We start from the raw sequence: 57671 nt of genomic DNA on the forward strand, positions 1-57671 counted from the left end.
GAAATGGGGACTTAAGGATATGAACATCCTCTACCAGATAAGATACTCAAAAGGTTGAACCGCCGTATACGGATCCGTACGTACGGTGGTGTGAGAGGTCGGGGCTGTGAAGCCCCTCCTACTCGATTTCGGCTCGCGCTGTTCCCGTAGGAGTGAAAAGCCTTTGATTCCTATGCTAGTTAGAAGAGCTAATCCTGATTTATATCTGACAATCAATAAGCTTTTCAGCTGCTAAAATGGTCTGTAATGCGATATCAAATTTTTAGACTATTTAGCGTATCAAATGAAATTGTCGACACTCCTGCAGGAACAGCGCGAGCTGAAGATCCACTCGGAGGTGGTTTTTGCCTCCGAGTTAGCTGAAGCCGTGCCTGCGGAAAGGGAGGCAATTTCATTTGAGGAGCGGGTAAGTATCTATTGCGGATTTTATATCAAGTCCGAATATTTACAAGCAACAATGTTTACTAAAAGAGCCTTTAGTAAATAAATAATACATTGTATATTAGTCAGGTTAGTGATATTACATTTCCCGGGAAATTATGACACTTAATTTTTCATATCTTAATGTAGCTGGAGTTTATCAAGTAACAAATCATTTTATGTATGTTATTCTTCATATTATTAAAAACCAAGTATACGTTAAGATTTTATATAATTGGTTTTTGTTTTTGATTGTGAAAACAACCGTCTTGTGAAAATTCATTAATTGTCGACAGTCTGTGGGTCATTATGGTAATAATGTATTATAGATTATAATCAGTTTTATGAGAGAGAGGATTTAATTTATGGAGTTACGACAATTAAATTATTTTTTTGAAGTAGCAAAACAAAAGAGTATTTCGAAAGCAGCAACAACTTTACATCTATCTCAACCAGCCTTGAGTAAAATGCTGAAGAATTTAGAACAAGAATTAGGAATGACTCTATTAATACGAACCAATAAGACTAGCGAATTAACAGATGCAGGTATGGTAGTGTTTGAATATGCTAAAAAGATTAATAACGAACTAGCTAATATGTCGACGATTTTAAATGATTTGACAGAGTTAAAACGTGGAGAGATTCACTTTGGTTTACCTCCAATTATAGGCAGTTTATTTTTTCCAAACATTTTAGCGGCATTCCATAAAACCTATCCGAACATTACCATAAAAATCACTGAATACGGTGGTGCGAAGATAGTGAAAAGTGTACAAGAAGGTGAGTTAGATTTAGCAGTGACAGTATTGCCAGTTAACGAGGAATTATTTGATAGCTATCCAATTGTAAATGAAACAATGAAAGTAATTGTGCATCATGATCATGCATTAGCCAATCGAGATGTGGTTGATTTGAGTGAATTAAAAGATGAAGAGTTTATTTTCTATCACGAGGATTTTTCATTACATGATTTGATATGGAAAAAATTCTTACAGGCAGGATATGAACCAAATATTGTTTTTAAAAGTTCGCAGTGGGATCTTATGTCTGAAATGGTTGTGGCAAACCTTGGAATCACAATTTTACCTAAGTCAATTTGTCAACGAGTTAAAAGTGATTCTATTCGTGTCTTAGATTTAACACCAGAAATACCTTGGAATCTAGCGGTGATAAAGAAAAGAGAAAAATACCTCTCTTTTGCAGGTCGAACGTTTATCGAATTTATTCGTTAACTTTAATATAACTAAAAGTTATAGACAACATAAAATATATGTATTTTACGAATACCCCTAACACTAGTATGCTTAAGATAACAATAAAACGTTGTTTGGTGAATGTTAGGGGTGTTTAAAATGAAAATAGTTACAATCTTAATACAAATTATATTTATACATGTTTTTTTACTTTTGGCTATTGGAATCAAATCTCTTTTTTCAATACCATTACCAGCTTCGATGATTGGATTAGTTTTATTATTCTTGGCGTTATATTTCAAAATAATAAAACTAGAATGGGTTGAGCAAGGAGCAAATTGGTTAATGGCTGAACTATTACTCTTTTTTATTCCTTCAGCTGTCGGGATCGTTAATTACAATGAAATTGCTAGCTGGCAAGGTGTGGAAGTTATACTGATCATTGGAGTAAGTACGTTTATCGTGATGAGTTTAACAGCGGTTATTGCTGATGGGTTTGAGAAGTTGAAAAGAGTTGATTCGCAATGATTTTTCTATTTGTCACGGTTGTTACCTATGTTTTATACAGGTTCACGAAAGCGCTAAATAATAAAGTGTCTTTTCCGGTATTCCACCCACTACTATTTACACCAACGTTACTAATCGGATTAATAGCATTGTTTCGAATTCCTGCAAATGATTATTTAGAGGGAGCAAAGGTTCTTACCCATATGTTGGGACCAGCAACGATTGCCTTTGCGATACCAATTTATAAAAATTTAGATCTTTTGAAAAAATATAGTGCTATTATAGCAGTCAGTATTACAGCAGGTTCATTAATAGCAGTATTTACATCATTTGGTCTTTCTTTATTATTACATTTAGACAGAAGTTTCTTAGTAAGTGTTCTGCCACGTTCGATCACAACACCAATTGCTATGGAAGTTTCTAGAGAAATTGGAGGTTTGCCAACGTTGACTACGGTATTTGTAATAATTACTGGTATTGTTGGTGGAATGATTGGACCAAGCGTGATTAAAAAGTTCGCCATTCAATCACCAGTTGCAAAGGGGTTAGCGTTAGGTATGAGTGCACATGGGGTAGGGACGAATAAAGCGATGGAATATGGAGAGCAGGCAACAACATTTTCTACATTAGCAATGATTTTAGCTGCAAGTATTACACTCGTTTGGGGCAAATTCCTTATACCAAGCTTGGTAGGGTTAATAGCTTAATGTGGCATTAAACAGAAAGGAGTAGCATTTTATGCTACTCCTTTTGTCTCGTTTAATCCTCAAATAATGGGCTAACAGGTTCTTGGTTGTGCACACGTAAGATCGCATCACTGAATAGTGGTGCAACACTCAATTGTGTAATTTTATCACTAAGTTTTTCTTCAGGAATAGGTATTGTGTCTGTTACTACTAATTCTTTTAGTGGAGATTGATCAATATTTTGTCTAGCAATTCCTGAAAGGACTGGGTGTGTACATGTTGCATATACTTCTTTTGCACCATTGTCCATCAATGCCTGTGCTCCAGTCGAAACACGTCTCCCAGTATCAACAATATCGTCAATTAAAATCGCTGTTTTTCCCTCAATATCTCCAACAACATTAACTTCTGTTGGAGAACTATTACGTGGTCCACGTCGATCTAAAATGGCAATTGGTGCGTGCAGACGTTCAGCGAATTGACGTGCTCTTTTCACGCTACCATGGTCAGGGGCGACAACCACAATGTCTTCTAGGTTTTTCTTAGAGAAGTAAGAAGCCTGAATGAAAAATCCAGTTAGTTGATCAACTGGTACATCGAAAAAACCTTGTGTTTGAGGGGCATGTATATCAAGTGACATGACACGTGAAGCTCCAGCCTTTTGGATTAAATCAGCAATCAATTTTGCAGTAATTGGTTCACGTGATTTTGTTTTACGATCTTGTCTTGCATAACCATAATATGGAATGACAACATTGATTGTTTTAGCTGAAGCACGTTTTAATGCATCTAACATGATCAATAACTCCATGATATGTTGATCAGCCGGGTCACATGTAGATTGTACGATATATGTATCACAACCACGTATGCTTTCTTCAATATTTATTTGTATTTCTCCATCACTAAAAGTTTTGACAGAGCATTTACCAAGCTCAGTACCAGTATGTTTTGCAATTGCTTCTGCTAAACTAGGGTTTGAACTTAATGAAAAAATTTTTAGTTCTTCGTTTTGATATTCGATTGACACGAATCATCGCTCCTTTTTTTCATGACGGTTACTATTTATTATTGTAGAACAAATTCAGAAATAATGCTAGGTTTCTAACGTCTGATTAAGAAAAAAATGTCGGTTTTTGTTAGTTTATCTTATTTTATGAATAATTATTATTAAAATTAATCTTCTAAAGTATAACATTTTAAGTGAATACATCTTTTTCTGAATGTTATAGAGACGAAAATAACATTCTTTGGTATAATGAGTAATTAGTTAAAAGGTACATATATTTTTAGAAAAAAAATAAAATGATTCATTAGGGTGAAAAATAAAATTTTATTTGAGCTCAATCAAAAATAATTTAAAATGCTGGAGGCGAATGATATGGATTGGAAAGAAACTTATCAAAAGTGGAATCAGTATGGACAGTTAGACCATGAATTAAAAGAGCAATTAGCAGCTATTTCAGATGATGAAAAGAAATTAGAAGATAGTTTTTATAAAGAACTTGAATTTGGAACGGGTGGTATGCGTGGTGAGTTAGGTCCGGGTACCAATCGAATGAATATCTATACAATTAGAAAAGCTGCTGAAGGCTTGGCGCGTTACATAGAAGAAAAGGGAGAAGAGGCAAAATCACGTGGTGTCGCAATAGCTTATGATTGTCGTTTCAAGTCGTCTCTTTTTGCGATGGAAGCTGCTAAGACATTAGGTGAACATGGGATACAAACTTATGTATTTGATAGTCTGCGTTCAACACCAGAGCTATCTTTTGCTGTTCGGTACCTCCATGCATATGCTGGTATTGTTGTTACAGCAAGTCATAATCCCCCAGAATACAATGGCTTTAAAGTGTATGGCGATGATGGAGGACAACTGCCACCAGAGGAAGCAGGAGTTATTATTTCAAAGGTAAATGAAGTGGAAAATGAATTAGAAGTTAAGGTTGCAGATGAAGCAAACCTAAAAGATAATGGATTACTACAGATGATTGGGGAAAAGGTAGATCAAGCCTATCAAGAACAGTTACAAACAATTGTGGTAAACAGAGATATTATTCATGAAGTAGCAGACGATTTTAAGATTGTGTTTACACCATTACATGGGACAGGGAATATTCCAGTGCGGGAAGGATTAGCTGGAATGGGATTTAAACATGTTGATGTTGTAGAAGAGCAAGAGCAGCCTGATCCAAAGTTCTCAACTGTAAAATCACCAAACCCGGAAGAGCATGCTGCATTTGAATTAGCAATTGCACAAGGACAAAAGACAGATGCGGATATTTTACTAGGTACTGATCCGGATGCTGATCGAGTTGGTGTAGCAGTAAAAGATGAAGCAGGCAATTATCAAGTTCTAACAGGAAACCAAGTAGGTGCACTCCTATTAGACTATTTAATTTCTGAGAAAAAGCGACAAGGTACACTTAAACCTAATGCTACAGTATTAAAAACAATTGTAACCTCTGAAATTGGTCGTGACATCGCCAAAAAACATGGTTTAGAAACAATCGATACCCTGACTGGATTCAAATTTATTGGAGAGAAAATCAAAGAGTTTGAAGAAAGTGGTGAAAAGAGCTTCCTCTTTGGATATGAAGAAAGTTATGGTTACCTTATTGGTGACTTTGTTCGAGATAAAGATGCAGTACAAGCGTGCATGATGATTGCTGAAGTTGCAGCTTTTTATAAAACACAAGGAAAAACATTATATCAAGGCTTACTTACTATTTTTGAAGAATATGGCTACTATTTTGAATCATTGCAGTCACTAACACTAAAAGGAAAAGATGGTGCAGAACAAATTCAGGCATTACTATCAGAATTCAGAAGTAATCCATCTGTTGAAGTAGCTGGTCAATCAATTGTAGCTATAGAAGATTATCAATCAAGTATAAGAACACTAACAGCTTCTAATGATACAGAGACAATTGATTTACCTAAATCCAATGTTTTAAAGTATAAATTAGCTGATGGTTCTTGGTTTGCTTTACGTCCTTCTGGTACAGAGCCTAAAATAAAATTCTATTTTGCGGTTACTGGTAGTACTCTTGAAGGTACAAAAGAAAAACTGCAAATACTTGAAACAGAATTGATGAAACAAGTAACTGCGCTAACAAAATAACAACAGTTTTAAAACCTGACCACTCTATACAGAGGTCAGGTTTTTTGATTACGTTTATTTATCCCGGTGTAATCGTCCGTAAAACTCCCACTTCAAAACATCGAGAAAAGTCAAAGTTGTTTAAGTGGGAGTAAAAGGACGGTAACCCCCTGTAACACCCCGAATGGTTCAGAGGCCTTTAGGTCATCTTTTAGGGCTAAAAAATCAGCGGGGGAAGGGCAAAAACCCCCACTGATTGAAGGTTCACTTTATGAGAGTGGGTTCGACAAAAAAAGACTTTATATTGCAAAAATCTCAGTTTTAGCGTATCTTATATTTAATAGGAAAATAGTAGTATGAATAAGTAGAATTACTTGAATAATAGCATAATCTTTCTACTAAATTAGAAATTACCTCTACTTTTAATCCTATTGCATTCAAAATATAGTGAATTTTTGTGGAGGGGATATGTTATGTCATTCTTAAAAATATCAAAAAGAAAACAGCGAAGTATTATTGAAGAATCTAAAGACTTAGAGGTTCTATTCGCTTTGGACGATCAACAGTTCATACAAAAAGTTAATATGATTCATATGGATGAACAGGATTTAAAATTGATTAAATTTCTGCAACCAACAATAGAGGAAAATATTGAGCAAATAGTCGGAGATTTTTACGGCACTATGCTTGATGTTGGTCATTTAAAAGAAAAAATTGAGAAACATAGTACAGTAGAACGATTAAAAGAAACGTTAAAACAGCATGTTATTCAATTATTTAGTGGTGAAATTGATGATACGTTTATTCAAAATCGCTTACGTGTCGCGGAAGTTCATTATCGAATTGGTCTAACATCAGCTTGGTATACAGGTTCATTTCAGAACTTACAGAACTCTTTACTACATATCATTGCGATGAAAATGAATAATGTTAACGATCTGGAAACCGTGTTAGCATCTGTAAATAAGCTGTTAAGTCTTGAACAACAAATTGTTTTAGAGGCATATGAAAGAAAAAATGAAGAATTTCTTATTAAACAATTTGAACAAGGAAAACAAGAGCTACGTGATAAAATTATGGAGATCAGTGACGGTTTAGTTGCATTAGCAGAGGAAACACAGGCTTCTACTCAAACTTTAAGCCAGCATATCACACAAGTAAATCAAACTGCTTCTACTAGTAATGAACAATCAGTGGCAGCAAAAGCTAGAGCTACAGAAGGACAGGAGAAATTAGATGCTCTTGTTGGAAAAATTCAATCGATTGATGATTATTCTAAAAATATGGTTGCTAGTATTACATCACTAGGTACTTCTACCGATCAAATTGTTACAGCAATTAATATTGTGAAAGATATAGCAGAACAAACAAATTTACTAGCTTTGAATTCTGCGATTGAAGCGGCACGTGCAGGTGAGTACGGCAAAGGATTTGGAGTTGTTTCAGATGAAATTAGAAAACTATCTGAGCAAACAAAAGACTCAACAACACAGATTGATAAATTGATAGCTTCTTCAAATAGTTTTAGAAAGAAGGTTACGGAAACCTTAACAGAGGTTGAAGATGCATTGGCTTTAGCTGTGGAATCAAGTGATGAAATGGATAGATCATTTAAAGATGTTATGGATACAGTGCAAGGAAGTGGATCAGTGATTTTAAGTGTCAAGGAACAGATGAATAACTTAGTATCCATTGCAGATGAGATTGAACAAGCAATGCATGAAGTAACGACATCAGCTGAACAACTAAACGAAGCCACTAGTATGGGCTAATAATGTAAAAAAATATACAAAAGCGATACTCAGATTTTCTAGAGTATCGCTTTTGTTTTAAGTTGCTCTCAGCAATACCTGGTATAGCTACTGAAAAGCATAGTCTACCTTTGTTCCTGTAGTAATGCGTAATTACCTTGCAATGATTTTGCTCTTTTGTCCTTAATAATGCATTAGGAAATGTAGGGTAGTTTAGATGGATGTTTGAAGAAAGAATAATTGAAGTAATATTAACTAACGTTCAAATAAAACTTCTCATTTACCAGATATTGTTATAAACTCGTAGATTAACTTATCTAACTCTTGTGAAACTGCTAAGAGTTCTTGTTTGTTTTTCGTACTATTGTAACGACTGTACATTTGAAGTCGTAATTTCTCTATCTCTTCTCTTTTTAAATTTAAATTACTCCTCTCAATAGAAGTCGTTCTATCATTTATACATTCTTGTATTACTATTGTTCTCACCACCTTCTTTGTATATGACATAAATCCGTATTTTCTTTTCTTCATAAGTCTATTATGAAAGCAATAGATTGTAAACAGACGTAAATTCTGTTTTTTTGTCGAACTTCATTTCTTTATGTTTACTTTTGGAATAAAGCGCTGTGTACGCAACCATAATATAACAATTATGTAGTGATTTAGACAAAAAGAAGCAACCGTCATATAGACAGTTGCTTCTGTAGGATCAGCCTGTATTACGTAAACCAGCAGCTACACCATTAATAGTTAATAATACTTCAGTTAGAAGCTCATTCATGTGATCTTCTTCATCATCTTTGCGAAGTTGTGAAATTAAGTTCACTTGAATCAAGTTTAATGGATCAACTAAAGGATTACGTAAACGTACGGATTCTTTAATATTAGGTTTATGGTCTAATAAATCATCTTGTTTTGAAATTTTCAATACCATTGCCTTTGTTAAATTGTATTCCTCTTTAATTTGGTCAAAAATACGTGCTTGAATGACAGGATCATCGACCATTTTTGTATATTCATTTGCAGTAGTTAAATCAGCTTTTGTTAATGCCATCTGCAAGTTATTAATTGTTGCTTGGAAGAAAGGCCATGTCTCGTACATGTGTTGCAAGAGCTTCAGGTTTCCTGTTTCATTTAAATACTTTTGGATACCTGTACCAGCAGCAAACCATGCAGGTAGCAGTTGCCTACTTTGTGTCCAAGCAAATACCCAAGGAATTGCGCGTAGATCCTCAAATCTGTTGCTTCCTTTACGTTTCATTGGTCTTGAACCAATATTTAACGCGCCTAATTCATTTAATGGAGTTGCCTGATTAAAATAGGTTAAGAAGCCTTCATCCTTAAAGATAAGTGATTGGTATTTTTCTAAAGCATTGTCAGAAATCTGTCCCATCACATTAATAGCTTCTTCCGTCGGCATTTCCTTTTGTTCAGGAACTTCAGTGAAACCAGCTATTGCAGTCATCATTGTCGTAGTTGCTTGTTCAAGACTACGATAAGCAATATCGTGTAATAAATAACGAGAAGATAGCACTTCACCTTGTTCCGTTATTTTTACACCGTCACCTAATGTCACAGGTGGTTGAGATAGTAGACTAGAATATAATGGGCCACCACCACGGCCTAATGAACCACCGCGACCATGGAAATATTTCAATTTAACATCATGTGATGAAGCAATCGAATGAATCTCTTCTTGTGCTTTATATAATTCCCAGTTGGCTGTTAATGTTCCACCATCTTTACTACTATCAGAATAACCCAACATAATCTCTTGTAAATCACCACGAGATTCTAAATGTTTACGATAAAGTGGAATTGAGAATAAATCTTTTATCATCTCAGGTCCATTTTTCAAATCGTCTATTGTTTCAAGTAATGGGGCGATGTGTAAACGACTTAAAACTGTTCCGTCTGGATAAACACGATAAAGACCAACCTCTTTTGCTAAAACTAAGACTTCTAGTAGATCACTAACAGAAGTTGTCATACTAATTAAGTATACTTCAATTGCACGTTCACCAAATGTGTCTTTTGCTTCTTTTATCATTCGGAATGTACTGATCATTTCTTGTGTTTCTTCGGAAAATTCGTCATATACAGAGATAAGAGGTCGTGGGTCTTTTAATACTTTTAACAACACGTCCAATTTATCTTCTTCACTCAATTGTTTATAATCTGCACTGATATTTACTTGACGTAAAATTTCGGTTAGTGCTGATTCATGTTCACCACTGTGATTACGAATATCTAAGGTAGCAAGATGGAAACCGAATATTTCTACTTGACGAATTACCTTACGCAATAATTTTATTGGTGTCTGTTGCGGATGATGCAATGCTAAGCTATCTTGTATTATATATAAATCATCTAATAATTCTTGAGAATCACCATAACTAAGTTCATGATCTTCTTCAGTTAGAGTCAATCGTTTTAGCATAAGTCCTAGTTTAATTCGATAGACTTCATCTTCTTTATGCCATCCATTATAGTTTAATTCTTTTTGATCATAGGAAATCGAATTTAACAATTCTTCACTAACTGACGCTTTTTTCGATGATTGACTAAGTAACTCTTTCAATTTATCTAAAGAATCTTTGTATTTCCTTAGAACAAGTTCGCGGTGCGTTTTTAATGTTTTGTATGTTGTTTCTGCTTTAACGTTAGGATTTCCATCACGGTCCCCACCGATCCAAGATCCAAAACGTAAAAATGACGGAACGTGCCATCGTTTGTTATATTTTTCATACAATAAGTCCTCAAGGTCTTGGTGCAAGCTTGGCAGAACATCAAATAAAACTTTATCAAAGAAGTATAGTCCATTGGACACTTCTTTCATTACAGAAGGTTTTTTCTGTCGTATCTCAGATGATTGCCAAAGAATCGTAATTTCATTTTCAATTGTTTCTTCAATAACTTTTTTAGCATACCGAGTGTACGCATGATCCCATTCTTTTAATAAGTCAGCAATACGTTGGTGAATACGCAACATCGTTCTTCTAGTAGCCTCTGTTGGATGCGCTGTTATAACAAGTTCTAAAGATAATTTTTCTAACAATTCACCAATTTTCTCTGGTGTAACATCATTTTTAAATAATGTATTAACCCCTTCTTCTAGTGAGCCAGGTTGAATAATTGTATCATCTTGTGCTTGATATTCCCGGCGACGTCTCCCACGATAAGTTTGTTCTGCAATATTAAATAGATGTAGGTTAACAGAGAATGCGCGGATTACATTTTCTCTTAAAGGTGGTTTGAGTTGATCGATCTCCTGTTTTAGTTGTAGGTAGACAGTGGAATCATTTGTTTCGCGCAATGATTCAGTAAGAGAACGAATTTTATTTACTTTCTCTAGTAACTCATCACCACCTTCGTGATAGAGTACTTTATCAAGAATTTGATTTAAATAATCAACATCTCGATGTAGTGAAACAGTTCCTAATGGATCAGTAATGTTTTGCATACGTTCACTTCCTTTCGAGTTTTTTGTGGAGTTATAAGAATATTCACATATTTTGCAAGAGGGAATGGTTCAATTTGCAATCATGTGGTTCACTAGATGTTCTTATTGCAGAGACATATGTCTATCATAACATGTTTTTTTTTGAAAAATAACTGAAAAGTTTGTTATTTTTTCCAACAAAAAGCGTATTAATCTATATTTGAGATTGTTTTTTAATTAAAAATGAGTTAATAATCTAATTATAAGAATAGTTATTATTGTTAGTGGTTAAAAATAAGTTGTTTTTACCTTTATTTCAATATTTAAATCGAGATTTATTTTTTAAAATTATTTACAAATAAGTATTGATAACGCTTCCATTTTTGTGTATGATATGTATGTAGCAAGCGAGCTGCATCCCTTCGCAAGTTTTAACCTGTATCTTCAAATATTGTACAAATATCATATTTGTACAATAATGGAGTTACAGGTATTTTTTATTTTAGGGGTTGATAAAGTGGAAAAATATATATTATCTATTGATCAGGGTACAACAAGTTCACGTGCGTTTCTATTCAATAAACAAGGCGAAATGGTGCAGATGGCGCAACGGGAGTTTGAACAATTCTTCCCCGAGCCTAGCTGGGTAGAGCACGATGCAAATGAAATTTGGACATCTGTTTTAGCATGCATGACAGATGTATTACGTAAAGCAGATATAGAAGCGCGACAAGTAACTGGAATTGGTATCACAAATCAAAGAGAAACAACAGTTGTATGGGACAAACATACCGGAAAACCTATTCACAAAGCAGTTGTTTGGCAATCCCGTCAAACAGAAGATATCTGTAGATCTTTACGAGAAGATGGGTATGCTGATCTGATTCGTGAGAAAACGGGACTTTTGATTGACCCATACTTTTCTGGAACCAAAATTAAATGGATTTTAGATAATGTTGAGGGAGCGCGCGAAAAAGCAGATAATGGTGATCTTTTGTTTGGAACGATTGATACATGGCTAATTTATAAGTTTACAGGTGGTAAAAAACATGTAACAGATTACTCTAATGCTTCTCGTACACTTTTATACAATATACATGAACTGAAGTGGGATGAAACGTTACTGGATATTCTAAACGTTCCAATGTCTATGTTACCAGAGGTTAGGCCGTCCTCCGAAGTTTATGGAACAACAATTTCCCATCACTTTTTTGGAGAAGAAATTCCAATTGCTGGTGCAGCAGGTGATCAACAAGCAGCATTATTTGGACAAGCTTGTTATGAACCAGGAATGGCAAAAAATACGTATGGTACAGGTTGTTTCATGTTGATGCATACTGGTGAAAAAGCAGTCAAATCAAGTCATGGATTATTAACAACATTAGCATGGGGACTTGATGGAAAGGTTGAGTATGCTTTAGAGGGGAGCGTCTTTGTGGCTGGATCAGCAATCCATTGGTTACGAGATGGTCTTAGAATGCTAAAAAATGTAAGTAGCAGTGAAGGCTATGCTAAACGCGTAGTGTCTACTGATGGCGTATATTTTGTTCCTGCTTTTGTAGGGCTTGGAACTCCATATTGGGATAGTGATGCACGTGGAGCAATGTTTGGAATTACACGCGGAACAAAGAAAGAACATTTTATTCGAGCTACTTTAGAATCGCTAGCCTATCAAACAAAAGACGTTATAGATGCAATGGTAGCTGATGCTAATATTGAAATGAAGTCACTGCGTGTCGATGGTGGTGTAGTAAAAAATAATTTTCTAATGCAATTTCAAAGTGATATATTAGGAGTTCCGGTCGAGCGAGCATATATTAATGAAACAACTGCACTTGGAGCAGCATATTTAGCTGGTTTAGCTGTAGGGTTTTGGCGTGATCGGGAGGAAATTGCAACACATTGGAAAAATGGGTATGCTTTTTCACCAAACATGAGTGATGAGCAGCGAGATGATTTGTATAGAGGCTGGCAAAAAGCCGTCGAGGCAACAAGAGTTTTTAAATGATGCATTTTTCTTAAAATGCTTGGCAACATATGAGTTCCTCGCTGGCAGTGCAGAATGATGGAATTTCTGTGAATGCCTAAGTAATTGGACATTCGCCGAATAATTGGTGGTTTCGCTGAATTACCGTTCAATTCGCCGAATAAGCATTGCGTTTGCAGCTTTTAGTACGGCGTAGTTATCTTCAAGTGAAGAGCTTTTTTAAAAAATGTATAATCGCCCAGTATGAATTTTTCTTTTTTGCATACACTATTGGTGTAAAAGGGGTGATTTTATGCCGAAAGATAAAAAGCAAACAGAAGAAACGTACGTGGATCACTATGCGGCAGCACCAATTATGAACAAAGAAACGGCAAGTGCTGAAGAATTACTAAAGTATAGTAATAAAAATAATACTATTCCTATTGATCTATCTAAGCTTAATCATTAAAGGAAAAGGCAGCGCTCTCTTTTGGAGAACGCTGTTTTTTTTATTGAAATTATTATTTCTTAACGCTCTGTGGGTGGCTGTCAGAAACAATATCTAATTCAGCTGCTTCGGCATTACTAATAACCTGTTCCGGATTTTTACAACCAGGTATAACAGTCGTTACTGCAGGATGTTTCAGACACCATGCTAATGCCCAAGTTGCCATTTTTGTTTCTTTGGGCACTTCAGTTTTTGCAATTTCTTCTACTAAAGCTAATTTCTTAGCTGTTTCAGCTTGATCATGACGAGAACGAACATCAGAAGCTGCAAATGTTGCGCCTGGTTTATATTTACCACTTAAATATCCACTTGCTAACGGTACACGCGCAAGTACTCCGAGTTTTTGATCTTCAGCAACTGGGAAAATTTCTTGCTCAGGTGCTTGGTCCAATCGATTGTATACTACTTGAATTGCGGTTGATCCAACATCACGTGCAGCTTTAACTTGATAAGGATCTTTATTTCCTTTTAATGAAATACCAAGATGACGAATTTTACCGGCTTGTTTTTGTTTATCTAACATCGTCCATAATGCATCATTCTTAAATTCCTCATCTGTACAGGAATGTGCTTGATACAAGTCAATATAATCTGTCTGAAGTGATTTAAGTGATTGATCTAATTGTTTCAACACATCGTCTGCTTGCCAATGACGAGTGCGCTCAAAATTGTTATGAAAATGATGACCAAACTTTGTCGCTACAATCCAATCTTCTCGATTATTTCGTTTTAAATAATCTCCAATTAAGCGCTCTGATAAATGATCCCCATAACATTCAGCTGTATCTATCAGGTTAATTCCTTTTTCTTGTGCAGTATCAAGGATAGCGTCAACTTCAACTTGTGTGAAATCTTTTCCCCATTCTCCTCCAAACTGCCACGTTCCTATCCCTATTACGGATGTATCTAAGTTAGTATCTCCTATTTTACGATATTTCATTTGATGAGCTCCTTTCAATTAAAAAACTAATTCAATCATATCATACCAAATAAACAGAAAAAAATAACAAAAAAAAGCACCCAACCATAGTTGGATGCCCAAAGGGGGACAATCTAATTTGAAAAAATACGATACCTCGACCATTATGTAAATGTATAATCACATTTAGAAAAGGAAGAGACATACATTTCCAAATTGTAACCGTTTTCATTATATAATATTTTAAAAAGTTTTTTAATCATACAAAATCCCTATTTATTTGTAAAAAAAAGTATACTGTATAAAATGCAACTTAGATGTATGGTTTTCATTGTATTGTCGTGTACTATTAAAAAAGCTAAACTATAACAATGATATATATATTAAGGTGGGAATTATATGTTTAAGGCAATACATCATATCGCAATTATTTGTTCAGACTATCAAGTCTCAAAAGATTTTTATGTAAATAAGCTTGGGTTAGAAATAATTCGTGAAGTTTATCGCGATAATAGAAACTCTTATAAGTTAGATTTAGCAATTGGTTCAACGTATGTCATTGAACTCTTTTCTTTTCCTAATGCCCCGGTTAGACCAAGTTATCCTGAGGCTCAAGGTCTACGACACCTTGCATTTGCTGTTGATGATATTGAACAAGTGGTAGAGAATTTAAAGGAAAGGTCAATAGAAGTCGAATCTATACGAGTTGACCCAAATACAAATAAAAAATTTACTTTCTTTAGTGATCCAGATGGACTACCATTGGAGATCTATGAAAAGTAAAGGATATGCCAGCAAATTGCTTAACATTAATACTGTTATCTCTTTAAAAAACTTCATAAAAAAAGATGTTGTTTTTTGTTTTGTAAATAATTTTGTTTTTTTAAATTAAAAAGCGTATAATAGTAAGTAATACCCAAGAAAGGGGATGGCTTAATGGCTTATTACAATAATAAAAGAGAACCGGTTGAAGAAGTTGAAACGCAGGTTTGGGCTTGTTCAAGTGAATCTTGTCCTGGTTGGATGCGAGAGGATTATTCTTTCGAGACAGTGCCAGTTTGTCCGCTTTGCCAATCTGAAATGGCAAAGGAAATGCGGGTTCTACCAAAATTGACATAATGGATTCATGTTAATAGCTTGTAAGCTAATATAGAGAACAAGAAGAGGCTGGGGGCATAATAATCCAACCTCTTTTTTGTGTCATACATACAACTTTAAAGATTAAAGAGAACAATACATAATGAAAAAGAATAAAGACAAAGAGGGGTGGAGAAATTTGGAGCAGTGGCATATATTTTTAGCTTTTATTCGAGTAGGTATGCTGGGTTATGGTGGCGGACCTTCTTCCATCCCGTTGGTTCAAAAAGAAGTAGTAGAAAAGTATAAGTGGATGAATGATGAGGAGTTTGCTAATGTATTAGCACTTGGTAATTCTTTACCTGGCCCTATAGCAACAAAAATGGCTGGATATATTGGTTATCGTGTTGCGGGTATTTTAGGTATGTTCAATGCTGTGCTAGCAGTGAGTGTACCAACAATTCTTATTATGATTAGCTTATTAACATTCTTGTCAGCTGCTAATAATCAGCCGTGGGTAAATGGGATGACACAAGCAGTTGTTCCAGTAGTTGGCGTAATGTTAGCTGTACTTACATATGAGTTTTTAAAAAAAGCACAGGGTGGTCTTGGTTGGTTAACTACTACGATATTAGTAGTGATCTCGCTTGTGCTAATTAAATGGTTAGGAATTCATCCAGGGATCATTATTACGTCCTTGTTGTTATATGCACTATTGAAACCGACAACCAAAAAGGAAGTGGAATCATGAGCATATACTGGGAAATATTTATAGCTTTTTTTATTCCTGGAATTGTAGGTTATGGTGGCGGCCCAGCTTCGATCCCTTTAGTAGAAAATGAAGTGGTTGATCGTTTTGGCTGGATGTCTGTACAGGATTTCAGTGAAATGCTCGCAATGGCAAATGCTTTACCAGGTCCAATTGCGACAAAGATGGCAGGCTATATTGGCTTTGAACAAGGTGGAGTTTTAGGTTCATTTATTGGTGTTTTGGCAGTGGTTACACCTTCCTTAATTTTGATTATTGCGTTACTCGGCTTATTAATGAAATACAAAGATTCTCCAAAAGTAAAGAAAATGACTATGTTGATTCGTCCTACTATCGCAGTTTTATTAGGAGTGATGGCATTTAATTTTTTTCAAACAGCTTACATTGATTCTGGTGCTGGACAGATGATAGGGATAGCTGTTATAAGTTTAATTTTAATGGAAAGGTTTCGTGTCCATCCTGCTTTTGTAATTTTAGGTTCTTTGGTTTATGGTGCATTATTTTTAGGCTAGAAATAAAAGGGATTACCTTTAAATTAAGGTAATCCCTTTTATCGTCAACTAGATGAACAGTTTTCAGTCTCATTCTGAATTTCAGTAGATGTGTTTAAGTCAATGGTTAATATTTTTTCAACTAACTGATAAATTGCTAATAGTTCATAGATTATAATAATATCTGCATCAAAGAATGTTGTTTGTCCTGGTACATTAGTAAGACTTGATTCACGTTTGCACAGCCAAAACTGATTCATAAGTGTTTCTACCTGCTCACGGTGCTTATCCGTTTGAAACTGATCTGGATTTCGCATTGTTTCAGACAAAGAATGAATTGTTTTTATAATTTGATCTCGTTGTTGATCGGACCATGATACATGATCTAATGGTGTGTTAATCAAATTACCAATATGATAGTGAATTAAGCGTAATGAACCTACCTTATCAATTTCATCGTATAATTCTCTTTTCCGTGCAACAGAGAATCGATGGTATTTCTCTTCTGCCTGTTGAAATTGTAAGAGACGATCTGTTGTGTCTAGTTTGGCTTTTAGATTTGCGAACGTTTCTTGCACTTGCTTCTTCTGAGCACAATCTTGTGTCTTAAATAATATGTCTTTGGCAATGACATTTAATTCTTCACCTGTAGCTTGAAGTGCTTGATCAATGTTTGTCAAAATACGTTTTGAGTAATTAGGTGGTAAAACAAACATATTTACAGCGGTTGAAACAAGAATACCAATTGATGTTGTTCCTAAACGAATGAAAAAAGCAACCAAGTAATGATCATGGATTACCTCAATCATTGCTACAGATGTTAATGTCGCAACCAATAACCCAGCATGAAGCCTTAGTTTAAAACATGTGATGATGGTAAACATTGCAGCTGCTGTGTAGGTAAGAGGAGAATTACCAAATATAGAAATAAATAAAACAGCATAGGCGGATCCGATTGCTGATGCTGGCAGTCGAACCATTCCTTTTTTAATTGAATCATTAACAGTTGGTTCAATTGTTACAATTGCAGTGATTACGGCAAATACAGCTGGCCAGTCCAACCACTGACAAATTAGAGATGTTAAAAAGACGGCAAGGCCTGTTTTAATCACCCTACTCCCAATAATATTAGTACTTTTCTTTTTCAATCGACTCACCTTCATTTTTATTGCCATACTAAGAGGTTTATAATTCCAATTTTAAGTATAACGAACATTGCAGCTATCGACAATACATGCTGTCACTTTTACGTGAAACGAGTGACAATTCATTGAAAACACAGGAGAAATCTTCTTGTTGTATTATTCCCACAGGTTAAGAAAAGTGATATAATAAATGTAAGCGATATCATTGCGAAGTGTAATAAAAGTACTAGGTATCGAGTATATAAGGTTCCGTTTTTTGTACCATTTAATAATATAATAATAGTAATATGTAATTTTGGTAAAGAGAGGTATTTATATTGACAACTTAAGTAAGTAAGGAGTGTTGTTCACATGTTATCTGTTAATATGCTACAGCCTTATTATGTTAAAGAAGAGGACCACTCTATTCGTGTTGTCTTGGCTTATCAATATTTTTCATTATGGTTAGATGAGAGCATCTATCAATTTGTTCCTTTAGAATCACGTGAAATTAAGGTGAATCGGAAGACGCAGGTCGTTGAAAATAAACATGCGATTTTCGTTTTTCAAAAAGGAAAAAAATATGTCCACATGTCGCTGGCTGACTTACTAAAATTAGATGATTTTTACTCCAGATTACAGTCAATCATCTACCCATACCTCAAAACAGATCTTCATGAAATCGAAAGAGACGAAATGAATGAAGTGATTATCGCGTTAGAAAAACAAAATGTTGAACGTCTGATTGACCTAGCGCTCGAAGCAAAAGATTATCAAAAATTTATGCAGTACTCAACAATATTAAATGAGATGTAATGACTTAACAGTAGGAGCAACAAGTTTCTGCTGTTTTTTATTGTCTATTTTCTAATGACGTGGAATATATAAACTGCGTATAAAAATAATTTCTAGACCCGCTTCTCAAATGAAATTGACTCCCTTTCCGCAGGCACGGCTTCAGCTAACTCGGAGGCAAAGAACACCTCCGAGTGGATCTTCAGCTCGCGCTGTTCCTGCAGGAGTGTCGGCAATTTCATTTGATACGCTAGATAGTACACTATAATTAAGAAAAGCTTACAATGTGAGTTATAACCGTAAACATTGCAACCAATGTAAATACGCTATCCAGCGAAGTCAGTAAATGGATGACACTCCTGTGGGAACAGCTCAAGTCGAAGATCCACTTGGTAAAGTGTTTTTCTTTACCAAGTTAGCTGAGACTGAGCCCACGGAAAGGGAATCCATTTTCTGACGTAGCGGGTTAGGGTAAGTAACTCACGCTACTAGTTACGTCGCATCATCTATCAACTGCGTCTTAGTACTTATTTCAATAGGGGACAAAAAAGAAATTCCACCTTTGGATGGAATCTCTGCTTTAAGTAATATTTCATTTATCTGATTGTCTTAAATAGATTTGCGACTTTTTCTACCGTGTAATGGCTTGCGCCTCTTCCTTCGACATGTTCAACCATCATGGAAATCAGTATATCTTCTTCCTCTGGATAGGCAACAAACCAGCCATTTTCTTGACCATCTTCGCCTTGTGAACTTTTTAATTCAGATGTTCCTGTTTTTCCTGACAATGAAATATCACTGATATTAGCTTCAGGTGCTGTACCATTAGGAGCTGTTACGACTTGTCGTAATGCTTCTTTTATCACTTGTGCATTTTCGCTAGTTAATAAACCTGTTTGCCATACTTGATTCGTTTGTTCGTCTGCTTCCAATATGGGCTGTAGCATATCACCATCATTTAAGATAGGCGTATATGCAGTAGCAAGGTGTAATGCGCTCATTTGCATTTCACCTTGGCCGTAAGCACTGTCAGCTAGTAAAATTTCACGATCAATTGTACCACTTGAAGATATAGTACTATCTGAAATCGGATAGGTATACGGAAGATCTTTTCCAAAACCAAATTGCTTAAGCCCAGCGACAAATGCTTCACTTCCAAGTTCTACTGTCTTTTGTGCAAAATAGATATTGTCTGATCGAATTAAGGCATCTTGTAAATCAACTGGACCAGATGATTCTGACACACGTCGCACTTCATAATTACCCCAGCCGTCTTTCGACCAAGTTAGTCCATCAATCTCGATCCCTTCACCAATTTGAATGGTGTCGTTATCTAAACCAATTGCTGCTGTAATAGGTTTGATTGTACTTCCAGGAGAATAAGTAGAAGCAAATCGGTTCAATAATGGATTTTGTTCATCATTTTGAAGCGCATTCCATTTGGTTTGACTTATGCCATATGTGAGTTGATTTGGATCAAAAGCAGGGCTAGAAACTAACGCTAATGTTTCACCAGTTTTAGGATTAATAGCCGCAGCGGTTCCAGCGTCATCTTGATAACTCGCATAGATTGCTTGCTGCAAATCTGCATCAATTGTTAATGTAATATTTTCTCCGTCTTGAACAGGTTGCTCAGCAATGATTGTATCCTCTCGGTCATTAGAACTAGCGATAATCTTGAGGCCACGCTTACCTTTTAATCGGGATTCAAATAGCTGTTCCAACCCACGTTTTCCAATGAGATCAGATTGTGAATAGGAGTTAGCTTCTTTTTCTTCTAACTCTTCAGCTGTAATTGATCCAATATAACCTATTAAGTGAGCAGTTGCTTCACCATAAGGATATGCACGCCCCATTTCCGCTCTTTTAATAACAGGATCGATTGCGTCTAGTTCAGGTATGATATCTTGATCAGCCATTGTTACCTTTTTTAATGGAACAAATGTATCGTCTGTAACCCAATCCTGCGCTAGAGCGTTGTTGATCGTTTCCACACTAATATCTAATAAGGCTGCAATTTGCTCTTTTTGTTCACTTTCATTTTCACCGAAAAGGGCTGGGTGTAGACCGACATTATAGATTGTTTCATTGGTTGCGAGTCCGTTTTGATTTCTATCAAAGATTTGACCACGTGTAGGTTCAACAGTTTCAATACTGACTTCTGCACCATACTCTAATTCTGGAAAAATCAAGCCAGGATTCCACTCAATAAACCAATTCGTTTCTTCCTCACTTATATTTTGTTCAATAAGAGAAATCTCCGATTCGAAATTCACCTCACCAGCCATGGTATTCATACTGACTTGTATTGGAAAAGATGACGGTATTACATCTTCTTCCTCTTCTCCTAGTTCTGGTACGCTATACGTAATTGATAAGTCTGATACTTCTATATCGTTGTAAATTTTTTGATAGCGGTCGATGAATTCCTCTGAAGGATAGATTTCCTTACTTTTATCTGCGACCATATCGTACATGTCAGAAAGATTTCGTTCATTCCAATACGCAACATATTCAGAGAGTCGATCTTCTGGTTGTACTTCTTCCTCTTCTTCTGAACATGCAGTTAAAGTAAGGAATAGTAATAATAGGCTTATGAATTTAACCCATTTAGACAAATATACCCCTCCTTATTTATCTGTTTTGATTGGTTTGGCATAAATAATATAACGATCTGGCGCATTACCAACAAAAGAAAAAGGGTAACAAGTTGAGATTACGAGTTCTTCATTTGGTGCTGTTGATTTTATTATAGTTGTATCATCTGCATCAACAATTTTCGAATCAACCATCTCATAAGTAAAATCACCATATTCTAGCTGCAAGGTAAATGTTTCACCAATTTCTACATCACCCAAACGGCGAAAAACGGTATCGCGATGTCCTGATAATAAAATTTGATCATTTTGCCCAGGATAAGCAGATGTTTTAAAATGCCCAACCCCTTTTTCGAGATCATCTGGATCGGTACCTTCTACTATTGCTAATTCAGCATCAATACTAGGAATTTGTAATAAACCAACCGTCTCGCCAGTATTTGCTCTAAACGAATCTGGATCAAATGTTTTAGATGTGGTTTCTAAACTTTCACGTTTTTCTACTAGTGTGTGTGCTTCTTTTAAACTATTTTTTTCAGCAGCTTGTGTCTTAAAATACTGGTAACCCCCAACAGCTAAAAATACAATGCCTGCGAACATGAATAGTAGTGCAATTTTTCTCATATAAAGATGCCTCCTAAAAAAGTTTTGTAAACGCAATCATTTTAAAAAGTTATTATTCGAAAACAATTGATTATGGTAAAATTTGAATATACCTAAAGGATAACATAATCTAAGTAAATGCAATAGATAAGGAGTTTATATATTTATGAAAAAAATAGTTAGTTGGCTTTTGCCGATTGCTTGGATGGGCGTAATTTTTTATTCGTCAGCCCAACCTTATCAAGATCAGGATGTGAAACCATTATTAGAGAATACGATTGATCTCTCTTTTCTTAAACCAATGTTTAGCGGAATCGCTTTTGTGTATCACCAATCTGAAGTGAGTGTTGCGAATTTAGGAATCTATGGATTTATTGAATTCTTTATTAGAAAAGGTGCTCATGTTGGTGTGTTTTTGGTGTTATTTTTACTATTATATCTAGCTTTCGCACAAACTTTTACACAAGGTAAGTGGAATATAAACTTTGCCTTTATAATTACTGTTATTTATGCAGCCTTAGATGAATGGCACCAAGGCTTCACGCCTAACCGTACACCTTTTATTGGTGATGTTATATTGGATTCGATTGGAGCTATGATTGGTGTTGGGTTAGTGTTATTTATACTTTGGTGGAGAAAGAAAAAAGTGCAATGACCTGAATATAATGATACTATTCAGGCTTTTGTCTCTATGTATTTTTTTCTCCTAATGTACTTACAGCTTTGTCACTTGTTAGGTTGGTGATCCATTCTTTAAACGCATCTACATTTGCAACTTCAACTAATACTGTAAAGGTAACTGATTCAAGATAATCGATTTTTTCTATCCTATAATTGGCATTTCGTAGTTCATTTTCAACTTTTCCTAATAAAGGATACGCAACTGTGATCTGAACAACTTGCATAAGTATCCGTTCGACAACGCCTGTAGTATCGATTGCTTGAGAAGTTGTACTTGAGTATGCTCGTATTAAGCCACCAGCCCCCAGTTTCGTTCCACCAAAATATCGGGTTATAACGATCGCTGTATCTTTTAAATCTCTTTTTTTCAACACTTCTAAGATTGGTACACCAGCAGTTCCACTTGGCTCCCCATCATCATTAGCCTTTTGAATTTCATTATGTTCCCCAATCATATACGCAGAACAGTTATGTGACGCGCTATGATGGATCTTTTTAATTTCCTGTATAAATGCTTGAGCAGCTTCTTCTGACTCAACTCGTCGTACATGTCCAATGAAACGGGACTTCTGAATAACCACTTCATCTTCACCTTCTAATTCAACTGTATAATAACGTTCAAGCATGAAAAACCCTCCCATGTATCTATTATATATACTCGGTAAAAAAACAGCAATCATCAGTCAAGTATGCTATTATAGTATTTAAATAGATTAGACAATAATGATTAGTAATCACCAAAAAGAGTATTCAATATAATAGGTGGTATTTATATGAAAAAAACAGAAGAAAAAGCATTAGATAAGATAATAAATGAAATGGTTGAAGCTGTAGAAAATAGTAAAGAAGATATATGTAGGATTACGGACGATTCACTTCAAGAATATAAACAGTTGCAAGAACAGTTGGAACAAATTAAAGAAGAAGTAGTTGAGGTAATTGAAGAATCAGATCAATTAGAAAAGAAAGCAAAGCTATCTCGACAACGTCTAGCTGAAGTGAGTAGTAATTTTAATAAATATGAAGAAGATGAAATAAAGGAAGTATATGAACAAACACATCAATTACAAAGTGAATTAAAACTAAAACAAACCCGAGAGATGACGTTACGTCAAAAAAGAGATGAAATTGAACGTCATTTATTGAAAGTGGATCAAACAATAGAGCGTGCGAATGGGCTAGTTAGTAAAGTCTCTGTCGTCTTAAACTATCTAACAGAAGACTTTAAACAAGTAGGCGAATTAATTCAAGATGCAAATGAAAAGCAAGCATTTGGCTTGAAAATTATAGAAGCGCAAGAGGAAGAGCGCCGCAGACTTTCACGAGAGATGCATGATGGGCCAGCGCAAATGTTAGCAAATATATTATTACGCTCCGATTTAGTTGATCGTACATTCAGGGAACGTGGCCGAAATGAAGCAATGAAAGAAATGAAAAGTGTTCGTTCAATGGTAAGGTCTTCGTTATATGAAGTGCGTCGCATTATCTATGATTTACGACCAATGGCATTAGATGATTTAGGGCTCATTCCAACGATAAAGAAATATTTAGCGAACATGGAAGAATACAATGAGATTTCAATTTACTTTAAATCTATTGATAAAGAAGAAAGATTACCGGGTAAATATGAAGTAGCACTATTTCGTCTTATCCAAGAAGCGGTGCAAAATGCAATCAAACATGCACAGACAGATCAAATTAATGTAAAGCTTGAAATAAATGCAGGACATATAGCTGCAAAAATTACAGATAATGGAAAAGGATTCGATACTTCAGAGAAAAAAGATAATTCTTTTGGCCTAATTGGTATGCGTGAAAGAATTGAAATGTTAAGTGGAGAGTTGCAAGTTCAATCCAAGATAGGGGAAGGAACTACCATTTTAATCCGAATTCCATTAAATGATTAAAAAGTCGTGCGCCAATTGAATAATAATCCTGTATAATAGAAAAGGTAATTTTATGAAAGATAACTAATAATCTAAATTTTTAAAAATTGTTCATTATTATAATTTGTATATAGAAGCATAGTGAAATGGGAGGAAAAAGCATGAAGAAGAAGATCGTTTTAATAGATGATCATATTTTATTCAGAGAAGGTGTTAGACGCATTCTTGAATTTGAAGAAAGTTTTGAAGTTGTAGCTGAAGGTGATGACGGCGAAGCAGCATTAGGATTGGTCGAAAAATATAACCCTGATGTAGTTTTAATGGACATTAACATGCCGCATATTAATGGGGTACAAGCTACCAAACAATTAATTCTAAAGTATCCAGAGGTAAAAGTAATTATTCTATCGATTCATGATGACGAAAATTACGTTACACACGCATTAAAATCAGGTGCACAAGGTTATCTGTTAAAAGAAATGGATTCCGACGCTCTGATCGATGCAATTAAGATTGTAAGTGAAGGTGGTTCATACTTACATCCGAAGGTAACGCATAATTTAGTTAAGGAATTTCAGCGTTTAAGTAAGGATGGTTCAACCAACAATCTGGAGACGATTGAATATCGAAAACCATTTCATCTATTAACGCGTCGTGAATGTGAAGTTTTACAGCTTTTAGCAGATGGTAAAAGTAATCGTGGTGTCGCGGAAACTTTGTTTATAAGTGAAAAAACAGTAAAAAACCACGTTAGTAACATCCTGCAAAAGATGAATGTAAATGACCGCACACAGGCGGTTGTTATGGCCATTCGTAATGGTTGGGTAGAAGTTATATAATAGCTAGAAGCGGTTAATTCAGTTCGATTAGGTATAATACTGGATTGACCGCATATTTATGGTTTGATTCCTCTTGTTTAGCAAAAAATTTCCTCACTAAAAACCTATCAATTTCACAAAAAATTAGGTAAAATGAAACGGAACTTATTTTTTTATAATGATAGATGTAGAAGGGTACGGTTTAAATTATGAAAGTAGCTGTAATGACGGATAGCACTGCCTACATCTTGCCTGAAATAAGGCAACAGATGGATATTGAAATGGTGCCATTAAATGTAGTGATAGGAGAAAAATCCTATCAGGAAGAAATAGATTTACCAGCAGAAGAATTTTATAGATTAGTACGAAATGAAAGAGAGTTACCGAAAACATCTCAGCCTTCTATTGGATTTATCACGGAAAAATTGGAAAAACTTGCAGAGGAATATGACGCTGTTATCTCGATCCATCTTTCTAGCGGTATTAGTGGCACATATCAAACAATGATAGCAGCAGGGGAAATGGTAGAAGGTATTGATGTCCATGTCTTTGATTCGGAGATTAGTTGCATGCCGCAAGGATTTTATGCATTAGAAGCGGCAAAAATGGCGAAAGACGGAATCAATGCCGATACAATTATCGCACGTTTAACTGAAATGAAAGAATCAATGCGCGCTTATTTCTTAGTAGATGACTTGACGCATCTTCATCGAGGTGGACGTTTAAATGGTGCACAGGCATTAGTTGGAAGTGTACTTCAAGTTAAGCCATTACTCCATTTTATTGATACAAAGATTGTCCCATTTGAAAAAATCCGTACCCAGAAAAAAGCAATTAAGCGGATGATCGCATTATTTGCAGAAGATGCTTCAACTGGCGCACCACTTCGTGCAGTTGTGATTCATGCCAATCGTCCAAATGAAGCGAATTTATTAAAAGATGAATTAGAAAAACTATTTCCAAATGTGGAGCTTTCTATTAGTTATTTTGGTGCTGTAATTGGTACACACTTAGGTGAAGGCGCACTCGGCCTTGGCTGGTATTTGAAATAATACTAATTTATAATTTTTAATTTGAGGAGGGGTTCTACCTTTTAGGGTGGAATCTCTTTTTGTTTTGGTGAGGGATGGAGTGTGGCAGGAGGAAAGGAAGATAAATGTTAGAAAAGTAGTGTTATCGTCCCTTCAGGGTAGATATATCGGCCCTTCGCCCAGATATATCTACCCTTCACTCTATTTTATCTGCCCTTCAACAAAATCTAACAAAAATTAGTAGATTTATTAGTCGGCAAAAGGTATGATAACAACAGAAAGCATATTTTTAAATTAACTATGAAAGAAAAAGGGGCGTGTCTGTTGAATTTTTATAAACAATTGTTCTTCTCAAAATCTACTCCTGATTTTAGCTTCTTACCTTCTCCATCGCCTAACACCTCAGATGAAAACCACCAGGATCATGCACGAAAGTTAGCTGGCAAGCTGTTACTCCGAGACGAAATCGTCCTACCTGATCATGAACTACAACTCCTTCTCGACGAACACAACATCCAAAAAATCAAATCAATCGCATCTTACTTCAATGGAAAGAGACATCACTGTAGACGTTGTGGGAATAGTGCGCAACACCTATTTGCAAGCATTCCTTGTATGCGCTGTGATACAACACATATCTATTGCCGGAATTGTATTGAAATGGGGCGGGTGATGGCGTGTACAGCCCTGTATTTCTGGACCGGACCTGAACCTGTGTACCAAGAACAAGAGGATCCTTGCGCTTGGGAAGGGGAGCTAACTCCGACCCAAACAAAAGCTGCAACAGAAATTGAAAAGACAATAACAAAATCAAATGAAGAACTACTTGTCTGGGCAGTTTGTGGTGCTGGAAAAACAGAGATGCTTTTTCCAGGCATAACAACTGCGATCAAACAGGGTAAACGTATATGCCTCGCAACACCTCGTGCTGATGTGGTACGCGAATTATTACCGCGATTTCAACTAGCATTTCCCAACACAACAACTGCAGCACTTTATGGTGGTGTAGAAGATAAGCAGCCAGATGCGCAATTTATCATTGCAACGACACATCAATTATTACGCTATGCGCATGCATTTGATGTGATTATTATTGATGAAGTAGATGCTTTTCCGTTTCATGCCGATCCGTCTTTACCATATGTAGCCGAGCGATCTGCAAAACCAAACGCCACAACTATTTACTTAACTGCCACACCACGTAAAGCATTAAAAAACGATCCCAACAACAAAAACTCCGAACTGTCTTTGTTCCCGTTCGCTTTCATGGTCAGCCACTACCTGTTCCTAAACTACAATTTGCTTTCTCGTTGCAAAAGGCACTTCAAACTGACCAGCTACCAAGTACTTTTTGGAAATGGTTCAAGCAACGTAAGAATCCTACTAGACAAGTATTAGTTTTTGTTCCAACTATTAAACTAGCAGCTCGATTAATCCCACCACTACAAGAACGACTTCCTGAACAAAAAATTACAGCAGTCCATGCGGCAGATAAAGATCGCGAAGAAAAAGTACAACAGTTTCGAAATAAAGAATATGATCTCTTAGTTACAACAACAATCTTAGAGCGAGGCGTTACCTTTCCATCGGTTGATGTCGCTGTACTAGATGCAGGGCATCACGTGTTTGATCAAGCGGCATTGGTCCAAATCGCAGGAAGAGCCGGTCGCAGTCCTCTTGATCCGACTGGAGAAGTTATCTTTTTTCATGATGGAAAAACTGACGCGATGATGGAAGCGGGACAAGCAATTTATCAAATGAATCAGAAAGCGAGGAAATGAGGATGCATTGCGTTTGGTGTCATATGAAAATTATTCCAGAAGTGGAGTGGCATACTTTTTTCTTTCCAGAGAAGCCGCGAAAACTCTGTCAGAAATGTGAAACAGGTCTTGAAAAAATAGATTCAATAGCATGTGAGATGTGCGGACGTCCTTCTACAAAAGATGAAGAAAACCCTACTATTTGCTCTGACTGTACACGATGGCAGCAAGACCCTAGCTGGGAGGATATCCTCGTGTTTAATCGTTCTGTCTATCATTACAATCCATTGCTACAAGAAATGATTACCAAATGGAAATATCGCGGTGATTATCATATTTGTCAATCATTTGAAGAAGCTGTAGAAGCGGCTTTTAAGCAATACTTTGTCAAAACGCACCCTGATGCTATTCTTGTGCCTATCCCATTAAGTGCTGAGCGACTACAAGAGCGTGCGTTTAATCAAGCACGAGTATTGGCTGATCTATTACCTTATCAATCTGCAAATGCCTTGAAACGAATACATGGTGAAAAACAAGCAAAGAAAACAAGACAAGAACGAATAGCTAGTGTGAACCCTTTTGTATTAGAAGCACCAATTAAAAAGAATGTGATTTTAATAGATGATATTTACACAACAGGCACAACACTCAGACATGCAGCCAAGGTGCTAAAACAACAGGGTTGTCCAAAGGTTTGTTCCTTTACATTGGCTCGTTAAAACTCGGTCGAAAAGCCTATTAACATCTATCTCAACCAACCGATATATATGCTATAATAGTTAAATATAGATAAAGGGTGGGGATACCCATGGGTGAATTAGATAATTGTAGCAACTGTGGGAAATTATTTGTAAAAGTTACTCGGAATGTATGTCCGGATTGTGTAAAAGAAGAAGAGAAAAAGTTTCAAACAGTATATGACTTCATGAAAAAACGTGTAAATCGTCAAGCAACCATTCCTGAGATTGTCGAAGGAACTGGCGTTGAAGAGGATTTAATCATACGATTTGTGAAGGAAAAGCGCTTAAGAGCATCACAATTTCCAAATGTGACTTATCCATGCGAGAAATGTGGAAAGGGAATTCAAGAGGGCAAGCTATGTACCACATGTTCAAAGGAATTGTCAGCTGACTTGGCTTATCAAGATGAAATTGATAAAGTAGCAGATAGAAACCAAACAGAAGAAAACCAAAAAGTGAGAACTTATTTCTCTGTTGACAAAAAGAATTAAATTAGTTAAACATTATGAGCTTATAACCGATATAGTATATAGAGGTAAAATTTAACGGATACGAATCAGAAAGAGGGTGATCGGTCTTGAAAATACAAGGTCCAAACCATTCCAAATTCAACCCATATCAAAAGCAGTTAAACAAACAAGCTGAAATGCCAAAAGATAAACAGGTGAAATCTGACCAACTGCAAATCTCTGATCAAGCGAAAAAAATGCAAGAAAATCAAAACGTGCAACCTGAACGTGAAGCGCGTGTGAATCAGATTAAACAAGCAGTTGAAAATGGCACGTATGAGATTGCACCGAAACAAACAGCAGAAAAACTGTTGAATTTTTGGAAATAGGGTTAATTCAATAATAAGCTATGCTTTATTTAACAACTAGCGTAGCTTTTCTTATTGCACGTAGATAGTCAGCAAGGCAGAGTGAAAGGGAGGACAACGGCATGTCCATACAACCAATTATTACATCACTACAACAATTGTTAGAGCTGCATCAAAGCCTGCTCTCCATTTCGGAAAATAAAACCGAAGTATTGAAAAAAGGTGACCTTGAAGCTTTACAAGAATTGTTGAAAACAGAGAGAAAACATGTCCAAGCTATTAATAAAGTGGAACAGCAACGGATTGAACAGGTTACGTCATGGACGGTGTCACAAAAAATAGATTTGGAAGCACAAAATGTCACCGCACTCCTAGAAGTAATTGACAACGCTGCAGAAAAAGAAGCACTTGAAGCAGTGACAACAACACTTGCAGAGGTCTTGGTTAAGTTAAAGCAGCAAGAACAGTTAAACCAGCAACTAACACAGCAATCGTTGCAATTTGTGCAGTTATCAATGAATATGATTGCTCCAACGATTCAAAGCATCAATTACAGTAATAAAAATAAATCAAGCGCAGATAATTCATCGAAACGATCTGTATTCGATTCAAAGGCATAAGGAGGAGGCGAGCCGATGGTATCAACTTTTAGCGGATTAGAAGTCGCGAAACGCGCACTTAGCACCCAACAAGCTGCATTATATACAACTTCACATAATATATCCAACGCCAACACGGAGGGTTATACACGCCAGCGTGTTAACTTCGAACAAATCTCTACACTAACAGGTTCTCGTTATACAGAAGGTGTGAAATCCAATATTGGTAGTGGTGTCCAAGCCGGCTCAATCCAACGAGTACGTGATCAGTTTTTAGATGTTCAATACCGTAATGAAAATAGTAAGCTAGGCTATCATGAACAACGTGCAGAAGCAATGAGTCAAATGGAATCGATTATGAATGAACCATCTGAACAAGGTTTGTCTTTCACAATGGACCAGTTCTCTAATGCGTTGCAAGATTTATCGGTTAATCCAGAAGATTCTGGTGCGAGATCTGTAGTAAGTCAACGTGCCCAGGCAGTAGCGGATACATTTAGTTATGTTTCTGATTCACTTGAAGCGGTACGTAGTGATCTAAAAAGTCAAATTGGTGTTACAACAACAGAATTCAACTCGATTATTGATCAGATCAGTAATGTTAACCGCCAGATTGGGGATGTTGAACCACACGGACATGTTCCTAATGATTTATACGATGAGCGTGATCGCTTGACTGATCGCTTGTCTTCGATTGCCAATGTAAGTATTGACTACGAAAAAAGTAGTGGACAACCGAGTGATATTGCGATGGGGAAAGCTACAGTTACTCTAAATGGCGTCGGACAAGATGTAACGCTAGTAGATGGTAGTAACTATGAAGTGAAACATATGGAAATCACAATGGATACTGCTAATAACATTGAAACGTTTACTTTCACAGACCCCAATGATGCAACAGATACAGTTGATATTGCGGCTGCAGATTACGCTTCGACTGGGGAAATGAAAGGCTTAATGGAAATGAACGGTTATATTGATTCAGCTGGGAATGACGCTGGTTATTATAACAAAATGTTAGGTGATATCGATAAGATGGCAGTAGCATTTGTTAATGAATTCAACCGTGTTCACCAAAACGGAACAAATTTAACAGACCAAGCTACTGAAGACTTCTTTAAGATTGATGAAAGTGTAGCAAGACCAGCAACGAGCATGGCTGTTTCAGATACTATTATCGATGATCCGAATAACATTGCTGCTAGCGCTTCAGGACCAAGTGGTGATGGGGAAAATGCAATTGAGCTAGCGGATGTATTCTCCAAGTTACAAGAAGATTATGAGGATCCAACAGAAGGGCTAGGAAACAAAACATCAATAAAAAACTATTACCAGTCTATGATTGGTGATATGGGTGTTGTAACGCAAGAAGCAAACCGGATGAGTAATAATGCTAGTGTTCTACGTCAACAAGTACAAGAGAATCGCTCTTCTGTTAGTGCGGTATCACTAGATGAAGAAATGACAAACATGGTGAAGTTCCAGCATGCTTATAATGCTGCCGCAAGACATATGACGGCTGTTGATGAAATGCTAGATCGTATCATAAATAACATGGGATTAGTAGGAAGGTAGGTTGATAGTATGCGTGTAACACAAAGTATGTTAACGAATAATATGCTACGGAATATAAGCAGTAGCTATAGCAGTTTAGATAAATACATGGATCAACTATCTTCGGGTAAGAAAATCAACCGACCATCTGATGATCCAGTTATTGCGATGAAAGGTATGAACTATCGCTCGCAAGTTTCGAATGTCGAGCAATATGAACGTAATATCAGTGAAGTGCATAACTGGATGGATAACTCTGACTCAGCACTTGATGAAACAACGCAAACATTACAGCGCCTACGTGAACTAGCTGTCCAAGCATCAAACGGTACATATGAAGATGGGCAACGAAAGAATATTGCAGCTGAAGTGGATCAACTAAAAGATCATCTTGTTGAAATCGCTAATACAAGAGTAAATGATAAGTATATCTTTAATGGGACAGGCACAACAGGAACAGAAGATGCTGTTACTGGTGAGATGAAACATCCTGTTAGTGAAGATGGGACTGTTACTGCTAACAATGAAGCGGTAATGATTGAAGTAACAAGTGGAACAAAATTAAAAGTTAATATCACACCAGGAAATGTTTTTAGTCAAGATTTATTTGATGATATTGAAGCTTTTTCTGCTGCTTTAAAATCAGATGTTCCTGACGAAGACCTTGGTTCTCATATTGGAACGATTGATACACATATTAATAATACGGTTAGTGAACGAGCGGATTTAGGTGCGCGAATGAATCGTTTGGAATTGGTAGAAGATCGTTTAGAAAGCCAATCGATTGCTGCAACCAAAATGATGTCAGATAATGAAGATGCTAACTTAGAAGAAGTTATTATTAACTTAACAACACAAGAAAGTGTCCATCGTGCTGCATTAAGTGCGGGTTCACGGGTAATTCAGCCAACATTATTAGACTTTTTACGTTAAAAATAAAAGCCTTGTCGCAAACCTTTGTGACAAGCTTTTTTCAAATAGTTGAAAAAAGGAGGGATTGTGGATGAATTTCCCCCAAATACGCTTGCAGTCACAGCCGGCACAAATTAGTATTAGACAAACACCAGGCCAGCAACAGATTAAACAACCAGATGCACAACAAACAATTCAGCAGCCTGAAGGAAATATGAAAATTAAAACGAGACCATCGAAATTAACAATTGATCAAACCGAAGCATTGGCAGATTTAGGTTTTAAATCTGTGAAAAGAATGACAAAAGAGCAAGCACAAGAGGGAAAACAAGCTGTATTCCAAGCGATATCTCGACGAGTACGTCAAGGAACGCAAATGATGAAAATAGAAAATGATGGCAATCCAATTGTGAGTCAAGCTATTGAAAATGGACATAACGCCCAAAAGCAATTTAATATAGGTTGGATTCCGTCAGCGGGATCGGTGAAAATATCATATCAACAAGCTGATGTGGACATTCAATATACAGCGCAGAAACCAGTGATCCAAACAAATACACAAAAAGCAATTACAAACTATCAGCCAGGAGAGGTACAAGTTAGATTGGCACAAAGAAACCAATTGACGATAGATTTTGATAATCTAAAGCACCAAGGTATTGGTGGCTTTGAAATTATGATATAGAAGGGTGACACAATGCAAATACAAACGAAATATTTTGGTGAACTAACTATTAATGAAGATGCTCTAATTCAATTCCCGCATGGCATTCCTGGTTTTTTAACAGAAAAAGCATTTGTCTTATTACCATTAGAAGAAGATTCAGTGTTTTATGTTTTACAATCTACACAAACGAAAGAACTAGCTTTTGTAGTTGTTAATCCATTTCATTTTACGAAAGGTTATGAGCTGAATTTAGATGATAACACAATTGAGTCGTTACAGATTACATCAGAGCAAGATGTACAAGTGTTTGTGATTATGTCTCTAAAAGAACCATTCCAAACAAGTACTGCTAACTTGCAGGCACCTGTAATTATTAATCATAAGAAACAGATCGCTAAACAATATATTACCAATAGTAAGCGCTATACGACAAAAGAAGCAATCTTCACAAATAAAACTACCTCCAAAAAGGGGGATTAACATGTTAGTACTAACAAGAAAGATAAATGAAGCGATTAAAATTGGTGATGAGATAGAGATTAAAGTATTAGCTGTAGATGGTGATCAAATCAAGTTAGGTATCGATGCACCAAAGCATGTCGACATCCATCGTATGGAAGTTTACCTGGATATTCAAGAACAAAACAGTGAAGCGGCAAACATTTCGACAGATTTATTTCATTTATTAAAAAATAATACAAAAAAAGATTAAACATTATACGATTTCCTCCGATATTATATATGTAAAGCTAATCAGTACTAAAGACGGCCGCTTTAGTACCTTAGTGAAAACCACAAGGATGTGGGAAAACGAAAATTCAAGGAGGAAATAACAAATGAGAATTAATCACAATATTGCGGCGTTAAACACACACCGTCAGTTAGGTAGTGCACAAAACGCGCAACAAAAATCAATGGAGAAATTATCTTCAGGTCTTCGTATCAATAATGCATCAGATGACGCAGCTGGACTAGCAATTTCAGAAAAAATGCGTGGACAAATTCGTGGTTTGGATCAAGCATCTACGAATGCTCAAGATGGTATTTCAATGATTCAAACAGCTGAAGGTGCTTTGAATGAAACTCATTCAATCTTACAACGTATGCGTGAGTTAGCAACACAGTCTTCAAACGATACTAACACTGATACAGACCGCGGTGAAATTCAGAAAGAGATTAATCAATTAACTGAAGAAATTGATCGTATTGCTAATACAACTGAATTCAACACGCAAAAATTATTAGATGGTTCTAAAACAGCTGAGGGAACTACAGATGCTACTGCAGAAATTCTTTCACAAAGTAGCGATACGTTTACTGTTGACGCTGCTTCAGTAGAAAATACTGCAATTACAGAGAGCGGTTCATTTTATGTTGAAGTTGGTTCTGAAACTACAACTGCAAATGAGTTTAACGTATCTATTACAAAAGCGGATGGTACTGTTACTAATACTACTGTTGCTGCAGGTTCAGCAATAGCAGTAGGGGATATTTCAGTAGATGTCGCAAGTACAATTGCTACTGGTGACACAGCAGGAATTAATGTACAAGACGATGTAGCATATACTGCTAATAATGCTGTTAGCTTCCAAATTGGTGCCAACACAGGGCAAATTATGGATGTAGATATTAATGATATGAGCTCATCTGGATTAAATCTAGAAGGTATTAAGGTAGACACTCAAGGTGCTGCAGAAGCATCTATATCAGCAATTGAATCTGCATTACGTGAAGTGTCAGGAGAACGATCTAAATTAGGTGCTTTCCAAAACCGATTAGATCACACGATTAATAACTTAGGTACATCATCTGAGAACTTAACTGCTGCGGAATCGCGTATCCGTGATGTAGATATGGCCAAAGAAATGATGAATCAAACGAAAAACTCAATTCTTGGTCAAGCAGCTCAAGCAATGCTTGCACAGGCAAATCAACAACCACAGGGAGTTCTTCAATTACTTCAATAATAGTAGATTATAAAACCCCGCTTATATTAAGTGGGGTTTTTAATTCATACTAGTTAAAAGCAAAGGAGATATAAAAGTATGAATCCATCAATATTAGAGAAAAATAAACAAGTAATTCAACAAAATACTAATCATGAGATTGTATCAATAGATTTGGATGAGAATAAATATGACTTAGGTTTCGAAGAAGGATTTTTGAGTATAAAAAGTAAGGGGACTTCACTAAAATACAATAACCTTATAGTTAATGAAGAAGTCGATAAATTAAACTATAGTAAAAATGGATTGTATTTTATATTAGGACTTTCTGATGTTAAATCAATTGTAACAATTTTTAATAATGCAACAAAGGGTTCAGCAATACTATGTATAGAACCAAATCCAGAAATGTTTCATTTCATTATTTCTAATTATGATCTAACAGAATTATTCTCGAGAAAAAATTTCTATCTATTGGTAACTGATTATGAATCAATTCCTGAATACTTTGGTGGATTCTTGACAAAAAAAAGTTTAATAACAAAAACTTCAAATCTTCAATTTTATACATCGCATTACTTGGAATACTATGAAAAGTTAAAGGTTCTACAACTGCAAAAAAGTTTTATTGATATTATAAAAACAGAGCTTTTTTCGCTAGGTAACTCTACTAGAGACACTTTACAAGGGTTATTACAAAATTTATTAAACTTGAAAACCTTTTGTAAAACAATGTCAGTTAATAAAATAAAAAATCAATATTCTTCTTTACCAGTAGTTATAGTATCAGCTGGTCCCTCATTGGAAAAAAATATAAATCACTTAAAAGAAATTCCACGAGAGAATATTTTAATATTTGCTGTTGATACATCTTTAGTAAAATTATTAGATATTGGTATTACACCAGATGCAGTATTTTCTATTGAAAGAGTAGTACAAGTATATGATTATTTCTATAAAGATATAAAAATACCAAAAGATACAGTTTTTGTTGGTCCTTTAGTTGTATATCCTAAGATAATTGAGCAGTTTACGGAAGATAGGATGATCATTCCTTTAAGAGAAAATGATGCGGTCAATACATGGCTAAATACTCTAGTATTAGGTGAATCTGAACAAATATCAATGGGTGCTTCAGTAGCTCATCTTGCTTTTTCATTTGCCCGTTATATAGGGTGCAATCCAATTATATTTATAGGGCAGGATCTAGCCTACGGGACAGATGGACTTACTCATTCAAAAGGTACAGTATATGATAAAGATAAAATCCCACACAGGAAACAGGAAGAATTTTTTGTGGATGGATATTTTGAGCAAGATGTAAAAACAACTAGGACATGGAAACACTTCACAAATTGGTTTGAGAAGGAATTTTATAACACTGAACAACTTATTATAAACGCAACTGAGGGCGGAGCAAAGATTCGCCATTCAGAACAAATGACTTTGCGAAATGCGTTAAGAAAATATGCTTCAAAACCGATAACACCTATTTATCAATTTGTTGATAAAAATTATGAGCCTGTATTTGATGATCATAAAGGAATTGAAAAACGTATAGTTGATGAAAGCGAAAAACTGAAAGAATTTAGTATAAAAATGGAACAATTTTTAATAATTATAAAAGATATGGAAATTGAACTTGATGATACTAACAAAACAAAATTATACGAAGCAGTAAACAAAATCATAGAAATGGATAATGTGTATAAACAAGATGTTACCAATTTAGCTTTTTTAAATTTCTTTGTTCAAACGCATATCTTAATAGCAAGTTTTGAATTTAATAAATTAAATCCAGAGATAAGTGAGAGCTATTTACAAGGTTTAGTGAAAATATTCTCTAATTTATTTGAGACATCAAAAAAATTAAGTGATTTAATTTCGAATGAACTCGTTAAGTTTTTAAATACATCATGGAACGAAAAGGACAGCGAGTAAAATAAACTTTATGAAATATAGAGTGCAGTATAATCGATTTTTGGTTCATAAGTAAGAATATTGAAACGATAAGTCTACCTTAGAATGATCAAATGGTAAAAGAATATCATCTTGGTGGTGTTATCCTTTTCAGAGAGAACGTTGACAAGGGAACAAACTGCAAAGCTTGCTTCTGAATATCAAGAAGCATCTGAAAAATATAACTTGCTGTTAGCAATCGATCAAGAGGTTTGCATCGTAACGCGTCTTCAGTCTGGAACGGATATGCCAGGTAACATGGCAATATGAGCAACCAGGTCTACTGAGCTTACTCATAATGTAGGTAAGGTGATTGGGGAAGAGGTTGAATCACTTGGGATTAATATGAATCGATTATTACAGACAGATGCCTTAAACATGGAAGTTATTTCTGCCCATTTTGGTCCAGTTGATGCAGTTATTCGGTCGGTAAAAGCAGGTACAGATATTGTACTTATGCCAGTTGGTTTGCCCGAAGTTGCTGACGGATTGCTAGATGCAGTCAAAATTGGCCAAAATTCTGATAATTGAAGAATCTGTAAAACGAATTTTAACTTTAAAAGTGAAGCGAGGAATAATTAAAGAGCAAAATCCTCAATCAGTTGATGAGAATATTGCAAATGCAGAGAAAATAGTTGTGGTTGCAGGATCATTTAGTTATTCCTTTAAAAATGCTATTTTGGCTAAACATGACAATATGGTGATGATAAGAAGTTATAGTCCATTAGATGCTAGTCAAGTAGCGGAATTAGAAAATGCAAAAACCGTTATTGTTGGATCCTATACCTAAAGCGTTTGGGTTAGATCGCCAAATAATACAAGCATGAAAATGGTCAATCAAGTGATTGAAGCGATTGATGCACCAGTGATTGGAGTAACAATTAGAAATCCATATGATATTATGGCATAGCCAGAAGTGTATGCTTACTTGGCACAGTATGAATTTAGAAAAGCAAGCTTTGAGGCAACGGCTGCAACAATCTTTGGAGATAATAACTCAACAGGATTACTACCAATATCAATCCCAGGTCTATATGATCTTGGTCATGGATTAAGTTACTGATATACGAATCATATAAGTATATGTTGAAGCTCTTTCAGTTCATTTCTGAGGGAGCTTTTTATTATGCAAGATAGATTAGTTTCTTTAGCCATGTTACTCTAAATTTAGAGTGTTTTTTCAAAAGAGGTGAAGCAAATGGATATTGCAGCTTTATCAACTGTGAAGCAAATGTACAGCAACAAGCTTCAGTTAAAGTGATGGACAAGGTCATGGATCAATCTGAAATACAAAGTGATGGCATGATTAAAATGATGGAACAGTCCGTCAGTCCTCATTTAGGAAGTAAGATTGATTTTAAAGCATAACAAGCTAAGCGCTACTGCTATTATTAGTGGTAGTGTTTTTTAATAAGTTAAGAGAAATTCACCGAAATTACTACACATATACCCACATCATTCCGATAATAGAAGAAAATGAACAATGAGAAGGAGATGGCATGCGCCATGAACGTTGGGGAAACTAAAACTGGAGCCCAACTCCTGCAAAGAATTGACAACAACACGTTTTCTACACCGGCAAGAGATAAGGTTAAAGATGAAAAATCTATTGAGGTATATCAAAAAATAAAAGAAAATGTTGATGAACAACCAAGTCGTGATCAAACACAACAATTAGTAGAACAATTAAATGATTTGCTAGAGCACAAATATACCGATGTGAAATTTGAATTTCATGAGAAACTAGAAAAATATTATGTGACAGTAGTAGATTCAGAATCTAAGGAAGTAATAAAAGAGATTCCACCACGTAAAATGTTAGATGTTTATGCATCAATAGCAGAATCGATGGGATTGATAGTTGATGAAAAGGTTTAGAAACAAAGGAGTGATAGTATGGCTTATAGTGTAGATACGTCTAGTAGAATCACTGGACTTGCATCAGGAATAGATACTGACTCCATGGTTAAGGAGTTAATGGCTGCAGAACGTATGCCATTAGATAAGATGGAACAGGACGTTTCATGGACGGAATGGAAACGTGATTCATACCGTGATATGAATAAGCTTTTTTATGATTTAGATCAACAAACGTTAGATATGAAACTACAAAAGACTTATCAATCAAAGACAACTGCTTCAACAAATGAATCGGCAGTTACAGCAACAGCTACTGCTAATGCTACGAATAGCTCGTATCAAATTGGGGTAGAAGATTTAGCCACCACAGCCATTAACGTAAGTAAAAATGGGATTTCAGGCGATGCTAACTTTGACCAATATGGTAAATTAAGTGATCAAGTTTTTTCTGGAGATAATATCACTGCAGATGGTTCTTTCGATATTTCCTACTATAATGAAGACGGTACTAAGATTACCAAAAATATCACGTACAAAGCAGACGATTCATTAAACAATGTACTTAAAAAAATTGGCTCAGCCACAGATAATGAAATTCGTGCCACATACGATACGCAAAGCGACAAGGTCATTATTGAACGTACAAAAACTGGTGATTTTAATACAACAGATGAATTTTTAGGTGCGGAAATTGGTTTTAATGGTTCAGGTGCTTCTGATTTTTTAGTGAACACACTACAGCTAAAAAATGGTGAGCAACAAACTGATGGCACATGGAAAAAGGTAGAGTCTGGTGGTACGGATGCTAGATTCACCTATAATGGAAGAGAGTTCACCTCCAAAGATAACTCCTATACATTAAATGATGTAACGTTTAATTTTACGAGCAAAACAAATGGAATACCGGCTACAATTACGATTGATAACGATGTAGATGCAGCCTTTGATAAAGTTATGAAATTTGTTGAAAGCTATAATACAGCCATTGAAACGGTAAATGAAGCGCTGCAAGAAGATCGTTACCGTGATTTTAAACCTTTAACAGAAGCACAAAGAGAAGGCATGTCTGAAAACGAGATAGAGAAGTGGGAGGAAAAATCTAGAAGTGGTTTATTAAAAGGTGACTCAATTCTATCAAGTGGTTTATCTTCAATGCGATCAAACTGGTACAGTACTGTCGATAATGCTAGCAACTTTAATAGCATAACGGATATTGGCATTACAACATCTTCAGACTACATGGACAAAGGAAAACTAGAAGTTGATGAAGACGAACTGAAAGCTGCATTACGTACAGACCCAGATTCAGTTCATAAGTTATTTTCGAATGATGTACAAGGAGCAGGTAGAGGGATTATTAATCGTTTGGAAGACTCAATTGCTAATACAATTGACCGTGTTGAAGAGCGAGCTGGGAAGCCGAGTTCAACCCTGCAACAATATACTCTGGGACGACGATTGGACGATATGGAAGATCGAATTTCTGCTTTTGAGGATCGTTTAAGACAAACTGAAGACCGTTATTGGAGCCAGTTCGCTACAATGGAAAAAATGATTCAGCAAATGAACTCACAATCGAGCTACTTAATGCAGCAATTTAGTATGTAAAAAGGAGTGTCAATTTCAATATGGCTTACCAACAATACCAAGCGTATAAAAATAATTCAGTCAACACAGCATCACCAGGTGAGTTAACCTTAATGTTGTATAATGGATGTTTGAAGTTTATCAAACAAGCAAAAAAAGCAATGGAATCAAATAATATAGAGTTGAAGAATACCAATATTCAAAAAGCACAGAAGATTATTAGTGAGTTAATGGTGACATTGGATCAAAATGCGGCAGTATCTGAAGAAATGATGTCACTCTATGATTATATTAACCGTCGTTTAATAGAATCGAACATACAGAATGATGCTGAAATATTGGACGAGGCATTTGGACTTGTTGAAGAATTCCGCGATACGTGGAAAGAGGTATTAAAGCAAACACGTCAAAAACAATATGGACAAACAGGTGCACAAGTTTAATGGGACGAATGGAAGCATTATATGATATTACGGTCGAGTTAGATCGCTTATTAGAGCAGCCAATGGAAAGTAAAGACAGAGAGAAGCTGATTGAACAAACAGAGGCACTAATTAGTAAGCGTGAATTGCTTTTGCAAGAGGTGAAAGAACCTTATACAGACGAAGAACGTGAGATAGGCAGAAAGTTAATACCTCTAGAGCAAAATATTCAGCAAAAAGTGAAGTTGCTTTTTATGAATTTAAAGATTGAAATGCGTTCGGTAAAGAAACAAAAATCTTCTAATCAAAAGTATATAAACCCATACAAAAATGCTTCAAATTTTGATGGAACTTTTTTAGATAAAAAGAAATAGGTGATGAATTGGTACAATTAAAAGACGGAGATTACCAACTATTACGTGAATATAAAGAGATGTTAGTCGTGATGAGTGAAGGCTTCATATATGTAAAAGATAATTTATCAGAAGAAGCACCGATACAGGTACAGGATGTATTCAATGACCTACTAGCTTCGTTCCAACAGTTAAATGCAACTCATGGACAGCTAGTGCGAATTTTTGAAGAGAGCGAAGAAGTTGAAGTGTTATTGAGTGAGTATAAAGAAATTGTCAAGTCATTAACAGGATGGTTTGAAATGAATGCAAATCAAGAAAAAAGAGAGCTAATTGAAACAAAAGTAAGTCCAGCTTTTGAATCATGGAAGCAAAAAATGTTAGATTTTATCCAACCTTATACCGTACAATAAGAAAAAGCTCTTCCAATCACCTAGGTTGGGAGAGCTTTTTAAGTAATTAATACATACTAAATGTAGCTAAACCTATGAAAGCAACTAAAATAAATAAGGCGTACAACGCTGTGCCAATGATACTAGTTGTTAAGCCTGCAACTGCCATTCCACGACCACCTTGCTTATAACTTGAAATTTCTTTAAATGCTTTATTAGCTAAAATGATACCGACAATCCCTAAAATGAATCCAACCCAAGGAATAATAATAGATAAAATACCAAGAACCAATGAGGCAATAGCTTTCCCATTTGCAGGTGGAGCTGGTTGATATTGTTGTTTTTCCTCCATCATAACACCCTTTCTGTAGTGAGTATTTAGCTTATTATAACATTATTTCCTTATCTATAGTTAGAATGCTGATAAAATTTAATTTGTGCTGATAAGATCGGGTAGAGCGCTGATAAACAGCTCCAAAGTACCGATAAAAGCGTCTATTGTGCCGATAGAAAGTTCGAATTCCGATAAACTACTCTAAAGCGCTGATAAATAGCGCTAATATGCCGATAAATCACTCTAAAGTGCTGATAAAATCGCCCAAAGCGCTGATAAATAACTCAAATGCCGATAAATCGACTATATCGCCGATAAACTACTCAAAATCGCTGATAAAAGCACCAATCACGCTGATAAACTCACCCAAATCACCGATTAATCATCCTAACTCACACATTGACAAAACTTTTGCTTTCCTATATATTTTTATATAACTTATAAATTGGCAGATGTATATTTTTGATTTCTTAAATGTCTAACGCTTTAGCATTCTTTTGAAATTTCGATTTTGATTGGATGAAAAGGCTAATAAAATATAAGAAAGAAAAGGTAATATAAATCAATATATCTAATAATCTATGTATCAGAGCCCAAAAGAATTCTTATTAGCAGATAATTATATATTACGTAAAAGGTAGTTCTTCAAAAAACTTTATTGAAGTTAGTTGAAGTGAAACCGACAATAGTCAAGATTCAATGATTCTAAAAAATCATTTGAATTTTGAAGTTGTCGGTTTTTTTATTGGAAATTTTTATAAACATCCAGAGGGGGAGAATGTCTGTGTTAGTTTCATTAAGTACGTCATCATTATTGATATTATTTTTTACTTTACTTATTGCTTCGGGGATAAGTGGACTGTTGTTTTTACATCCTCGAGTTCCATTGCGTTATGTTCGGATTCATATTGGTATATTAGCTTTACCACTATTGGTTTCATTATTGGGCCTTTTTAATACAAGTGCGAATGAAAATGTTGGTCCTTGGTACCTAGATTCTTTAGCTTGGCTAATGGTTTTCTTTGTACTCGCTATTGGGTTAATCATTCAACGTTTTTCTGTACGATATTTAATGGGAGATCGCTCTTATCGTAAGTATTTTACGCTTTTCACATTCACTACAGGTATTGCTTCAATTTTATGGTTAAGTGGTGACATGCGCCTGCTGGTTATAGCATGGGGAGTGACATTTGCCGGTTTATACGTACTTATAAAATTAAACAGTGGATGGAAAGTAGCTAGTGAAGCTGCCAAGGTTTCTGGTCGCTTATTTACAATAAGTTGGCTTTCATTAGTATTCGCAATGATTTGGCTTTCTCAAGCTACAGGTTACTGGCAGTTATCATTAGCACTTGCAAATGACAGTTTAGCTCAACTTGGGGCATGGGATAGAACAGGTATTAATTTATTGATTGTATTAGCGGTGATCATTCCGGCAGCTCAATGGCCTTTTCAACGGTGGTTAATGGAGTCTGCAGTTGTGCCAACTCCTGTTTCTGCATTTATGCATGCTGGTTTAGTGAATGCAGGTGGAATTATGCTAACTCGCTTTTCACCTCTTTTTACTGGTGAAATAGCTTCTATTGTTTTACTTGTTATCGCAAGCATTTCTGTCTTAATTGGCTCTGGAATTAGTTTAGTCCAGGTTGATTATAAACGTCAGTTAATAGGCTCTACGATGGGTCAAATGGGATTTATGCTAATTCAGTGTGCACTAGGGGCTTATATAGCAGCCATTATTCATCTTATTTTACATGGATTGTTTAAAGCTACGCTGTTTTTACAGGCTGGTTCAGCAGTACGTCGTTACGAATTATCACCTCGCGTTACGAATAGGTCATCACAATTATGGATTATGGCTGGTCGAGCTTTAGCCTTATTTACAGGGGTTACCTACTGGATCATGGCTCCTTTAGAAGGATATCAATTGATTAGTGCGCTAATCTTAGTGTGGTCATTGTCGGTTGCTTGGACACAGCTCGTCGCTTTTTCTCAAGGGATAATCGGAAAAATTGTGGGTTTGTCATTTTTAGGAGGGGCAGCCGTTGTTTACTTTATGATGCATAGCCTCTTCTATGAGTGGTTGAGTACAACTGTTTATCAAAGTGTTCAACCGCCAATATCTGTTGTCATTGTTGTCGTCTGTCTTTTACTAGTTGGTATTGCTGTAGGGGCATGGGTTTCTCGTAATCGTTCTTCATCTGCCTATGCAGTACTATATCTTTGGTTAGTAAGATTTGGTGAAGCAAAACCAAAATCAGTAGAAAGTCACCCAAACTACCTAAACAATATTTATTTAAAGGGAGGTAATCAGTGATGAGCGGAACATCTGTATTAACGAAAGATAATGTAAAAAAGAAGGATACAACTACTAATTTTCAAGAAAGTGATATTAACGTTCTGATTGACTCAGCTAGCCGAGTGATTGCACCACTTTGGCCGCTTTCTACATTTGCAGCACGTAACCCGTGGATGGGACTGGAAAAGCAATCTTTTGAAGAGGTTGCAGGGTGGTTAAAAGATACGCGTGGTATTGATATCTATCCCAGTGCATCGATGATTCTTTCGGCAAAGCGTAAAGGTGAGATTGATCAAGATTTCGTGAAAATGGGCTTAGAGCGCTGGCTTGATTCACATAGCTTTAATGTCCCGCGGGAGAAGGCAGAGCAATTTTGTCATGCTGCATTAAAACTAGAAGCATTACCTTCTAACCTTTTATCCTCCTCTGAGCTGGAGAAGTTGGCAGATGAATTTCGTGGTTTGAATCTGGATAGTATCGATAATCCTTCCATACAACCAATAAGTTCGCGTATCGAGAATCAGGATGGCGAAAAGTTAGTCAATATTCTGGATCATCATGTCATCAAGTGGAGTAAATTATATCTTGATGAGTCTCAGGCAGGTTGGACAATGCCAAAACGTGAGGAAGGTTTCTATAGAGCATGGCAGCGTCTCATTCAATATGACCCGGCACTTAGTAAAAAGCAGCGTAAAAGTTTAAAGGATTGGCCACAAGAGCCACATATGGCTTTAGAGAAAGCATTATCCGAACTAAATATCCCTGAATCAGAGATACAGAATTATCTTGAAGGTCATTTACTCTCTTTACCGGGTTGGGCAGGAATGATGCTGTGGCGCTCCCAACAATCGAGCCATGAACATGCACTATTAACAGAATATTTAGCGGTTCGAATTTCCATGGAGCTAGTGCTTGTAAAGCCTAACTTACCTTTGACCAAACAGCAATCCGAGAAAAAAGTTTCAATTCCTTCCCTGATAGCATCTTGGTTTCAATGGGGGAACCTTTCAATCGAGGAATGGAAACAGTTGTCATCGGCTGAACAAAATGAATATTTATCATTTGCTTACAGCTTTGATGACAAACTTCGCAGGAAAATTTGGTTAGAAGCTTGGGAACAAACACATGCGGATCAATTAAGTCAAAAGCTAACTACTAAAAAGCGCAAGACAGACAGTGAAAAATCTAATTTAGCTCAATTAGCATTCTGCATTGATGTACGATCAGAACCTTTTCGTCGACAACTTGAAAAAGAAGGTCCGTTTGAAACGATTGGAATTGCTGGTTTCTTTGGTTTACAGATTGCAACTAACGAGCTCGGGAGTAATCATAGTCATCCTTCCTTGCCAGTCATACTGAAGCCGAAGCACAAAATAAAAGAGACAGCTGACGAGAAAGAATTCAACTCGTATCTAGAACGTAAGCAGGCGGTTACTTCCTTAGGTACTACATTTAAAGCTATGAAACAGAATACACTTGCAAGCTTACTTTTACCTGAATTAAGTGGACCTTGGCTTACGCTGCAGATGGTAGGGCGCAGTTTTGTACCTAGAAGCGCGAACCGTTTCATTCGTAATCTTCGTCAAAGTTGGTTGCAAAAACCGAATACAAATCTGTCACTGAATCATGAGCACAACAAAGAAATGGAGATACCTATTGGTTTTACGGAAGAAGAAAAAGTGAATTATGCGCACCAAGCGCTAAAAATGATGGGACTAATAGAAAATTTTGCACCATTAGTCGTAATCTGTGGTCATGGTAGTCAAAGCATTAATAATCCTTATGCTGCCGCTCTCGAATGTGGTGCATGCGGTGGAGCTGCAGGGGGATTCAATGCAAGAGTTTTAGCTACCTTATGTAATCTACCAGAGGTAAGAGAAAAACTATCATTTGAAGGAATTGAGATCCCTCGTGACACCGTTTTTGTAGCAGCCGAGCATAAAACAACAGTTGATGAATTACACTGGATTTATGTTCCAGAACTTTCTGAAGCTGCACAAAAAGCATTTGATCGGATCGAAGCGGTTATGCCGAAAGTGAGCGATAATGCAAATAAAGAGCGTCTAGCGCAACTGCCAAGCTTCCAGTCTAAAGTTAAAAATCCGACGTTTGAGGCGCATCGATTTGCGGAAGACTGGAGTGAGATACGTCCAGAATGGGGATTAGCTCGAAATGCTGCTTTTATTATCGGTCAACGTGAACTAACCGAGGATTTTGACTTGGAAGGTAGAGCCTTTCTTCATAATTATGACTGGCAGCAGGATAGAAGTGGTGAGCTTCTTGGTAATATCATTGCAGGACCAGGGACTGTTACCCAATGGATTAATTTACAATATTACGCTTCAACTGTAGCATCACATTATTATGGTAGTGGTAATAAAGCAACACAAACCGTGACATCAGGTCTTGGTGTTATGCAGGGTAATGCAAGTGACTTGTTATCTGGATTACCTTTGCAATCCGTTATGGAATCAGACTCTGAGGCGTATCATTCTCCTCTACGTTTGCTGATTGTGATCCAAGCGCCTAGTGAATATATAGAAAAGCTATTAAATAATAATCCTGCATTTCTAGACAAGGTTCAAAATGGATGGGTTCGACTTGCTAGTGTTGATACAGATGGTGTTTGGATAAACTGGTAAATATAAAATTATATTGGGGTGTACTAATGATGCATTTAGATAAAAATCAAAAAGTGTTATTCTTAACGAACATTGAAAGTGGATTGGAGCATATTTTACAAGAAGTGAGTGATATTAGACCAGAAAACATGCTCACTATACAAAACTATGGTCCTGTTACCTTAAATAGTTATGGAGATATAATGAGATCTGTTATTATTGCTATTCATCAGGAAAATGTTAAGGAGATCTTTGTTGTAGCAGAAGATAAGCGGGATGCCTCTGAAAATTCGCTAAGTAATCTTAATTCTATTAAAGATCAAATCCGAAAGTCTGATGACGACGTTCAAAACAGTATGGCCGAATTTTTAGATGGTACAGTTGATGACTGGTTAACTGGAAAAGAAAATGTTAGTGAAAATATTAAAAATTGTGTTGATATCATTTCTAATCATTCATTAGTCCCGTCAAATGTTAAAGTACAAGGTCTAATAGTAAATAATGAAAATGGGAAATTCTCAGTAGCTGATATTCTTGAGTATTCTAATTAGAAATTCACTTTAATTGGGAATTTCGATAGCAATTTTTAATTTGATTGGAGATGTACAAATATGAAAGTGTCGAAAGGGTCCTATGAATCTGAGATAAGTAGGTCGATTACGCAATGGGAAAAGGATTTTCTTGGGCGTGGATCAGTATCCGTTAAAACAGATATATTGCGGGATCTGATCATTGTAGAGTTACAAGGTATTTTAACACCTGCAGAATATACTGTGTGTGAAACAAAAGAGGGCATGTTAAATATAAAGAAAACTCGTTCGGAATTAGTTGAGTCAGGTATAGGAGATCTTAAGGGTATGATATTAACTATAACAGGTGAAGAAGTGAAGAGTTTTCATACTGATATAAGCTCTCGTACAGGTGAACGAGTGATGGTATTTAAATTATTTAATAATCTTGAAGAAAAACTTTCAAAGTAGGAGTAAATCTCATATTAAGAGGAAACTATCCAATATTCTATAATTATAAGATAAAAAAGGAGCGGCATCTCACTCGGTGATGCCGCTTATTAAAGTTAAGTATACAAATACTCCCTCACTTTAATCCACAAAAAAAGGGAGCACCCCATAAGGTGCTCCCTCTCACAAAAACTTAAAAATTCTCTTTAATTTGTTGTGCTTGTTGAACAGTTTCTTTCATTGTTTCTGCAAGTTGTTTGTTACTGTCTGTTAAATCAGTAACAGTGGCGCTCATTTCTTGTAAGCTTGCTGATGCTTGTTCAATAATAGCGGCAAGATCGTTTGTTGAGCCTTCAACTTCATTTGATTGGCCTTGAACTTTTTCGGCAAGTGACGCAAAGCTCTTTAATTCGTTATGAAGTTTGTCCATAGTTGCTTTAATTTGTTCAAAGTAGCTTGTTACTTCTTTTGTTGATGTAACGCCAAATGCGATTTTCTCTTGTGTTACCTGCATTTGATCGATTGCTTCTTGATTACTTGTGTTAAGTTCAGATAGATTTTCTGAGATCTTTACTGTAGTTTGTTGTGTATTATCTGCTAGTTTGCGAATTTCTTCTGCAACTACTGCAAAGCCTTTCCCAGCATCCCCAGCACGAGCCGCTTCGATTGATGCGTTTAATGCTAGTAGATTCGTTTGTTCGGTAATTTCTTGAATCGTTCCAGCAAAGCCGTTTGTTTCGGCAATTTTTGCTGTTAATACAGCAAAAGTATCGTTTAATTGATTGATTACTTCTTCAATTGCTTGATTGTTATTATTTAGGTCGTTTATTTTAACCGTACCATTTTCAGTTAGCTCACTTGCTTCTACAGACTCATCATATAGTAAACGTGATGTTTGTTTAATCTGATCTACGTTTTGTTTCGTCTGTAACGTATTGTGAGAAATAGATGAAATTTGTTCTGACTGTGTTTGACTACCAGCTGAAATTTCATTAATTGCAACTGTCATTTCATTTTGGGCAGCAAGATTTGTTTGTAACTGCTCATTAACTGTTGAAATTTTCGCAACAATAGTAGTAACGCCCTGCTCAATAACTTTTCGTTGTCTTTCTTTTTCCGATCCATCTTCCTCTGACCTAAGGAGCATTTCACTTAGTTGCTTGTTTTGTTGTGAAAATAAGTGGATCATCACAAAGAAAATCAAGGCAAGTAATGAGTATATTAAGACCGTATAGTTAAGTAATTCTAGAACAGTTCCATCCGTAGCTGAATATGTATTACCAACAATAATCCCAATTCCAAGTACAAAGGAATATAAGAATAAAATACGATTCATTTGTATTGTTGAAAAGACGGTAATTAAGAATAAGATTAAAACAATTTCTGCACTACCACCATTCGTAAATATGAATAAATACGTTGATCCATAAAATGTTGTAACAAATAGATAAGGTATATATTCAGGCTTTTTCCAAACTTTTTGCAATAAAGTATATATTAAAACGACTAATATTAATTCTGTACCATAAAAAGTCATTGCAGTCGTATCACTTGTTAGCATTGACTGGATAGCTCCTCCTGCCAAAATAATAGCCATCACAACAAACATTAACGTATTCTTTTTCATGAGCTCTTGTAACTTCATTTTGTCAATTGCATTCATTTCTAAACCCCTTTTCTATATATTGTTCAATTTTAATTTCATACATCCCCACTAGTATATATCGGTTAAAATATTTAAATATGTAATAAGTTTTTTGATACAATAATTACCACAATTGTCACTTGTATTCTGTTTTTTAAAAGAAAATTTAAAACTTTCTAACCTACATATATTTGTTAACAATGTCATATAGTTAATTTACAGCTAGTCTCTTAGTCATAAAAACGCTATAACAAATTATTTTTAATTTCGACAAAAAATTTATTTGTTTATGCAGGAATAAGACAGGGTATTATAGAAATATAGATATAGAAAGGGAGTGACACTTTTATGAAATATAACATTCGTGGAGAAAACGTTGAGGTTACAGGGGCAATAAAGAGTTACATCGAGAAGAAAGTCGGTAAGTTGGAGCGTTATTTTGATACACCCCCAACATCAGATGTAAATGTGAATTTAAGTGTCTACAATGAAGAACAGCAAATTGAGGTAACGATTCCAATGACGAATTTATTACTTCGTGCAGAGGAACAACATACCGATTTGTATGCTGCGATTGACCTAGTAGTAGATAAGTTAGAGAGACAAATACGTAAATATAAAACAAAAGTAAACCGTAAAGCGCGTCAACAAGGCGCACCAAAACATATCTTTGCGGAAATGGAAAAAGAATTAGAAGAAGAACCTGTAACAGAAGAAGATGGGTTAGAGGTTGTTCGTACAAAACGATTTGATCTAAAACCAATGGATTCTGAAGAAGCAATTCTACAAATGGATATGTTAGGACACACATTCTACGTATTCACCGATTCAGAATCAGGAGATACAAACGTTGTTTATAAACGTCGAGATGGAAAATATGGCTTAATTGAAACAAATTAATTTTAAAAATAAGAAGAGGGTTTCGCTCATGCGAGACCCTCTTTTAGGTGGATATTATCTATCAGTTTATCCACCTTGCATTAAGGAATGGTCACTAAATTTAGAATTAAGGTAATTTTAACTTTGTATTAATTAGATTAACCAAAGTAGTGACTTCTATTTCAGCATATGTCGCTATTTTTTCATACAAGGTTGCTCGTTTTTTCAGTTCTTGTCTTTACCAAATGCTAGTGTTATTATTAAGATTAGACTAACAAAGATTGTTCATAAGGATCATGTTATAATAATACATAAAAAAGATTTTAATGAATAGAGGAGCGTATGACATGCGTGGATTACTAAAAAGAGTGTTTGATGGTAACCAGCGACAACTGAATCAACTACAAAAAACAGTTGATGAAATAGAAGCATTGGAACCTACATTTGAAAAGCTATCCGATGATGAACTAAGCAAGAAGACGGGTGAATTTCAAAAACGTTATCAAGATGGGGAAAGTTTAGATGATTTATTAGTAGAAGCTTATGCCACTGTACGTGAAGCAGCAAAACGTGTCCTCAAGATGCGTCCATTTCCAGTACAGTTATTAGGTGCATTAGCACTACATCAAGGTGATATTGCGGAGATGAAGACAGGGGAAGGTAAAACACTTGCTTCAACAATGCCAGCATATCTAAATGCTTTAACAGGAAAAGGCGTGCATATCATTACAGTCAATGAGTACTTGGCTGAACGGGATGCGCGTGAAATGGGCGAGCTTTTTCAATTTCTAGGTCTAACTGTTGGACTAAATGTAAATAGTTTGACTAAAGAAGAAAAAAGAGCAGCTTATTTAGCAGACATTACTTATGGTACTAATAATGAATTTGGTTTTGACTATTTACGTGATAATATGGTGCTTTATAAAGAACAAATGGTTCAAAGGCCATTACACTTTGCAATTATTGATGAGGTCGATTCCATTTTAATTGATGAAGCACGTACACCATTAATTATCTCTGGTTCTGCACGTAAATCAGCTAGTTTATATAATCAAGCAAATTCATTTGTGCGCACATTACAAAATGAATCTGATTACACATATGATGAAAAAACTAAAGGTGTCCAATTAACAGAAGAAGGTATAAATAAAGCAGAACGTTTCTTTGGTATAGAGAATTTGTTTGATTTAAACAATGTAACTTTAACACATCATATTAATCAAGCATTAAAAGCGAATGTCGCGATGCATCGTGATATGGATTATGTGGTAGAAGAAGATCAAGTTGTCATTGTTGACCAATTTACTGGTCGTTTGATGAAAGGACGTCGTTATAGTGACGGCTTGCATCAAGCAATTGAAGCAAAAGAAGGCTTGCAAATTCAAAATGAAAGCATGACGCTTGCATCGATTACGTTCCAAAACTTTTTCCGTATGTATGATAAGTTAGCAGGTATGACAGGTACTGCAAAAACGGAAGAAGAAGAGTTTAGAAACATATACAATATGTTTGTTATTGCGATACCAACCAACCGTGAGATTATCCGTGATGATAAACCGGACTTAATTTTCAAATCAATTAATGGTAAGTTCCAAGCTGTAGTGGACGACATTAAGAAGCGCCATGAAGCTGGGCAACCAGTATTAGTAGGTACAGTAGCAGTAGAAACTTCAGAGTTAATTTCAACTTTACTTAAAAAAGCTGGTGTAAGGCATAATGTACTAAATGCGAAAAACCACTATCGTGAAGCAGAGATCATTGAAAATGCGGGTCAAGCTGGAGCAGTTACAATTGCTACCAACATGGCTGGTCGTGGTACGGATATTAAACTAGGTGATGGAGTTATTGATCTAGGCGGGTTGGCGGTTATTGGTACAGAGCGTCATGAATCACGTCGTATTGATAATCAGTTGCGAGGTCGTTCTGGTCGTCAAGGAGATCCTGGTGTAACGCAGTTCTATTTATCAATGGAAGATGAACTGATGCGCCGATTTGGTTCTGACAACATGCGCGCCATGATGGACCGATTTGGTATGGATGATTCACAGCCGATTGAAAGTAAAGTTGTTTCTCGTGCAGTAGAAGCAGCACAAAAACGTGTGGAAGGTAATAACTTTGATGCACGTAAAACAGTACTATCTTATGATGATGTTTTACGTGAACAACGTGAGATCATTTACAAACAACGTTTTGATGTAATTGATTCAGATAATTTACGCGATATCGTTGAAGAAATGATCAAGACTGTAGTTGAACAAACGGTCCACACACACACACATGATGATGAACCTGAAAAATGGAATACGCAAGCGCTTATTGAATACGTCCATGCTAATTTATTAGAAGACAATTATATAGTAGAGTCTGACTTAAAAGGAAAAGAACCTGACGAGATGATCGATCTCATTATGGAAAAAATCCTTAAAAAGTATGACAAAAAAGAAGAAGAACTAACGCCAGATCAAATGCGTGAATTTGAAAAAGTTATTTTATTACGTACTGTTGATACAAAATGGATGGACCATATCGATCAGATGGATCAATTACGTCAAGGAATTCATTTACGAGCATATGGTCAAAACGATCCATTGCGCGAATATCAAATGGAAGGTTTCGCAATGTTTGAGCAAATGATTGAATCAATTAATGAGGAAGTTGCTCGTTATGTGATGAAAGCTCAAGTACGTGAAAACTTACAGCGTCAAGAAGTAGCAAAGGATGCAACAGCAGTTTCCGGTGACCAAGGTAAAAAAGAGAAGAAGAAACAACCGTTTGTTAAATCAGACAATATTGGCCGGAATGATCCATGTCCATGTGGTAGTGGTAAAAAGTACAAAAATTGCCACGGGAGATAAGTTGGAAAAAAGAAAGGCACTTCCTTAATGGGAGTGTCTTGTCTTTGTAAAAGATGTTTATAAAAGAATTTTTTGATGAGGTGAAGAAAATGGAATTAGCAGATATAAAGCACAAACTGAATGACATTAGTAAGCAATTAACGGACTTTAGGGGGTCTCTTTGACTTAGAAGAGAAGCGTACGCGCATTGCTGAATTAGAGAATCAAATGACTGAACCTGACTTTTGGGATGATCAACAAACAGCACAAAAAATTATCAATGAAGTTAATGGACTAAAAGATTTGGTTCACACGTTTGAAAAGCATGAGGAAAGTCTGGATAATCTGGAAGTTTCTTATGAATTAGTCAAAGAAGAAAATGATGCAGAATTACGTGCTGAGTTAGAATCAGAAGTACAGGAATTAAGAGAAGCATTGGATCGCTTTGAACTATTTATGTTGTTAAGTGAACCATATGATAAAAACAATGCTATTTTAGAATTACACCCAGGTGCTGGAGGTACAGAATCACAGGATTGGGCAAGTATGTTACTTCGTATGTACACGCGTTGGGCTGAATCAAAAGGTTTTAAGGTTGAAACATTAGATTATTTACCAGGTGATGAAGCCGGTGTGAAAAGTGTTACATTATTAATAAAAGGTCACAATGCATACGGTTATTTAAAAGCAGAAAAAGGTGTCCATCGTTTAGTTCGTATTTCGCCATTTGATTCATCAGGTAGACGCCATACTTCATTTGTATCCTGTGATGTAATGCCTGAATTTGATGACGATATCGAAATTGATATTAATACAGAAGACTTAAAAATTGATACGTATCGCTCAAGTGGTGCAGGTGGACAGCACGTAAATACAACAGATTCTGCAGTCCGTATTACACACTTACCAACTAATTCTGTTGTTACGTGTCAATCTGAACGTTCACAAATTAAAAACAGAGAACAAGCGATGAAAATGTTAAAAGCAAAATTATATCAACTAGAAATTGAAAAACAACAATCAGAATTAGATGAAATTAGAGGAGAACAAAAAGAAATTGGTTGGGGCAGCCAAATTCGTTCTTATGTTTTCCATCCATATGCAATGGTAAAAGATCATCGAACCAATATGGAAGTCGGGAATACCCAAGGCGTTATGGATGGCGACATTAATCCATTCATCGATGCCTACTTACGCTCACAAATGGATAGATAAGAGAGTGAAAGATGCTTTAGCTGTAAGTTAGCTGAAGTATCTTTTTTTGTGTAAAGTTTTGATTTTCTATCATGCTCTATCACTATACTGTACTAAACACAGTTGTCGTCACATCGAAAACAATGATATACTCCATAAGGTTGAGAATAATGGAAAAGTATGTAGAAAGTTAGAGGTGTTTGTCAATGATCGCAAAATATCGTCGTCAACCAATGCCGATGCTACTCGTTCATATCATTGAATATAGTTTAGTAATCATCGGTTCATTCTTGGTTGCAATTGCATTTAATTTATTCCTTCTACCTAATGAGGTAGCTTCTGGAGGAGTAGCTGGTATTAGTACAATTACCAAAGCTGTGTTTGGCTGGGAACCTTCACTTGTGCAGTGGGGACTAAATATTCCGCTATTTATTGTTGGAGTAATCATATTAGGAAAAAAATTCGGATTAAAAACTTTGATAGGAACAATTGTATTACCGTTCTTTGTATTTCTAACAGCCGAGTGGCCAGCCGCAACACCTGATCCATTATTAGGATCTATTTTCGGTGGAATGAGTGCTGGGCTGGGGATTGGTATAGTATTTAGAGGAAAAGCTTCTACGGGTGGAATTGACTTAGCTGCTCAAATTTTGCATAAATTCTTTCCATTACCTTTAGGTATCTGTGTGGCACTTTTTGACGGATTGATTGTAATAACAGCAACATTTGTCTTCTCAGTGGAACAGGGATTGTACGCGTTAATCGGTTTATTTGTTACAAGTCGTACAATTGACTTTGTTCAGATTGGATTTAATACATCCAAGAATGTCATGGTTATAACAGATCATGTAGAAGAAGTTCGACAGGTTTTATTACAAGATATTGACCGTGGTGTAACCGTTTGGAATGCAGAAGGTGGCTATACCAATGCAGACCGTAAAATGATTATGTGTGTTGTAGCGCAAAATGAATTTAGTAAAGTCACACAAATTGTAAAAAGAATTGATCCAAGCGCATTTGTAGTAGCAATGAATGCGAGCGAGGTGCTGGGAGAAGGCTTTAAGAATTCCTAATTTGTGCTGATAAAAGCGGTTTAAGCGCCGATAAAAGTGTGAAAACTGCCGATAAACAGAACTCACGCTGATAAAAGTAGTAGGACCGCTGATAAAAGTAGTTAGATCGGCGATAAAAGCAGTCCAAGCGCCGATAATATCTAACTCGCGCCGATTAAACCCGCGAAACCGCTGATATCAGCAATAATTCTAATAAAATTCAATTAACTATACAAATTAATGAACCAAATTCACGTTTATCTCCAAAGAAATTTCATGTATAAAGAGTATTCTATATACTATTATTCGATTTTCAGAGTCTATTCGCTGCTAACAAAAATAGATATACTGTTGATACTTAATGAAATTGGAAGGATGGTAAACGTGATTTTTTTACCCTTAGAAAAAACGCCTGAACACAAACAATTGGAAGTTCTTGTACCACGGTTAAGTCCACACGATCCCAATTATCAAATACTTGAAGAAAAGCATGGCCGCTTGTCTGCTGGATACTACGGAGAAAGTTCACTCAAATATTTCCTAGATCTACTTGATTTATCAGAGGCATGCGTTTTGCATGGACTTAGGTTATCTGAATCCAAAGGAACTTATTTTCAAATAGATGTCTTGATTTTAACACAGCAATTCTTCTTAATTATAGAAGTGAAACATTTAAAAGGCACAATTAGATTTAATCCATCAGGGCAAATGATTCGCACCCTGTCTGATGGAAAAAATGAGTCTTTCCCTCATCCATTAGTTCAAGCTACAGTTCAGAAAAATTATCTTCATCAGTTTATGTTAGAACATGGTTTTCCTTTGATCCCAACCTTCTCAATTGCTGCTTTTTCCCATCCGAAAGTAATCCTTGATATTGAAAAAAATGAAAATATTGTTGATAATCAACAGTTACCTGAACGAATAACTGCGATGTTGAATACTAACAGAAAATGCTATTACGAGCAAAACAAGTTAATAGATTTTGCAAACTTCCTGTGCAAGTCACACTGTCCAAGAAATGATAACATTATTAAATTATATCAAATTCCTGAAGCTAACATTAAGAATGGTGTATGGTGTTCAACCTGTAAGGATGCCATGATGTACCACGAACGTGGAGATTGGAAATGCAGTGTGTGCGAGAAGAAAGATGGTGCTGCTCATTTGGAAACATTAAAAGAATACGGTCTAATCTACAAAACTTGGATAAAAAATAGTGAAGCAAGAAAATTTCTAGGTATTAAATCTCTTGACATCATGAAAAGGTTACTACACCACAAAGAAATCACTCAGTCTGGAAAAAATAAAACTACCACCTATCAATTAGATCTTCTACTAGATTAGTGAATATCAAATTCGCTAATAAGTGAGTAATAAATACCATTTCATCTAATATATACCCCTGTTAAAATAATTATGTTCCATAAAATTACGAAATCCTCATTATAATTCCATAAAACTTTAATAATTGCAAAAAATTACAGGGTTTGAAATGAAAATGTAATAAAAAAATGTCTAAAAAAAGTGAAGAATGATGTTATAATAAACGAGACTTATTTTTTGATGAACTGTAAAGATGTTTTGATCACAGTTTCTTACAACTAGAAACGAAACTGACTAAAAAAGGTGATGAAACTATGATAGAAATGCAAAATGTATATAAAACATATAAAAATGGTGTAACAGCACTTAATGGCATAGATATGGCAATAGATGCAGGAGAATTTGTTTATGTTGTTGGCCCGAGTGGCGCCGGCAAATCAACATTTATAAAAATGATTTTTCGTGAAGTACAAGCATCGAAAGGCACAATAAAAGTTAATAATAAAGACCTCACAAAAATGAAGTGGAAAGAAGTTCCTTATTTACGAAGAGATATCGGCGTAGTCTATCAAGATTTTAAACTACTACCCAAATTAACA

General features: G+C 35.7%; 56 protein-coding genes and 1 pseudogene (1 of these 57 running past the window's edge). 47 read left to right on the forward strand and 10 right to left on the reverse strand.

Going from position 1 to position 57671, the window contains the following annotated elements; genetic code table 11:
* Positions 1-785: 785 nt before the first annotated feature.
* From D2K40_RS10380 to D2K40_RS10390, 3 genes are all read left to right on the forward strand, one after another.
* Positions 786-1652 carry a LysR family transcriptional regulator gene (locus tag D2K40_RS10380; protein WP_117155658.1) on the forward strand — a complete coding sequence of 289 codons (867 nt, stop codon included), beginning with the start codon at positions 786-788 and terminating at the stop codon, positions 1650-1652.
* Positions 1653-1772: 120 nt separating this feature from the next.
* Positions 1773-2141, forward strand: a complete 369-nt coding sequence (locus D2K40_RS10385) for a CidA/LrgA family protein (protein ID WP_117155660.1) — start codon at positions 1773-1775, stop codon at positions 2139-2141.
* Positions 2138-2827: an LrgB family protein gene (locus tag D2K40_RS10390; RefSeq protein ID WP_117155662.1), complete on the forward strand. Its 690-nt coding sequence runs from the start codon at positions 2138-2140 to the stop codon at positions 2825-2827. Before D2K40_RS10385 ends, D2K40_RS10390 begins: the two co-directional genes overlap by 4 nt.
* A gap of 52 nt (positions 2828-2879) precedes the next feature.
* Here D2K40_RS10390 and D2K40_RS10395 read toward each other — a convergent pair whose 3' ends face one another.
* Complete coding sequence (locus tag D2K40_RS10395) at positions 2880-3836, reverse strand: ribose-phosphate diphosphokinase (RefSeq protein WP_117155664.1); 957 nt, start codon at positions 3834-3836, stop codon at positions 2880-2882.
* 351 nt (positions 3837-4187) lie between these two features.
* On the opposite strand from D2K40_RS10395, the gene D2K40_RS10400 reads away from it, so the two are divergent.
* On the forward strand, positions 4188-5927 hold the full coding sequence (locus D2K40_RS10400) for a phospho-sugar mutase (RefSeq protein WP_117155666.1): 1740 nt from the start codon (positions 4188-4190) through the stop codon (positions 5925-5927).
* 452 nt (positions 5928-6379) lie between these two features.
* A complete protein-coding gene (locus tag D2K40_RS10405; RefSeq protein WP_117155668.1) occupies positions 6380-7678 on the forward strand; it encodes a globin-coupled sensor protein in 1299 nt (432 codons plus the stop codon).
* Between the two features lie 255 nt (positions 7679-7933).
* Here the strand turns inward: D2K40_RS10405 and D2K40_RS16725 are convergent, their stop codons facing one another.
* Both D2K40_RS16725 and ppc read right to left on the reverse strand, forming a co-directional pair.
* Positions 7934-8188 carry a Spo0E family sporulation regulatory protein-aspartic acid phosphatase gene (locus D2K40_RS16725; protein ID WP_338045037.1) on the reverse strand — a complete coding sequence of 85 codons (255 nt, stop codon included), beginning with the start codon at positions 8186-8188 and terminating at the stop codon, positions 7934-7936.
* Positions 8189-8366: 178 nt separating this feature from the next.
* The gene (ppc, locus tag D2K40_RS10415) at positions 8367-11120 is read right to left on the reverse strand and encodes a phosphoenolpyruvate carboxylase (RefSeq protein WP_117155672.1); all 2754 of its coding nucleotides are present in this window, start codon (positions 11118-11120) and stop codon (positions 8367-8369) included.
* 457 nt (positions 11121-11577) lie between these two features.
* Here ppc and glpK point away from each other — a divergent pair, with 457 nt between their 5' ends.
* Positions 11578-13107 (forward strand): glycerol kinase GlpK, encoded by a 1530-nt coding sequence (gene glpK, locus D2K40_RS10420; RefSeq protein WP_117155674.1) that lies wholly within the window; start codon positions 11578-11580, stop codon positions 13105-13107.
* A 271-nt stretch (positions 13108-13378) separates the two neighbouring features.
* Positions 13379-13534 carry a hypothetical protein gene (locus D2K40_RS16415; protein ID WP_162879192.1) on the forward strand — a complete coding sequence of 52 codons (156 nt, stop codon included), beginning with the start codon at positions 13379-13381 and terminating at the stop codon, positions 13532-13534.
* A 52-nt stretch (positions 13535-13586) separates the two neighbouring features.
* Here D2K40_RS16415 and D2K40_RS10425 read toward each other — a convergent pair whose 3' ends face one another.
* Positions 13587-14513: an aldo/keto reductase gene (locus D2K40_RS10425; protein ID WP_117155676.1), complete on the reverse strand. Its 927-nt coding sequence runs from the start codon at positions 14511-14513 to the stop codon at positions 13587-13589.
* Between the two features lie 378 nt (positions 14514-14891).
* Between D2K40_RS10425 and gloA2 the strand changes: the two genes are divergently transcribed.
* From gloA2 to D2K40_RS10445, 4 genes are all read left to right on the forward strand, one after another.
* Positions 14892-15275 carry an SMU1112c/YaeR family gloxylase I-like metalloprotein gene (gene gloA2, locus D2K40_RS10430; RefSeq protein WP_117155678.1) on the forward strand — a complete coding sequence of 128 codons (384 nt, stop codon included), beginning with the start codon at positions 14892-14894 and terminating at the stop codon, positions 15273-15275.
* A 153-nt stretch (positions 15276-15428) separates the two neighbouring features.
* Complete coding sequence (locus D2K40_RS10435; protein WP_117155680.1) at positions 15429-15611, forward strand: cold-shock protein; 183 nt, start codon at positions 15429-15431, stop codon at positions 15609-15611.
* 121 nt (positions 15612-15732) lie between these two features.
* Entirely contained in the window at positions 15733-16320 is a 588-nt protein-coding gene (locus D2K40_RS10440; RefSeq protein ID WP_117155682.1) for a chromate transporter, read from the forward strand.
* Positions 16317-16850: a chromate transporter gene (locus D2K40_RS10445; RefSeq protein WP_117155684.1), complete on the forward strand. Its 534-nt coding sequence runs from the start codon at positions 16317-16319 to the stop codon at positions 16848-16850. The genes D2K40_RS10440 and D2K40_RS10445 overlap by 4 nt, the downstream gene beginning before the upstream one ends.
* 44 nt (positions 16851-16894) lie before the next feature.
* Here D2K40_RS10445 and D2K40_RS10450 read toward each other — a convergent pair whose 3' ends face one another.
* Complete coding sequence (locus D2K40_RS10450; RefSeq protein WP_229666716.1) at positions 16895-17986, reverse strand: aromatic acid exporter family protein; 1092 nt, start codon at positions 17984-17986, stop codon at positions 16895-16897.
* Between the two features lie 339 nt (positions 17987-18325).
* Between D2K40_RS10450 and D2K40_RS10455 the strand changes: the two genes are divergently transcribed.
* A complete protein-coding gene (locus D2K40_RS10455) occupies positions 18326-18769 on the forward strand; it encodes an IDEAL domain-containing protein (protein WP_117155686.1) in 444 nt (147 codons plus the stop codon).
* Between the two features lie 575 nt (positions 18770-19344).
* On the opposite strand, the gene D2K40_RS10460 is transcribed toward D2K40_RS10455, so the two are convergent.
* Together D2K40_RS10460 and D2K40_RS10465 are read right to left on the reverse strand one after the other, a co-directional pair.
* Positions 19345-21366 carry a penicillin-binding transpeptidase domain-containing protein gene (locus tag D2K40_RS10460; protein WP_117155688.1) on the reverse strand — a complete coding sequence of 674 codons (2022 nt, stop codon included), beginning with the start codon at positions 21364-21366 and terminating at the stop codon, positions 19345-19347.
* A 12-nt stretch (positions 21367-21378) separates the two neighbouring features.
* Positions 21379-21969 (reverse strand): class D sortase, encoded by a 591-nt coding sequence (locus D2K40_RS10465; protein WP_117155691.1) that lies wholly within the window; start codon positions 21967-21969, stop codon positions 21379-21381.
* A gap of 145 nt (positions 21970-22114) precedes the next feature.
* On the opposite strand from D2K40_RS10465, the gene D2K40_RS10470 reads away from it, so the two are divergent.
* Positions 22115-22603: a VanZ family protein gene (locus D2K40_RS10470; protein ID WP_117155693.1), complete on the forward strand. Its 489-nt coding sequence runs from the start codon at positions 22115-22117 to the stop codon at positions 22601-22603.
* Positions 22604-22637: 34 nt separating this feature from the next.
* Here D2K40_RS10470 and D2K40_RS10475 read toward each other — a convergent pair whose 3' ends face one another.
* Positions 22638-23255 carry a YigZ family protein gene (locus D2K40_RS10475; protein ID WP_117155695.1) on the reverse strand — a complete coding sequence of 206 codons (618 nt, stop codon included), beginning with the start codon at positions 23253-23255 and terminating at the stop codon, positions 22638-22640.
* A gap of 147 nt (positions 23256-23402) precedes the next feature.
* Between D2K40_RS10475 and D2K40_RS10480 the strand changes: the two genes are divergently transcribed.
* The 24 genes and pseudogenes from D2K40_RS10480 to D2K40_RS10585 all read left to right on the forward strand — a co-directional run bounded on the left by D2K40_RS10480 (position 23403) and on the right by D2K40_RS10585 (position 41953).
* Positions 23403-24536, forward strand: coding sequence for a sensor histidine kinase (locus tag D2K40_RS10480; protein WP_117155696.1), 1134 nt, complete (start codon positions 23403-23405; stop codon positions 24534-24536).
* Positions 24537-24676: 140 nt separating this feature from the next.
* Positions 24677-25354 (forward strand): response regulator, encoded by a 678-nt coding sequence (locus tag D2K40_RS10485; protein ID WP_117155698.1) that lies wholly within the window; start codon positions 24677-24679, stop codon positions 25352-25354.
* Positions 25355-25542: 188 nt separating this feature from the next.
* Positions 25543-26385 carry a DegV family protein gene (locus D2K40_RS10490; protein WP_117155700.1) on the forward strand — a complete coding sequence of 281 codons (843 nt, stop codon included), beginning with the start codon at positions 25543-25545 and terminating at the stop codon, positions 26383-26385.
* Between the two features lie 651 nt (positions 26386-27036).
* Entirely contained in the window at positions 27037-27762 is a 726-nt protein-coding gene (locus D2K40_RS16650) for a DEAD/DEAH box helicase family protein (protein WP_229666714.1), read from the forward strand.
* Complete coding sequence (locus D2K40_RS16655) at positions 27675-28145, forward strand: helicase-related protein (protein WP_229666713.1); 471 nt, start codon at positions 27675-27677, stop codon at positions 28143-28145. Before D2K40_RS16650 ends, D2K40_RS16655 begins: the two co-directional genes overlap by 88 nt.
* A 2-nt stretch (positions 28146-28147) precedes the next feature.
* Complete coding sequence (locus D2K40_RS10500; protein WP_117155702.1) at positions 28148-28843, forward strand: ComF family protein; 696 nt, start codon at positions 28148-28150, stop codon at positions 28841-28843.
* Between the two features lie 89 nt (positions 28844-28932).
* Entirely contained in the window at positions 28933-29355 is a 423-nt protein-coding gene (locus D2K40_RS10505) for a TIGR03826 family flagellar region protein (RefSeq protein WP_117155704.1), read from the forward strand.
* A gap of 86 nt (positions 29356-29441) precedes the next feature.
* Entirely contained in the window at positions 29442-29702 is a 261-nt protein-coding gene (gene flgM, locus D2K40_RS10510) for a flagellar biosynthesis anti-sigma factor FlgM (protein ID WP_117155706.1), read from the forward strand.
* A 101-nt stretch (positions 29703-29803) separates the two neighbouring features.
* Complete coding sequence (locus D2K40_RS10515) at positions 29804-30301, forward strand: flagellar protein FlgN (RefSeq protein ID WP_117155708.1); 498 nt, start codon at positions 29804-29806, stop codon at positions 30299-30301.
* 15 nt (positions 30302-30316) lie between these two features.
* On the forward strand, positions 30317-31855 hold the full coding sequence (gene flgK, locus D2K40_RS10520) for a flagellar hook-associated protein FlgK (RefSeq protein ID WP_117155710.1): 1539 nt from the start codon (positions 30317-30319) through the stop codon (positions 31853-31855).
* Between the two features lie 9 nt (positions 31856-31864).
* Entirely contained in the window at positions 31865-32767 is a 903-nt protein-coding gene (gene flgL / locus D2K40_RS10525) for a flagellar hook-associated protein FlgL (protein WP_117155712.1), read from the forward strand.
* 70 nt (positions 32768-32837) lie between these two features.
* Positions 32838-33431, forward strand: a complete 594-nt coding sequence (locus D2K40_RS10530) for a DUF6470 family protein (protein ID WP_117155714.1) — start codon at positions 32838-32840, stop codon at positions 33429-33431.
* A 12-nt stretch (positions 33432-33443) separates the two neighbouring features.
* Complete coding sequence (gene fliW / locus D2K40_RS10535; RefSeq protein ID WP_117155716.1) at positions 33444-33893, forward strand: flagellar assembly protein FliW; 450 nt, start codon at positions 33444-33446, stop codon at positions 33891-33893.
* 1 nt (position 33894) lies between these two features.
* Positions 33895-34125 (forward strand): carbon storage regulator CsrA, encoded by a 231-nt coding sequence (gene csrA / locus D2K40_RS10540; protein ID WP_117155718.1) that lies wholly within the window; start codon positions 33895-33897, stop codon positions 34123-34125.
* 124 nt (positions 34126-34249) lie between these two features.
* Positions 34250-35380 carry a flagellin N-terminal helical domain-containing protein gene (locus tag D2K40_RS10545; RefSeq protein ID WP_117155720.1) on the forward strand — a complete coding sequence of 377 codons (1131 nt, stop codon included), beginning with the start codon at positions 34250-34252 and terminating at the stop codon, positions 35378-35380.
* A 78-nt stretch (positions 35381-35458) separates the two neighbouring features.
* On the forward strand, positions 35459-37300 hold the full coding sequence (locus D2K40_RS10550) for a motility associated factor glycosyltransferase family protein (RefSeq protein ID WP_117155722.1): 1842 nt from the start codon (positions 35459-35461) through the stop codon (positions 37298-37300).
* A gap of 104 nt (positions 37301-37404) precedes the next feature.
* A pseudogene (locus D2K40_RS16830) lies at positions 37405-37892 on the forward strand (glycoside hydrolase family 3 N-terminal domain-containing protein); the annotation flags it as partial.
* A gap of 354 nt (positions 37893-38246) precedes the next feature.
* A complete protein-coding gene (locus tag D2K40_RS16770) occupies positions 38247-38381 on the forward strand; it encodes a hypothetical protein (RefSeq protein ID WP_308422910.1) in 135 nt (44 codons plus the stop codon).
* A gap of 152 nt (positions 38382-38533) precedes the next feature.
* Complete coding sequence (locus D2K40_RS16835) at positions 38534-38686, forward strand: YjfB family protein (protein ID WP_420816044.1); 153 nt, start codon at positions 38534-38536, stop codon at positions 38684-38686.
* Positions 38687-38824: 138 nt separating this feature from the next.
* Positions 38825-39196 (forward strand): flagellar protein FlaG, encoded by a 372-nt coding sequence (locus D2K40_RS10565; RefSeq protein ID WP_117155724.1) that lies wholly within the window; start codon positions 38825-38827, stop codon positions 39194-39196.
* A gap of 18 nt (positions 39197-39214) precedes the next feature.
* Positions 39215-40786 carry a flagellar hook-associated protein 2 gene (locus D2K40_RS10570; RefSeq protein ID WP_117155726.1) on the forward strand — a complete coding sequence of 524 codons (1572 nt, stop codon included), beginning with the start codon at positions 39215-39217 and terminating at the stop codon, positions 40784-40786.
* 20 nt (positions 40787-40806) lie between these two features.
* On the forward strand, positions 40807-41208 hold the full coding sequence (fliS, locus tag D2K40_RS10575) for a flagellar export chaperone FliS (RefSeq protein WP_117155728.1): 402 nt from the start codon (positions 40807-40809) through the stop codon (positions 41206-41208).
* On the forward strand, positions 41208-41561 hold the full coding sequence (gene fliT, locus D2K40_RS10580; protein WP_117155730.1) for a flagellar protein FliT: 354 nt from the start codon (positions 41208-41210) through the stop codon (positions 41559-41561). The genes fliS and fliT overlap by 1 nt, the downstream gene beginning before the upstream one ends.
* 8 nt (positions 41562-41569) lie before the next feature.
* Positions 41570-41953, forward strand: coding sequence for a DUF8042 domain-containing protein (locus D2K40_RS10585; RefSeq protein WP_117155732.1), 384 nt, complete (start codon positions 41570-41572; stop codon positions 41951-41953).
* Positions 41954-41999: 46 nt separating this feature from the next.
* Here the strand turns inward: D2K40_RS10585 and D2K40_RS10590 are convergent, their stop codons facing one another.
* Positions 42000-42284 carry a DUF4190 domain-containing protein gene (locus tag D2K40_RS10590; protein WP_117155734.1) on the reverse strand — a complete coding sequence of 95 codons (285 nt, stop codon included), beginning with the start codon at positions 42282-42284 and terminating at the stop codon, positions 42000-42002.
* 766 nt (positions 42285-43050) lie between these two features.
* Here D2K40_RS10590 and D2K40_RS10595 point away from each other — a divergent pair.
* Genes D2K40_RS10595 through D2K40_RS10610 form a run of 4 tightly spaced genes read left to right on the forward strand, consistent with a single transcriptional unit; the run spans position 43051 to position 48166 of the window.
* Positions 43051-44583: an NADH dehydrogenase subunit 5 gene (locus D2K40_RS10595; RefSeq protein ID WP_117155736.1), complete on the forward strand. Its 1533-nt coding sequence runs from the start codon at positions 43051-43053 to the stop codon at positions 44581-44583.
* Positions 44583-47207 (forward strand): DUF2309 domain-containing protein, encoded by a 2625-nt coding sequence (locus tag D2K40_RS10600; RefSeq protein ID WP_117155738.1) that lies wholly within the window; start codon positions 44583-44585, stop codon positions 47205-47207. The genes D2K40_RS10595 and D2K40_RS10600 overlap by 1 nt, the downstream gene beginning before the upstream one ends.
* 29 nt (positions 47208-47236) lie before the next feature.
* On the forward strand, positions 47237-47737 hold the full coding sequence (locus tag D2K40_RS10605) for a carbonic anhydrase (protein WP_117155740.1): 501 nt from the start codon (positions 47237-47239) through the stop codon (positions 47735-47737).
* Between the two features lie 60 nt (positions 47738-47797).
* Entirely contained in the window at positions 47798-48166 is a 369-nt protein-coding gene (locus tag D2K40_RS10610) for a Na-translocating system protein MpsC family protein (protein WP_117155742.1), read from the forward strand.
* Positions 48167-48338: 172 nt separating this feature from the next.
* Here the strand turns inward: D2K40_RS10610 and D2K40_RS10615 are convergent, their stop codons facing one another.
* Entirely contained in the window at positions 48339-49808 is a 1470-nt protein-coding gene (locus D2K40_RS10615; protein WP_117155744.1) for a methyl-accepting chemotaxis protein, read from the reverse strand.
* Between the two features lie 330 nt (positions 49809-50138).
* Between D2K40_RS10615 and hpf the strand changes: the two genes are divergently transcribed.
* The 6 genes from hpf to ftsE all read left to right on the forward strand — a co-directional run.
* On the forward strand, positions 50139-50690 hold the full coding sequence (gene hpf, locus D2K40_RS10620) for a ribosome hibernation-promoting factor, HPF/YfiA family (protein WP_117155746.1): 552 nt from the start codon (positions 50139-50141) through the stop codon (positions 50688-50690).
* 326 nt (positions 50691-51016) lie between these two features.
* The gene (secA, locus tag D2K40_RS10625) at positions 51017-53524 is read left to right on the forward strand and encodes a preprotein translocase subunit SecA (RefSeq protein WP_117155748.1); all 2508 of its coding nucleotides are present in this window, start codon (positions 51017-51019) and stop codon (positions 53522-53524) included.
* 89 nt (positions 53525-53613) lie between these two features.
* Positions 53614-54718 (forward strand): peptide chain release factor 2 gene (gene prfB, locus D2K40_RS10630; RefSeq protein WP_117155778.1). Its coding sequence is split into 2 segments (ribosomal slippage): positions 53614-53685 and positions 53687-54718, totalling 1104 coding nucleotides; the frame shifts between segments, so codons are not numbered across the junction.
* 212 nt (positions 54719-54930) lie between these two features.
* A complete protein-coding gene (locus tag D2K40_RS10635; protein WP_373285569.1) occupies positions 54931-55770 on the forward strand; it encodes a YitT family protein in 840 nt (279 codons plus the stop codon).
* Positions 55771-56133: 363 nt separating this feature from the next.
* Positions 56134-57093, forward strand: a complete 960-nt coding sequence (locus D2K40_RS10640) for a nuclease-related domain-containing protein (RefSeq protein ID WP_162879194.1) — start codon at positions 56134-56136, stop codon at positions 57091-57093.
* Positions 57094-57386: 293 nt separating this feature from the next.
* Positions 57387-57671, forward strand: the 5' portion of a protein-coding gene (ftsE, locus tag D2K40_RS10645; protein ID WP_117155754.1) for a cell division ATP-binding protein FtsE. It continues 402 nt past the right edge of the window; only the first 285 of its 687 coding nucleotides appear in the window; it begins with the start codon at positions 57387-57389; its stop codon lies off the right edge, out of view.

Origin of the sequence: Paraliobacillus quinghaiensis, from assembly GCF_003426025.1 — a bacterium.
GTDB lineage: Bacteria > Bacillota > Bacilli > Bacillales > Amphibacillaceae > Paraliobacillus_A > Paraliobacillus_A quinghaiensis.

Bases quoted from the DNA above. Each gene is read 5' to 3' on its own strand.
- D2K40_RS10600 (WP_117155738.1), top strand. From the start codon at position 44,583: ATGAGCGGAACATCTGTATTAACGAAAGATAATGTAAAAAAGAAGGAT.
- D2K40_RS10385 (WP_117155660.1), top strand. From the start codon at position 1,773: ATGAAAATAGTTACAATCTTAATACAAATTATATTTATACATGTTTTT.
- D2K40_RS10465 (WP_117155691.1), bottom strand. From the start codon at position 21,969: ATGAGAAAAATTGCACTACTATTCATGTTCGCAGGCATTGTATTTTTA.
- D2K40_RS10405 (WP_117155668.1), top strand. From the start codon at position 6,380: ATGTCATTCTTAAAAATATCAAAAAGAAAACAGCGAAGTATTATTGAA.
- D2K40_RS10500 (WP_117155702.1), top strand. From the start codon at position 28,148: ATGCATTGCGTTTGGTGTCATATGAAAATTATTCCAGAAGTGGAGTGG.
- D2K40_RS10475 (WP_117155695.1), bottom strand. From the start codon at position 23,255: ATGCTTGAACGTTATTATACAGTTGAATTAGAAGGTGAAGATGAAGTG.
- D2K40_RS10400 (WP_117155666.1), top strand. From the start codon at position 4,188: ATGGATTGGAAAGAAACTTATCAAAAGTGGAATCAGTATGGACAGTTA.
- D2K40_RS10380 (WP_117155658.1), top strand. From the start codon at position 786: ATGGAGTTACGACAATTAAATTATTTTTTTGAAGTAGCAAAACAAAAG.
- D2K40_RS10485 (WP_117155698.1), top strand. From the start codon at position 24,677: ATGAAGAAGAAGATCGTTTTAATAGATGATCATATTTTATTCAGAGAA.
- D2K40_RS10610 (WP_117155742.1), top strand. From the start codon at position 47,798: ATGAAAGTGTCGAAAGGGTCCTATGAATCTGAGATAAGTAGGTCGATT.
- D2K40_RS10635 (WP_373285569.1), top strand. From the start codon at position 54,931: ATGCCGATGCTACTCGTTCATATCATTGAATATAGTTTAGTAATCATC.
- D2K40_RS10505 (WP_117155704.1), top strand. From the start codon at position 28,933: ATGGGTGAATTAGATAATTGTAGCAACTGTGGGAAATTATTTGTAAAA.
- hpf (WP_117155746.1), top strand. From the start codon at position 50,139: ATGAAATATAACATTCGTGGAGAAAACGTTGAGGTTACAGGGGCAATA.
- flgL (WP_117155712.1), top strand. From the start codon at position 31,865: ATGCGTGTAACACAAAGTATGTTAACGAATAATATGCTACGGAATATA.
- D2K40_RS10425 (WP_117155676.1), bottom strand. From the start codon at position 14,513: ATGAAATATCGTAAAATAGGAGATACTAACTTAGATACATCCGTAATA.
- fliW (WP_117155716.1), top strand. From the start codon at position 33,444: ATGCAAATACAAACGAAATATTTTGGTGAACTAACTATTAATGAAGAT.
- D2K40_RS10590 (WP_117155734.1), bottom strand. From the start codon at position 42,284: ATGGAGGAAAAACAACAATATCAACCAGCTCCACCTGCAAATGGGAAA.
- gloA2 (WP_117155678.1), top strand. From the start codon at position 14,892: ATGTTTAAGGCAATACATCATATCGCAATTATTTGTTCAGACTATCAA.
- D2K40_RS10390 (WP_117155662.1), top strand. From the start codon at position 2,138: ATGATTTTTCTATTTGTCACGGTTGTTACCTATGTTTTATACAGGTTC.
- D2K40_RS10445 (WP_117155684.1), top strand. From the start codon at position 16,317: ATGAGCATATACTGGGAAATATTTATAGCTTTTTTTATTCCTGGAATT.
- ppc (WP_117155672.1), bottom strand. From the start codon at position 11,120: ATGCAAAACATTACTGATCCATTAGGAACTGTTTCACTACATCGAGAT.
- D2K40_RS10550 (WP_117155722.1), top strand. From the start codon at position 35,459: ATGAATCCATCAATATTAGAGAAAAATAAACAAGTAATTCAACAAAAT.
- D2K40_RS10615 (WP_117155744.1), bottom strand. From the start codon at position 49,808: ATGAATGCAATTGACAAAATGAAGTTACAAGAGCTCATGAAAAAGAAT.
- csrA (WP_117155718.1), top strand. From the start codon at position 33,895: ATGTTAGTACTAACAAGAAAGATAAATGAAGCGATTAAAATTGGTGAT.
- D2K40_RS10490 (WP_117155700.1), top strand. From the start codon at position 25,543: ATGAAAGTAGCTGTAATGACGGATAGCACTGCCTACATCTTGCCTGAA.
- D2K40_RS10545 (WP_117155720.1), top strand. From the start codon at position 34,250: ATGAGAATTAATCACAATATTGCGGCGTTAAACACACACCGTCAGTTA.
- flgK (WP_117155710.1), top strand. From the start codon at position 30,317: ATGGTATCAACTTTTAGCGGATTAGAAGTCGCGAAACGCGCACTTAGC.
- fliS (WP_117155728.1), top strand. From the start codon at position 40,807: ATGGCTTACCAACAATACCAAGCGTATAAAAATAATTCAGTCAACACA.
- D2K40_RS10605 (WP_117155740.1), top strand. From the start codon at position 47,237: ATGCATTTAGATAAAAATCAAAAAGTGTTATTCTTAACGAACATTGAA.
- D2K40_RS16650 (WP_229666714.1), top strand. From the start codon at position 27,037: ATGGCGTGTACAGCCCTGTATTTCTGGACCGGACCTGAACCTGTGTAC.
- D2K40_RS10470 (WP_117155693.1), top strand. From the start codon at position 22,115: ATGAAAAAAATAGTTAGTTGGCTTTTGCCGATTGCTTGGATGGGCGTA.
- D2K40_RS10515 (WP_117155708.1), top strand. From the start codon at position 29,804: ATGTCCATACAACCAATTATTACATCACTACAACAATTGTTAGAGCTG.
- secA (WP_117155748.1), top strand. From the start codon at position 51,017: ATGCGTGGATTACTAAAAAGAGTGTTTGATGGTAACCAGCGACAACTG.
- D2K40_RS10435 (WP_117155680.1), top strand. From the start codon at position 15,429: ATGGCTTATTACAATAATAAAAGAGAACCGGTTGAAGAAGTTGAAACG.
- D2K40_RS16725 (WP_338045037.1), bottom strand. From the start codon at position 8,188: ATGAAGAAAAGAAAATACGGATTTATGTCATATACAAAGAAGGTGGTG.
- D2K40_RS10455 (WP_117155686.1), top strand. From the start codon at position 18,326: ATGTTATCTGTTAATATGCTACAGCCTTATTATGTTAAAGAAGAGGAC.
- D2K40_RS10480 (WP_117155696.1), top strand. From the start codon at position 23,403: ATGAAAAAAACAGAAGAAAAAGCATTAGATAAGATAATAAATGAAATG.
- D2K40_RS10570 (WP_117155726.1), top strand. From the start codon at position 39,215: ATGGCTTATAGTGTAGATACGTCTAGTAGAATCACTGGACTTGCATCA.
- D2K40_RS10530 (WP_117155714.1), top strand. From the start codon at position 32,838: ATGAATTTCCCCCAAATACGCTTGCAGTCACAGCCGGCACAAATTAGT.
- D2K40_RS16415 (WP_162879192.1), top strand. From the start codon at position 13,379: ATGCCGAAAGATAAAAAGCAAACAGAAGAAACGTACGTGGATCACTAT.
- D2K40_RS10565 (WP_117155724.1), top strand. From the start codon at position 38,825: ATGAACGTTGGGGAAACTAAAACTGGAGCCCAACTCCTGCAAAGAATT.
- fliT (WP_117155730.1), top strand. From the start codon at position 41,208: ATGGGACGAATGGAAGCATTATATGATATTACGGTCGAGTTAGATCGC.
- glpK (WP_117155674.1), top strand. From the start codon at position 11,578: ATGGAGTTACAGGTATTTTTTATTTTAGGGGTTGATAAAGTGGAAAAA.
- D2K40_RS10440 (WP_117155682.1), top strand. From the start codon at position 15,733: ATGAAAAAGAATAAAGACAAAGAGGGGTGGAGAAATTTGGAGCAGTGG.